Consider the following 57671-nt stretch of genomic DNA (forward strand, 5'->3'; position numbering starts at 1 on the left):
TGGCACTTGATATTGCACTCGGTTCAGGTGGTTATCCAAAGGGGCGTATCATCGAAATCTACGGTCCAGAGTCATCAGGTAAGACAACAGTTGCCCTTCACGCTGTAGCGCAAGCACAAAAAGAAGGCGGAATTGCAGCCTTTATCGATGCGGAACACGCTCTTGACCCAGCCTATGCAGCAGCTCTTGGGGTTAACATTGACGAATTGCTCTTGTCACAACCAGACTCAGGTGAGCAAGGTCTTGAAATTGCAGGGAAATTGATCGACTCAGGTGCGGTTGACCTTGTGGTTATTGACTCAGTTGCAGCTCTTGTACCTCGTGCGGAAATCGATGGAGATATCGGAGATAGCCACGTTGGTCTTCAAGCTCGTATGATGAGCCAAGCTATGCGTAAACTCGGTGCTTCTATCAACAAGACAAAGACAATTGCTATCTTCATCAACCAATTGCGTGAAAAAGTAGGGGTTATGTTTGGAAATCCAGAAACAACTCCTGGTGGACGCGCCCTTAAATTCTATGCTTCAGTCCGTTTGGATGTGCGTGGAAGTACACAAATCAAGGGAACTGGTGACCAAAAAGATACGAATGTTGGTAAAGAAACTAAGATTAAAGTTGTGAAAAACAAGGTGGCTCCACCGTTCAAAGAAGCTCTTGTTGAAATCATGTATGGTGAAGGGATTTCTAGAACTGGTGAACTCTTGAAGATTGCTAGTGATTTGGATATTATCCAAAAAGCAGGTGCTTGGTACTCATACAAGGGTGAAAAAATCGGACAAGGTTCTGAGAATGCTAAAAAATACTTAGCAGATCACCCAGAAATCTTTGATGAAATTGACCACCAAGTTCGTGTTCAATATGGTTTAATTGAAGAGGAAGAAGGCTCTAAAGCAAGTGCAGCAGCTGATGCAGATTCTAACCAAGAAGTAACACTTGATTTGGGCGACGCTCTTGAAATCGAAATTGAAGAATAAAAAGAAAAGTAGCAGTAAAACTGCTACTTTTTGTTTCATGATGACTAGTGGTCACTAAAGCGTCGGTATTCGATACGAAAGTCGAAGTAGTTCTCTTCTTGCAATTTTTGAAAGATGTTCCGATAGGCCTCTTCATCAAAGTGGTCGCCACGATAGAGAATTTCGAAACTCATTCCCTCGTATTCCAAGAAGGCGTTGGCAGTTTTAAAGCCATTTTGTAAGTAAAAGTCCATGCGGGCTTTTCGTTGTTCGAGATTGTCACAGTCTTCATCTAATCGCTCCACTTCAAGAATCATGGTACGCTGGTAAAAATCAATGAGTTTTTCAATGATTTCTCTCCCGTACCCATGACTGCGGAGATGGGGCATAATGGCAAAGAAGCTAATGTAGAAAGCTTTTTGATTAGAAATGGCAAAAGCGAAGCCGACAAATTCTTCTTCGTTATAAAAGGCGAAAAAGTGGGCGTCATCTCTATCCTGGTAACTTAAAAATTCCTCCAAAGAGACGCGTTCTTCTTCAGGGAAGGCCTCCTTGTTTAATTGTTCCACTTTCTCAAGGTCTGGGAATACATTTGTAATTAACTGACTTGTTAAGCTCATACATACCCTCCTTTTCTGTCACGATTATACCAGATTGTTTACATATAGGCAACGCTTTCTTAAGGAAACTCCCTTGTTCCTCAACTTGAAAGCTGATATAATAGCCTTATGAATAAAAAATCAACGGTGGACTTGATTCATGGTCCCATTCTTCCTTCACTGATTAGTTTTGCATTACCGATTCTATTGTCCAACATCTTTCAGCAACTCTACAATACAGCTGATATTTTGATTGTTGGGCGTTTTTTGGGACAAAATTCCTTGGCGGCAGTCGGAGCTACGACAGCTATTTTTGATTTGATTATTGGCTTTGCTCTCGGAGTCGGAAATGGGATGGGAGTTGTTATTGCTCGGCTTTATGGTGCTCGTAATTTCACAAAGATTAAAGAGGCTGTCGCAGCGACTTGGATTTTAGGTGCAATCCTGAGTGCTCTTGTCATGCTGATGGGTTTCTTCGGCCTTTATCCGCTCTTACAATATCTCGAAACACCTGCAGAAATCCTCCCCCAATCCTATGAATACATCTCAATGATTGTTAGCTGCGTGGGAGTTAGCTTTGCTTATAATCTCTTTGCAGGATTACTACGCTCGATTGGTGATAGCCTTGCGGCACTTGCTTTTCTTATCTTTTCAGCCATTGTTAATGTCATTCTAGATTTATATTTTATTACACAACTGCAGTTGGGGGTTCAATCTGCAGGTCTTGCAACTATCATCTCGCAAGGTTTGTCCGCTATTCTCTGTTATTTCTATATCCGCAAGAGTGTTCCAGAGCTTCTTCCAGAACTTAAGCATTTCAAATGGAACAAGGCTCTCTATGTTGATCTCTTGGAGCAGGGGCTAGCCATGGGGCTGATGGGTTCAATCGTCTCTGTCGGAAGTGTCATCTTGCAATCCTCTGTTAATGGCTTTGGAGCAGTTATTATCAGTGCCCAAACGGCAGCACGTAGAATTATGGCTTTTGCTCTATTGCCAATGACGGCAATTTCGGCTTCTATGACGACTTTTATCTCTCAAAACTTTGGGGCAAAACGTCCAGATCGTATCGTCCAAGGTCTTCGTTTAGGGAGCTATTTGAGTATGGCTTGGGCAACCTTTGCTTGTGTGTTCCTATTTTTTGCAAGTCCTAGCCTAGTTTCTTTCTTAGCGAGTTCAACAGATGGTTACTTGATTGAAAATGGGACCTTGTACCTACGTATTAGTTCTGTTTTCTATCCGTTTTTGAGTCTTTTGTTGATTTATAGAAATAGTTTGCAGGGACTCGGTCAAAAACTCTTACCCCTCATATCTAGTTTTATCGAATTTATCGGGAAAATTGTTTTCGTCGCTTGGATTATTCCTTGGGCAGGTTATACAGGTGTGATTCTATGTGAACCGCTACTTTGGCTTGTTATGACTGCACAGCTTTATATCTCACTCTCTCAGCACCCTTGGATAAAAGAAGGCAAGAAAATCTTGGCTGTCGGCGGACAATCCTAGCTTCATTTATAAAAGAAAAATCCATTTCCTCTAGTGAAAATCGACTAGACTTGTGTTATAATAAGAAAGATTAAAATGTGAAAAAAGGAGATTCCTAATGGGACGTAAATGGGCCAATATCGTAGCCAAGAAGACGGCTAAAGATGGAGCTAACTCTAAAGTATATGCAAAATTTGGTGTAGAAATCTATGTAGCAGCTAAAAAAGGTGATCCAGATCCAGAATCAAACTCAGCTTTGAAATTCGTTATCGACCGTGCTAAACAAGCGCAAGTGCCAAAACACGTTATTGATAAGGCTTTGGATAAGGCTAAAGGAAATACAGACGAAACCTTTACAGAAGGACGTTACGAAGGCTTTGGGCCAAATGGTTCAATGCTCATCGTGGATACCTTGACTTCAAACGTTAACCGTACAGCTGCTAATGTCCGTGCTGCCTTTGGTAAAAACGGCGGAAACATGGGAGCTTCAGGTTCAGTATCTTACCTCTTTGACAACAAGGGTGTCATCGTATTTGCTGGTGATGACGCTGATGCTATCTTTGAACTCTTGCTTGAAGCAGATGTCGATGTAGACGATGTAGAAGCAGAAGAAGGAACAATCACTGTTTACACAGCTCCAACTGACCTTCACAAAGCCATTGTGGCTTTGCGTGAATCTGGTATCGAAGAATTCCAAGTAACAGAACTTGAGATGATTCCTCAATCAGAAGTTGAGTTGTCAGGGGATGACCTTGAAACCTTTGAAAAACTTTATGGCGTTCTTGAAGATGACGAAGATGTCCAAAAAATCTATACCAATGTAGATGGATTCTAATAGAAAAGCGAACAGCCTTAATAGCTGTTCGCTTTTTTGTTATGTTAAACTTTCACTCCATCATCAGTTTTCTCTTTTCTATCCAAGCCTAGGGCAAATTTTCGGATGAGAAGAAACTGGCCGTTTTCCTGCTTTGCGAAAGTGAGTACGACTGTCTTGGTGTTTGAACCGAGGGATAGATAGGTGATTTTCTTAATGTCGTAATCACCTGAGGTTGACTCAATTTCAGAATCTGGTAATCCATGCTTGCTGATGATATCTTTGTAGTTGGAGCCGCCTTTTCCTCTGTTTGCAGTGTCTCCCTCTATCAAAGCATCGAACTGCTCCTGGGTCCAAGAGAAGGTACCGGTATCTTCGATATCCTCTTCATCATGATTCTCGTCTGGTTTATAATCTGGTAATTTTCCAAATTCCTCATCCTCTGTTAAAGAGGTCAGACTTCTATATGGGTGTCGAAAGTTTTTAGCCAAGTCAGTAAAGACACCAGAAGGTAATACTTGCGTCATTAAGACAAGAAAAATGGATAGAATACCTAGGCTTGTTCCGATAATAGCCAATATTTTACGATTTTTGAGATTAAGGCCAATACCAAAAATGCCTAGGGCGATAGCAATAATGGCAAAGAAAAAGGCTAGAATGCTAATGATTGGTAGCCAGGAACCAAGAAGGGCCAGGGTTCCAAAGATGATGGCAAAGATTCCTAAAATTTTCTCTTCTTTATGTTTCATTTGTAAGTTTCTCATTTCTAATCAGGGTGTATTCTTATAGGTGTGAGATAGTGTTTATTATAGATAAAATAAGAGCTGATGTCAATTACTGCTTAGATAGTTCTCATTGAAACTTAAATGTTCTTATGAGAACTATTTTTACTTAGAAGGGAGAAAGAATGGATAAACCGATGTTGGTCTTTAAACGTTTTTCAATCTCCAGTCTATTGACTCGGACGACTAATGATATCACGCAGATTCAAATGCTCTTTACCATGGGACTCCAAGTGGTCACTCGTGGTCCTATCATGGCTATTTGGGCCATTGGGAAAATCCTTGGCATGTCAGAATACTGGATTTGGGCAGTAGTGGTGGAGTCATTGTCAACGATCCGCAATGCTGACTTGATTCTGGTCATGAAAGAAGGAAACATCATTGAGCAAGGCAATCATGAAGAGCTTATGGCTCAGGGTGGTTTCTATGCAGACCTCTACAATAGTCAATTTACAGAAGACGAAGCAGAAGAATAAATCAAAAGAAGGCTTGACGGCCTTCTTTTTCTGCACTATACTAGAATAGGAGATGCTTGCAGACTTGTTCTGTCAGGCTTCTTGTGTAAAATCTAGAAACAACGAGAAAACAGATGAAAAACTATCAAGAGTGGTACGATAAGAGGAAATCAAGTCTTCTTCGACACCCACAATTATTGCAATTGATGCGAGTCTTTAATCGCATGATGACAGTTCTGATGCCCTTGGCCTACTTGAGCTTATTGGGAACAGTCCTTATAAGCAAGGGCTTGGGACAAGACCTTTACGCTTATATTTTAGTTCCAGCTTTAGGATTTCTCCTATTGACGCTTGTACGTAAGTGGATCAATCAACCGCGTCCCTATGAAACTTGGGAAATTGTCCCACTACTAGATAAGGACAGCTCTGGGAATTCAATGCCTAGTCGCCACGTCTTTTCGGCAACCATCATTTCCATGGCTTGCTTGCATGCAAATCTGCCTGTGGGGTTGGTTTTGTTGATCTTATCAGTTCTTCTCGGTCTTGTGCGGGTCTTAGGAGGCGTTCATTATCCCAAGGATGTTTTAGTTGGCTACGCCTGTGGTCTCCTCTTGGGAATTCTTTTCTTTATTTTGTAAGAAGCAAAGCAAGTGGGCTTGGCCTCGTAACCACTTACGGGTTAAAAGTGACCACTTGCTTTTTTGCCCTTGTAAAGTCTTCTGGCCTTTGGTATAGTAGATGCAGAAAGGAGATAGGATGAAGTTACGAATCGAGATTGATAGTGAATTAACTGAGACAGAGATTGTCATCAAGGCTGCAGCCCTGACAGATGAGATAGCTGACTTGCAACGACTCTTGCAAGAAACCAAGGCTCCTAGGTTGATCTTTTACAAGGGGACGGGTGAGTACTACTTAGACTTGGCAGAAATCCTCTTCTTTGAGACGGAAGGTAGCAAGATTTACGCCCATACCCAGAAAGAGGCCTACGAGGTTCGGCTCAAGCTTTATGAGTTGGAGTCTATCCTGCCACGTTATTTCAGTCGGGTATCCAAGTCGACCATTGCCAATATCCGGCAAGTTTACTCGGTTGACAAGTCCTTCTCAGGGACAGGCACTATTTCCTTTTATCAAACCCACAAGGAGGTTCACGTGTCACGGCACTACCAATCCCTCCTAAAAGAAAATCTAAGAAACATGAGGTAAGAATATGAAAAAGAAAGCATTTGGTATTGTGTTGCTAGTATTGGCAGCTTTAGTATTATTACAGGGGAATTTTGGAATTCCTTCATTTGGAGGGCAGATTTGGCCCTTGATTGGTATTGGATTTTTTGCCTATCAATCAGTTGAGGCAATCCTTCGTCGTCATTTCACTTCAGCCTCTTTTACAGCCCTAGTGGCCCTCATGATTGCGAATCATTTTTATGACATTTTACCGATTCCCAATCAATCATTGTTCTGGGCGGGAGTGCTAATCGTTCTCGGAGTTGGCATGTTGACTAATTCGAACAAAACATGGAACGAGAAAAAATGGTGGTATGACGCTGAAAAGACCATTCTAACAGAAAAGGAAGTTTCCTTTGGTAGTGGAACTTTTTACAAACAGGACCAAGACTTGGTAGAAGACCAGTTTGAAGTTAGCTGTGGAAATGCCAAGATTTATTATGACAATGCAGAGATGTTAGGCGATAGTGCAACCTTGAAGGTAGAAGTCAGTTTAGGGAATGCAGTTATCTATGTGCCCCAACACTGGAGAGTGGACCTGAAGGTGGAGACTTCTTGTGGAGTAGCTAAGGCAGATGCTCCTGTAGCCCCAACCAGCAAAACCTTGATTATCCGTGGAGAGGTAGCTTTTGGTAAATTAGAAGTTGTCTACGTCAAATAAAAAAAGTCTTCCAATTCCCTTGCCAAAAATAAGAAAGTGTGATAACATAGTACGGTATGTGGTGCTAGCACATCCGCTATATTAGATCTAATAGGAGGAAAACACAATGGCTAAAGTATGTTACTTTACAGGTCGTAAGACTGTATCAGGAAACAACCGTTCACACGCGATGAACCAAACTAAACGTGCCGTAAAACCAAACCTTCAAAAAGTTACTGTTCTTATCGATGGTAAACCTAAAAAAGTTTGGGCTTCAGCTCGTGCTTTGAAATCAGGAAAAGTAGAACGCGTTTAATAAACATGAAAAGACCTACAGGGTCTTTTTTGTTTTGCTCGAAAGCTGAAATCATTTGAAAAATCAAGCAAATATCCGATGATACATCATTCTGCTTTTACAGTTGGGCTGAAATATGATAAAATAGAGTATCAACTATTTGAGGTAAAAAAAATGACTGTAAAAATTAATACAAAAGATGGTCAAGTCGAACTGACAGATGATGTAATCGCTACTGTCGTAGGTGGTGCAGCAACTGAAATTTTTGGTGTAGTCGGTATGGCTAGTAAAAATGCCCTCAAAGATAATTTCCAAGCCCTTCTTGGTAAGGAAAATTATTCAAAAGGTGTAGTCGTTAAAGCAGCTGAAGACGGTAGTATTGCAGTTGATGTATATACTGTATTGAGCTACGGTACAAAAATCAGTGAAGTTTCAAAAAACATCCAAGAACGAGTTCGCTTTAGCCTAGAGAACCAACTTGGGATCACTGCTCAAACTGTGAATGTCTACATTCAAAATATCAAAGTTGTAGGAGAATAATCGTGTCAAATATTACTACAAGCTTATTTCAAGAAATGGTACAGGCTGCTTCAACTCGTTTGAACAAGCAAGCCGAATATGTCAATTCATTGAACGTCTTCCCAGTTCCAGACGGAGATACAGGAACAAACATGGGAATGACGATCGAAAATGGTGCTAAAGAAGTAGCAGACAAACCAGCTTCAACTGTTGGTGAGGCTGCAAGTATCTTGGCTAAAGGTCTTTTGATGGGTGCGCGTGGGAACTCAGGAGTTATCACTTCTCAGCTTTTCCGCGGATTTTCACAAGCCATCAAGACAAAAGAAGAGCTAACAGGAAAAGACCTAGCTCTTGCCTTCCAATCAGGTGTTGAGGTTGCCTACAAGGCTGTTATGAAGCCTGTTGAAGGGACAATCTTGACAGTATCACGTGGTGCTGCCATCGGTGCTAAGAAAAAAGCAGAGCAGACAGATGACGCAGTTGAGGTTATGCGTGCAGCCTTGGAAGGAGCTAAAGCAGCCCTTGCTAAAACTCCAGAAATGCTTCCAGTATTGAAGGAAGTTGGAGTTGTGGACTCAGGTGGTCAAGGTTTGGTCTTCATCTACGAAGGATTCCTTTCAGCTCTTACTGGTGAATACAGTGCGTCTGAAGACTTTGTAGCGACTCCAGCCAATATGGGTGAGATGATCAATGCAGAACACCACAAATCTGTAGCTGGACATGTGGCAACAGAAGACATTACCTTTGGTTACTGTACTGAAATCATGGTTGCTCTTAAACAAGGTCCAACTTATGCTAAAGAGTTTGACTACGAAGAATTCCGTAACTACTTGAACGAACTTGGGGATTCTCTACTTGTTGTTAATGATGACGAAATCGTTAAAGTTCACGTCCATACAGAAGATCCAGGACTTGTTATGCAAGAAGGTCTCAAATATGGTAGCTTGGTCAAGGTTAAAGTCGATAACATGCGTAACCAACACGAAGCTCAAGTGGAAAAAGAAGCTCAAGTCAGCAAGCCAGCTGAAGAAAAAGAATATGCCCTTATCGCAGTAGTAGCTGGACAAGGATTGGCAGACATCTTCCGTGCTCAAGGTGTGGACTATGTCATCGAGGGTGGACAAACCATGAACCCTTCGACAGAAGACTTTGTCAAGGCTGTTGAGAAAGTTAATGCTCGTAACATCATCTTCTTGCCAAACAACAAAAACATCTTCATGGCAGCTCAATCTGCAGCTGAAGTATTGGAACAACCAGCTGTTGTAGTAGAAGCGCGTACAATTCCTCAAGGATTGACTAGCCTTCTAGCATTTGACCCAAGCAAGTCTATCGAAGAAAACCAAGAACGCATGACTGCAGCCCTTGGCGATGTTGTCAGCGGTAGTGTAACAACAGCCGTTCGTGACACGACTATTGATGGTCTAGAAATTCATGAAAATGACAATCTTGGTATGGTGGATGGTAAGATTCTCGTATCAAATCCTGATATGCACCAAACCTTGACTGAAACCTTGAAACACATGTTGGATGAAGACAGTGAAATCGTAACTTTCTATGTTGGCGAAGACGGAAGTGAAGAATTGGCAAATGAAATTGCTCAAGAAATCGCAGAAGAATTCGAAGATGTCGAAGTAGAAATTCACCAAGGTCAACAACCGGTTTATCCATATCTTTTCAGTGTGGAATAAAGATTAAATAATAGAAAAAAGAAAGTTGAGAAATCAACTTTCTTTTTTTGTGACATTTGTCATATCTCCTTATGACAGAAGCTTCTAGTGGCACATGCTTCAAAGAATTATACTAGATATATCAAATGGAGGAAGAACAAAATGAAACATAAAGTAATTGTCGCAATGAGTTTAGTAGCAGCAGGAGTCATGACTTATCTCATGTTTTCAGGATTGGATGAAGGCTTTTATCATTTTCCTTGGGAGTTATTTGCAAGCTTTGGAATCATGTCTTGGTTGATTCGAGAAGGTTTGAAATTGGTCTCAGATGTGAAAAAGGAGTTTGAAAAATGAAAAAAGCGATTCTCTATCTTTTTATTGGACTATCACTAGTGGTATGGTTGGTCGAAATGTTTACAGGTTGGTTTGATCAAGCCTTCCTTCACCAAGCTATTCGTGGTGCCTGGGGATTAGGATTTATGATTTTTATCGCCTTTCCGATGGGAAAGGAGTGGCTGAAAGGAGAATATCATGAACATGATTAAGGTAGAAAGCCTAAATAAAAACATCAAGGGAAAGGCTATTTTGAAGGATATTTCCTTTGAGGTAGCTGAAGGTGAATGCGTCGCTTTGATTGGTCCCAATGGTGCTGGGAAGACCACACTGCTGGACTGTTTGCTTGGAGATAAACTGGTTACAAGCGGTCAAGTATCCATTCAAGGGTTGCCAGTGACGAGTTCCAAGTTAGACTACACTAGATCCTATCTCCCTCAAGAAAATGTCATTGTTCAAAAACTAAAGGTTAAAGAGTTGATTGCTTTCTTTCAAAGCATTTACCCAAATCCCTTGAGCAACCAAGAAATCGATCAACTATTGCAGTTTGACAAGCAACAAAAAGAACAATTGGCAGAAAAATTGTCAGGTGGGCAAAAGCGTCTCTTCTCTTTTGTCTTGACCTTGATTGGGCGACCAAAGCTTGTCTTTTTAGATGAACCAACTGCTGCCATGGATACTTCAACCCGTCAACGTTTTTGGGAAATTGTCCAGGATCTAAAAGCGCAGGGAGTTACCATTCTCTATTCGTCCCATTATATCGAAGAGGTAGAACATACAGCGGACCGAATCTTGGTCTTGAATAAGGGAGAGTTGATTCGCGATACAACACCTCTAGCCATGCGCAGTGAGGAGATTGAAAAGCACTTTATCCTACCTCTGGCTTATAAGGAAGTCGTTGAACAGTCAAACTTGGTTGAAAACTGGTCACAAAAACAAGATGCTCTACAAGTAGTCACACGCGAAGCAGATGCTTTCTGGGAACTGTTAGTGCAAGCAGGATGTAGGATTCAAGAAATTGAAGTCAATAATCGTAGCTTGTTGGATACAATCTTTGAAGAAACACAAAAAGGAGATGACTAAGATGAAACGATGGATCGCACTAAATAAGATAGAATTTCTATTGACCAAACGACAATTAGTCTATTATCTGTTATCCGTAGGGATGCCGACAGCCTTCTATTTATTCTTTTCAGGTATGTACCAGGACACACCTGGTGGACCAGATAATTTTATGCGTGATTACCTCATCTCCATGACAGCCTTTTCCATGATGTCGACAGCTATGTTTTCATTTCCAGCTGTCTTACATACCGACAAGATCAACAACTGGCAGAAAACATTACGCCATACTCCAGTAAATATGGTAGAATATTATCTATCAAAGATAACAAGTATGATGGTTGATTATCTGGTTTCAATCCTGGTTGTTTTCTCAGTTGGGCACTTGGCCAGAGGTGTGGATATGCCTTTAGGAAGCTGGATTGGGGCTGCGCTCTTGCTGATAGTAGGAAGTGTTGCCTTTGTAGCACTTGGCTTGACCCTGACACTCTTGCCTTCTAGTCAGCTGATGTCAGTCGTGGGGAATCTTCTCTATCTAGGCTTGGCTGTTTTAGGCGGACTCTGGATGCCTATCACTTTATTTCCAGACTGGATGCAAGCAATCGGTAAGTGCCTGCCAACCTACCAGTTGATGGAGTTGCTCAAGACCTTCTTAAACGAGGGTGGCATCAATTTATCAGCCACAGTTTATCTACTTGTTTTTTCAACAGTTTTGTTTGGTTTGACCATTTACCTTCAAGGTCATAAGGAGAATGCTTAATGCTTGTAAGACTGAAAAGCATAGATTATATGTATTGGGCCAGTTTGATTTTTATGGTTTTTCCCATCGTTCCTGTAGTGACTGGGGAGCTTCCTAGCTGGCATTTGTTGATTGATATTCTATTTGTCTTGGCTTACTTAGGTGTTTTAACCACCAAGAGTCAGCGTTTATCCTGGCTCTGTTGGGTTATCATGCTAGCCTATGTAGCTGGCTATACTGCCTTTGTTGGTGTAAATTATATCTGGTTCTTCTTTTTCCTTGCCAATCTCTTAATTTATCATTTCGGCGTACGTAGTTTTAATTCTTTACATGTCCGAACTTTTCTCCTTGCTCAAGTCCTTGTTGTGGGGCAACTTTTGATTTTTCAGGAAGTTGAAGTTGAGTTTCTAGTCTATCTACTTGGAATTCTCACTTTTATCGATTTAATGACTTTTGGCTTGGTTCGGATTCGTATTGTGGAGGATTTGAAAGAAGCTCAGGCCAAGCAAAATGCCCAGATAAATCTATTGCTTGCTGAAAATGAACGTAGTCGTATCGGTCAGGATTTGCATGATAGCTTGGGACATACCTTTGCTATGCTAAGTGTCAAGACAGATTTAGCCTTGCAGTTATTTCAGATGCAGGCTTATCCACAGGTGGAGAAGGAATTAAAAGAAATTCACCAGATCAGCAAGGATTCCATGAATGAAGTGCGAACCATTGTGGAAAATCTGAAATCACGGACCCTAGCTTCAGAGCTTGAGACTGTCAAAAAGATGCTAGAGATTGCTGGGATTGAAGTTCAGGTTGACAATCAGTTGGACAAGGCTAGTTTGACCCAAGATGTAGAGTCGACAGCTGCTATGATTTTGTTAGAACTGGCGACCAATATCATCAAGCATGCTAGCGCTGAAAAAGCCTATCTAAAACTGGAACGTACAGATCAGGAATTGCTCCTGACAGTTAGAGATGACGGGAAAGGATTTGCAACTGTAAAAGGGAATGAACTCCATACAGTCCGTGACCGTGCAGCAGCATTCTCAGGTCAAGTAGAGCTGGTCAGTTTGAAAGATCCCACAGAGGTGCGCGTGCATCTGCCTTATAAGGAGAGAAAGTAGATGAAAGTATTAGTCGCAGAAGATCAAAGTATGCTTAGAGATGCCATGTGCCAGCTCTTGAGTTTTCAACCAGATGTGGAGGCTGTCTTGCAGGCGAAAAATGGATCTGAAGCTATTGAGGTTTTAGGGAAAGAAGCAGTAGATATTGCCATCCTTGACGTCGAAATGCCAGTAAAGACGGGACTAGAAGCGCTCGAGTGGATCAAACAAGAAGTGCCTGAAACCAAGGTGGTTATCGTTACGACCTTTAAACGCCCAGGCTATTTTGAACGAGCGGTCAAAGCAGGAGTCGACGCCTATGTCTTGAAAGAGCGGAGCATCGCCGAGCTCATGCAAACCCTGCATACGGTGTTAGAGGGACGCAAGGAATATTCTCCAGAGCTCATGGAAGTCATGATGACCCATCCCAATCCCTTGACCGAGCAAGAAGTCGCTGTTTTGCATGGAGTAGCACAGGGGCTGTCCAACCAAGAAATTGCGGACAAGCTCTACCTCTCAAACGGAACCGTCCGTAATTACATGACCAATATCCTCTCCAAACTAGGCGCAAGCAACCGAACCGAAGCAGCTAAAACTGCCGAAGAAGAAGGTTGGTTGTGAGGGGAGAGAAAGAAAAAATCTCTTAGAAATGAATCTAAGAGATTTTTTTGTTTATTTCACCAACTTCTTCATCTCATCAATACGTGCTACGGTCGCATCGTATTTGGCTTGGTAGTCGGCTTGTTTGTCGCGTTCTTTTTGGACGACTTCTGGTTTGGCATTGGCTACGAAGCGTTCGTTAGAGAGCTTCTTACCGACCATATCCAGTTCTTTTTGCCATTTAGCCAGTTCCTTGTCGAGACGAGCCAACTCTTCTTCGACATTGAGGAGGTCTGCCAGCGGCAAGTAGATTTCTGCTCCTGTGATAACACTTGACATAGCGAGTTCAGGTGCAGGGATGTTTGATGCGATTTCCAAGTGCTCTGGATTTGTGAAACGTTTGATGTAGTTGACATTGCTGTTAAAGAAGGCTTCCAAGTCGCTATCGCTTGTCTTAACAAGGATGGTGATCGGCTTGCTTGGAGCAACGTTTACTTCCGCACGCGCATTACGAACAGCACGGATCAAGTCCTTGAGACTTTCCACACCAGTGTGGGCAGCGAGGTCTTCAAAGGCTGGGTTGACAGTTGGGTATGCTGCTGTGACGATAGAGCCTTCTGAGATTTGCCCAAAGATTTCCTCGGTCACGAATGGCATGATTGGGTGAAGGAGACGAAGGATCTTGTCTAAAGTATAAAGGAGAACAGAACGTGTGATGACTTTCTCTTCTTCGTTATCGCTATAAAGGACTTCCTTAGTCAACTCAACATACCAGTCCGCAAACTCATCCCAGATGAAGTTGTAGAGGATGTGACCAGCTACACCAAATTCAAACTTATCAAAGTTAGCAGTAGCTTTTCCGATGGTTTCATTGAGGTTGTGAAGAATCCAGCGGTCTGTGACATTTCCAGCTTCCTTGTTAACAACTTTTTCGACATTGGCAGTTGCTTGCTCAAGGGTCAAACCTTCATTGTTCATGAGGATGTAGCGAGAGATGTTCCAGATCTTGTTAATGAAGTTCCATGAAGCATCCATTTTCTCGTAAGAGAAGCGCACGTCTTGCCCTGGTGCAGATCCGTTTGAAAGGAACCAACGAAGGGCATCAGCACCGTATTTCTCAATAACATCCATTGGGTCAATCCCGTTACCGAGAGATTTAGACATCTTACGTCCTTGCTCGTCACGAATGAGACCGTGGATAAGGACATTTTGGAATGGCTGACGGCCAGTGAATTCCAATGATTGGAAGATCATACGAGACACCCAGAAGAAGATGATGTCGTAACCTGTAACCAAGGTTGAAGTTGGGAAGTAACGTTTGAAGTCTTCTGAGTCGACATCAGGCCAGCCCATAGTTGAGAATGGCCAAAGGGCAGAACTGAACCACGTATCCAAGACGTCTTCGTCCTGAGTCCATCCGTCGCCTTCTGGAGCTTCTTCACCGACGTACATTTCACCCTCAGCATTGTACCAAGCAGGGATTTGGTGACCCCACCAGAGCTGACGAGAGATAACCCAGTCGTGAACATTTTCCATCCATTGAAGGAAGGTATCGTTGAAACGAGGTGGGTAGAATTCTACCTTGTCGTCTGTGTCTTGATTGGCAATGGCATTCTTAGCCAATTGGTCCATCTTGACGAACCATTGAGTAGACAAGCGTGGCTCAACTACAACACCTGTACGTTCTGAGTGACCAACACTGTGGACACGTTTTTCAATTTTGACGAGGGCACCGATTTCTTCCAACTTAGCAACGACTGCCTTACGAGCTTCAAAGCGGTCCATACCTGCAAATTCAAAGGCCAAGTCATTCATAGTTCCGTCATCGTTCATGACGTTAACTTGTGGCAAGTTATGGCGTTGACCAACCAAGAAGTCGTTTGGATCGTGGGCAGGCGTGATTTTCACGACACCAGTACCAAACTCAGGATCAGCATGCTCATCCCCAACGATTGGAATCAATTTATTAGCGATTGGAAGGATAACATTTTTACCAATCAAGTCCTTGTAGCGTGGGTCTTCTGGATTGACCGCAACCGCAACGTCCCCAAACATAGTCTCAGGACGAGTGGTTGCCACTTCAAGGGCGCATGAGCCGTCTTCCAGCATGTAGTTCATGTGGTAGAAGGCACCTTCAACATCCTTATGGATCACCTCGATATCAGAAAGGGCTGTGCGAGCTGCTGGGTCCCAGTTGATGATAAACTCACCACGATAGATCCAGCCTTTCTTGTAAAGGTCCACAAAGACCTTACGAACAGCTTTTGACAAGCCTTCGTCAAGCGTAAAACGCTCGCGAGAGTAGTCAACAGAGAGCCCCATCTTGCCCCATTGTTCCTTGATAGTAGTGGCATACTCGTCTTTCCATTCCCAGACTTTGTCAAGGAATTTTTCACGACCGAGATCATAACGGCTGATGCCCTCGCCACGCAAGCGCTCCTCAACCTTAGCTTGAGTCGCAATCCCAGCATGGTCCATACCAGGAAGCCAAAGTGTATCAAAACCTTGCATGCGTTTTTGACGGATGATGATATCTTGCAAAGTAGTATCCCAAGCGTGACCGAGGTGGAGTTTCCCAGTTACGTTTGGTGGTGGAATGACGATAGAGTATGGCTTAGCTTTTTTATCGCCAGAAGGCTTGAAAACATCCTCGTCAAGCCATTTTTGGTAACGACCAGCCTCAACCTCGGCTGGATTGTATTTAGGTGAAAGTTCTTTAGACATGTGTGTTCTCCTTTTATTCAGTTAGATAATAATATTTACCGTCTTTTGAGATTATTTTAGTTTCTTTTTCGAGTAAATTCTCAGTTGTATTTTTTATCTCAAGTGAATTATCTAGTTGTTTATAAATTTGTGTGATTACAGAATCAGGTATTTCATTATATTTCCAATCATTGATAATCATTCCAGGGATTTCGAATAATAATCCTTCCCAACCTTGTTTAGCATATCTCTTATTATCCAAATCAAGTGCAAATGTTTTGATGCTCTCATCATGCCATTGATTTAATAAATTTCTAGCATCAGTAGATTGTTCAATATAAATGTTATATAAAGAATAACAATGATCAGAAGATACGGTACCCTTGTTTAATAGATAAATTAATCGTCCAATTTCTTCTAAAATTGAGAGCAAGTATTGTTGAAATCTAATCAGTCTATCAAGATCATCAATACTTTCTTGGTATTTATTGAATTCAGAGTTGTGACCTTTAGATACGATATTTTCTATTGTTAAATTGACTTGTTGTAATAATTCAACTGCATCATCCCTATATCGATTCAAGTCATCTAAAGAACGTTTTCTCAATTCATCATTCTCAATGATTTCGATATTAAATTTGGAAATGTTCCCAACTTTTCCTATTAAAGCTATTATTCTAGCTTTAAATTCAGTTTGTTGAAAATCATATATTTTATCTATTCCTTCTTGCATTTCTGCCATTTTAGTATCAATTTGAGCCATATAATATTGACCTACAACCATGGAGGAAATATTCATTACATCAGCTACTGTATTTGATATAGCTGTTAAATTTTCAACATCCATTGGTATAAGATTGGCTTGACCAGCAAGTTTATTATTTATGGTGTAACCACCACGAAAAGCTCCAAGAACTTCTTTAGAATCGTAAAGTTTTGCTTCAGGTGGGATAACTACTTGATAAATATTACCTTCTTTGACTTTATTTAATAACTCTTCAATAGGTTTATTTTTGACATGATTGGTGAAATTTTGAACGATTTGAGGCACAAGAGCATCTAATTTCGCTACAACATTTCCATCTAAAATCTCATGAACAGGTTTTTCATCAAGATTAATCTCTGTAGGTAAGAACTCAATTTTAGGCATAAGAGCTAAAAATTCTTCGTTTATTGGAGATACTTCATAATCAGTATTTGGAATAATTTCATTAGAGTAGCCAAAATCTACCTTTTTATTATTATTCTTTTTCTTGGTATAAAAGTAAAAAAATACAGGTATAAGTAATAAGATAAGCATCCATTTCATTTTTTCATCTCCCACTCACTCTTCAGCAAGCCATATCTCAAATCATCACAGCGGTTGCCTTGAGCATCTTTGCGGTCTCGGATGCGAGCTTCAAGGGTAAATCCTAATTTTTCCGCAACTCGTTGACTTTGAAGGTTGTAACCAAAGCAAGACAATTCAATCTTGTGTAGGTTCAATTCTTTAAAAGCCAGTTTGACCAATGCACGCGCTGCTTCTGGCACATAACCTCGGCCCCAATAGTCTGGGTGCAAGGTATAGCCAATCTCCAGCACATCGTCTTCGTGGCGATGGTTGAAATCAACAGATCCTATAACTTTATCAGTCCCTTTGACCACAATGCCGTAGCCAGCTGGGAGATTGTCCTTTTGATTGCGTTCAGGAAGGATATGCTCCAGATAGTAAATTTCATCTGCCAAGGTCTTGACGGGCGGAAAGCCCGCTGGATAAGAGACTTCTGGCAGACTAGCGTAGGCATGAATATCCTCAGCATCAGCTACTGTACGAACTCGTAAGACAAGTCGGTCAGTCTCTATTCGTTCTGGTAGTTCAGCTCTTGTCATCCTTCTTCCTCGCTTTCTTGATAAAGCTTCCCATGGGATCGACTCGGTCATCTAGATAACGATAAACGCGCTGATGGCCGTCCCCCATAAAGTAAGTCGGCGCAAAGCGGTCATTTTTAAAATGGCCCTTATCATCTAAGAGCTTTGGATCAGCCAGACGGTCGATAATCTTGGCAAAGATATGGCAGATGCCATCTTCCTCGATAATCCTATCCACCTGGCAATCCAATACGACTGGACAAGCCTCTAAAATCGGCGCCTGAGTCTGTTCAGAAATCTCGTAGTCAAGTCCCAAATGTTTCAATTTCTCCCGATGGCTGATAAAGCCAGCCTGTTCCATTTCGAGCATGAAGTTTTCATCAGGGATGTTTACGGTAAACTGTTGATAATGCTTAATCTGGTCGGCTGCATTTTCCTCAGCACCAACACCGATAACCAGCCAATCGCCCAGACTATAAGAGGAACTGCAGGTTGTGATATTGTACCCAAAGTTCTGATCCTGATACCCTAAGATGAAGATAGGAAAACCATAGTAGAGTTTACTTGTTTTGAAAGATTGTTTCATGACAACCTCCTTTTGCTAGGTCGCAACAAAAAAATCGCCCCTGTCATTAATCTGACAGGGACGAATGTGTTTATCCGCGGTACCACCCAATTTCGGGCAGATGCCCGCAACTTTAATCTTCTTGTTTCACTTTTATGACGTCGTTAGCTCGTCTTGGCGTACTTGAGTACAGCCTGCAACTCGCTGCCTAGTCCTAAAAGGAAACAAAAAGATAATTCTAATATTTCATTTTCATCCATTAGCAACCAGTTTTGACACATTTGTGGACTTCTCAGCTCCGCCACTTTCTGTAAAATGTGGGACTCAAAACACCTCTAATGGCTTTATTTTAACAAGTTTTTGACGGAAATGCAAGGGACAAGAAAGATTACTTGAACTTGATGCCGTTTTCTTTTAATTTCTTAATAGTAGCTGGACCGATTCCTTTTAAGGCAAGGAGTTCTTTTTCTGTCCAGTTTTTGAAGTCAGCAGCAGACTTGATCCCTTCATCGTAGAAAGTTTTAGCACGGTCAAGTGGAAGTCCGCCTAGGTCAGCTGCGAAATCTTCAACAGAAGTTGTAAGCTTGTGGGCTTGCTCTTTAGTTGATTCTACAGCTTTTTCTACTTGCTTAGAGACAGCTTTTCCTGCCTCACTTGCTGCTTTTTCAGCATGCTTCACAACTTTTTTTGTTTCTTCGACAACCTTGTTTACAGCATTTGAAAGTGCACCTGAACGACGAAGGTTGTTTCTTAATTGTTTTTTACGTTGTAGTTTTTTTGACATGATAAGATCCTTTCAATAAAAAACCCCTGTGATTGAACAAGGATAAATCTTTATGTTTTATTGTATCAACTTTCTTTGGGAAATGCAAGGCATGTTAGTTTAGAAAGATAGGAGTCCTATAGGGAATTCCGCCTTAGAATAAGAGAATATGATAGAAGAAAAGCGAAAAATATGGTATAATGAAACGATAGATTTTTGAATAGGAATACAATCATGTTTGGATTTTTAAAAAAAGATAAAGTAACAGAAACACCAGCAGTGGTGCCAGCACATATCGGAGTTATCATGGATGGCAATGGTCGTTGGGCTAAAAAACGGATGCAACCACGTGTCTTTGGGCATAAGGCTGGGATGGATGCTCTGAGAACGGTAGCCATTGCTGCTAGTGATATGGGTGTCAAGGCTATGACTGTGTATGCCTTCTCGACTGAAAATTGGACACGTCCAGACCAGGAAGTCAAGTTTATCATGAACTTGCCTGTTGAATTTTATGATAAGTATGTCCCCGAATTGCACCAAAAGAACATGAAGATCCAAATGATTGGGGAAACTGATCGCTTGCCAAAACAAACTTTTGAATCTTTGAAAAAAGCGGAAGAGTTGACCAAGTTGAACACAGGTTTGATTCTTAACTTTGCCCTTAATTACGGTGGACGAGCTGAGATTACACAAGCGGTCAAATTGATTGCACAGGATGTTTTGGATGCCAAGGTGAATCCAGGCGATATTACAGAAGAGTTGATTGGGGAATACCTCTTTACAGGGCATTTGCCTAAGGTCTTGCGTGATCCGGACTTAATCATTCGAACGAGTGGGGAGCTTCGCTTGAGCAATTTCTTGCCTTGGCAAGCAGCTTATAGTGAACTTTATTTCACAGATGTTTTGTGGCCTGACTTTGATGAGGAAGCTTTGAAAGAGGCTATTGCAGAGTATAATCGCCGCAATCGTCGATTTGGAGGAGTTTAGGAAAAGTTATGAAAAAGGATTTATTAAAGAGAACCATATTTGCCGCTCTGGCATTAGCAATCTTTATCCCGCTCTTGGTGATTGGTGGGCTTTGGTTACAGATTGCTATGGGACTTCTAGCCATGCTAGGGGTTCATGAGTTGCTTCAGATGAAAGGGTTAAATACCATGACCCCTGAAGGTTTGCTGACCTTGTTAGCGACTTTTGCACTGACAATCCCCCTAGAAAACTACTTGACATTTTTACCTGTAGATGGGAATGTTGTCGCATATGGTGTTGTGATTTTTATCATGTTAGGTTGCACTGTTTTTAGCAAGAATTACACCATTGAAGATGCTGTATACCCAATCGCTATGAGTTTCTATGTTGGTTTTGGATTCAACGCTTTAGTGGATGCTCGAATCGCAGGTTTGGATAAAGCCCTCTTGGCCCTCTGTATCGTATGGGCAACTGATAGTGGGGCTTATCTCGTAGGAATGAATTTCGGTAAGAGAAGATTGGCACCGAGAGTCTCTCCGAACAAATCCATCGAGGGAGCCTTTGGTGGAATTTTAGCTGCCATGCTTGTCACTCTTATCTTTATGTTAGTGGATAGTACGGTTGCCCTTCCTTACGGCATTTACAAAATGATGCTCTTTGCTATTTTCTTTAGTATTGCAGGGCAATTGGGTGACTTGATTGAAAGTGCCATGAAACGCCATTTTGGAGTCAAGGATTCAGGCTTCTTTATTCCAGGACATGGTGGAGTACTGGATCGCTTTGACTCTATGTTGGCTGTTTTCCCTATTATGCACCTCTTTGGCTTATTTTAAGGAAAGGTGAACAAATATTAAATGTTAGGATTATTAACCTTTATCCTTGTTTTTGGAATTATCGTGGTGGTTCACGAGTTCGGCCATTTCTACTTTGCTAAGAAGTCTGGAATTCTGGTTCGTGAATTTGCCATTGGTATGGGTCCAAAGATTTTTGCCCATATCGGGAAAGACGGGACTGCTTACACGATTCGTCTCCTACCGCTTGGTGGTTATGTCCGCATGGCAGGTTGGGGTGAGGATACCACAGAGATTAAGACAGGAACTCCTGTTAGTTTGACCTTAGCCGAAGATGGTAAGGTGAAGCGCATCAATCTTTCTGGTAAGAAGGTCGATCAAACGGCTCTTCCTATGCAGGTCACTCAGTTTGACTTTGAGGATAAACTCTTTATCACAGGTCTGGTTTTGGAAGAGGAAAAAACTTTCTCTGTAGACCATGATGCAACTATCGTGGAAGCTGATGGGACGGAAGTTCGTATCGCTCCGCTAGATGTTCAATATCAGAATGCAACTGTCTGGGGCAAGTTGATTACCAACTTTGCAGGTCCTATGAATAACTTTATTCTAGGAGTTATCGTTTTTTGGATTTTGATTTTCATGCAAGGTGGCGTTCGTGATACGCAAACGAATAACTTCAGTATTATTCCCAACAGTGCATTAGCTAAGGTCGGTGTTGAAAATACAGCACAAATCACTAAAGTCGGTTCACACGAAATTAGTAACTGGCAAGATTTGATTCAGGCAGTTGAGACAGAGACCAAAGACAAAACAGCACCTGTATTGGATGTAACAGTCTCTGAAAATGGAACTGAAAAACAAGTCAGTGTGACCCCTGAGGAAAACCAAGGTCGCTATATTCTAGGTGTTCAACCAAGACTCAAATCAGATATCTGGTCTATGTTTGTAGGTGGATTCACCTCTGCAGCTGACTCAGCCTTGCGCATTCTCAACGCCTTGAAGAGCTTGATTTTCCAGCCTGACTTGAATAAATTGGGTGGACCTGTTGCTATCTTTAAGGCAAGTAGTGATGCTGCTAAAAATGGTCTTGAGAATGTTTTGTTCTTCTTGGCTATGATTTCCATCAATATCGGGATTTTCAACTTGATTCCTATCCCGGCACTTGATGGTGGAAAAATCGTGCTCAACATCATTGAAGCTATTCGCCGCAAACCGCTGAAACAAGAAATTGAAACCTATGTTACTCTAGTTGGAGTTGTGATTATGGTTGTCTTGATGATCGCCGTGACTTGGAACGACATCATGCGTACCTTCTTTTAAGAATTAGAGGAAAAATATGAAACAAAGTAAAATGCTTATTCCAACGCTTCGCGAAATGCCAAGCGATGCTCAAGTTATCAGCCACGCCCTTATGTTGCGTGCTGGTTATGTTCGCCAAGTATCAGCAGGAGTCTATTCTTACCTGCCACTTGCTAACCGTGTTATCGAAAAAGCCAAGAACATCATGCGTCAAGAGTTTGACAAGATGGGCGCTGTTGAAATGTTGGCTCCAGCCCTTCTCAGTGCTGACCTTTGGCGTGAATCTGGCCGTTATGAAACCTACGGTGAAGATTTGTACAAATTGAAAAACCGTGAAGGATCTGACTTTATCTTGGGCCCAACTCACGAAGAAACCTTTACAGCGATTGTCCGTGATTCTGTCAAGTCTTACAAGCAATTGCCTTTGAACTTGTACCAAATCCAGCCTAAGTATCGTGATGAAAAACGTCCACGTAATGGACTTCTTCGGACCCGTGAGTTCATCATGAAAGACGGCTATAGCTTCCACGCTAATTACGATAGCTTGGATGTAACCTATGATGAGTATAAGGCAGCTTACGAGCGTATCTTTACTCGTAGTGGCTTGGACTTCAAAGCCATCATCGGTGACGGTGGAGCTATGGGTGGTAAGGATAGCCAAGAATTTATGGCCATCACACCTGCTCGTACAGACCTTGACCGTTGGGTTGTTTTAGATAAGTCTGTCGCATCATTTGATGAGATTCCTGTAGATGTACAGAAAGAAATCAAGGCAGAATTGCTCAAATGGATGGTTTCTGGTGAAGATACCATTGCCTACTCAAGTGAGTCAAGCTATGCAGCTAACTTGGAAATGGCGACAAACGCCTACAAACCAAGCAACCGTGTTGTGACTGAAGATCAAGTGGCTCGTGTGGAAACGCCAGGTGTTAAATCTATCGATGAAGTAGCAGCCTTCCTAAATGTTTCAGAAGAAGCAACAATCAAGACCTTGGTTTATATCGCAGACGAGGAGCCAGTTGTTGCCCTACTCGTTGGCAATGACCAACTTAATGAAGTCAAATTGAAAAACTACCTTGGTGCAGACTTCTTGGAACCTGCAACCGAGGCGGAAGTGAAAGAATTGTTGGGAGCGGACTTTGGTTCACTTGGGCCAGTCAATCTTCCAGAAAATGTCAAGATTATCGCAGACCGCAAGGTGCAAGATAGTCGCAATGCTGTTGCTGGTGCCAACGAAGATGGCTACCACTTGACTGGTGTCAACCCAGGTCGTGATTTCACTGCTGAGTATGTCGATATCCGTGAAGTTCGTGAGGGTGAAATCTCTCCTGACGGACAAGGTGTTCTCAACTTTGCGCGTGGTATCGAAATCGGTCACATCTTTAAACTCGGAACTCGCTACTCAGCAAGTATGGGAGCAGATGTCTTGGACGAAAACGGTCGTGCAGTTCCAATTATCATGGGATGCTATGGTATCGGTGTCAGCCGTCTCCTTTCAGCAGTCATGGAACAACACGCTCGCCTCTTTGTTAACAAAACTCCAAAAGGTGAATACCGTTACGCTTGGGGAATCAACTTCCCTAAAGAATTGGCACCATTTGATGTACATTTGATTCCAGTTAATGTCAAGGATGAAGCAAGTCTTGCATTGACAAATCGTATCGAAGAAGCCTTGGTCAACAAAGGTTACGAAGTCTTGACGGATGACCGTAACGAACGTGTCGGTGTTAAATTTAGCGATAGCGACTTGATTGGTCTTCCAATCCGTATCACTGTCGGTAAGAAAGCAGCAGATGGTATCGTAGAAGTCAAGATCAAGGCGACAGGGGATACAATCGAAGTTCATGCAGATAGCTTGCTTGAAACCCTTGAAATCCTAACAAATAAATAAAATCTATAATCAGAAGAAAAACAAGACAAAAATGTAACTAGTTTTTGCCTTGTTTTTTCTCTATAATGAGATAAAATAAAGATAAAAAGAGTAAATAAAGAGGTAGAGCTATGCTAAAATTTCCAAAGGATTTTGTCTGGGGTTCCTCAACTTCTGGGCCACAGACAGAAGGGCGATTGCCTAGTGACGGAAAGGGAGATAATCTCTGGGATTATTGGTTTCAAGTAGAACCAAATCGCTACTACAATGGGATTGGACCAGATAAGACATCGACCTTCTATGAAAATTGGGAAAAAGATATCGAATTATTGTTAGAAACAGGGCATACAGCCTTTCGGACTTCTATCCAGTGGTCTCGTATTTTCCCACAGGGTCGTGGAGAAGTCAATCCTCAAGGTGTAGCTTTCTACCGTCAGGTCTTTGAAGCTATTAAGGCCAAGGGAATCCGTCTCTTAGTCAATCTCTATCATTTTGATTTGCCTTTTGCCCTTCAAGAGGATGGCGATGGTTGGGAAAACAAGGCGACCATCAAGGCTTATGAAGACTATGCACGTTTCTGTTTTGAGACCTATGGAGACTTGGTGGATCAATGGATTACCTTCAATGAGCCTATCGTTCCTGTAGAGTTTGGCTATTTCTATGATGCTCATTATCCACATAAGGTGGATGCCAAAGCTGCGGTTAAGGTTGCCTATCATACCCAGCTAGCCAGCACTCTTGCGGTTAAGGCCTGTCATGAGGTTTTGCCTGATTCTAAGATTGGAATTGTCCTCAACTTGACACCAGCCTATCCACGTAGTCAGCATCCTGCGGATGTCAAAGCTGCACGCATTGCTGATCTATTCCAAGCTCAATCTTTCCTAGATCCATCTGTCTTGGGAACTTATCCAGAAGAATTGGTGGAGATTTTAGCTGAGCATGACTTGTTACCAGAGTACACGGCCGAAGAATTGGAAGTCATTCGTGAGAACACAGTCGACTTCCTAGGAGTGAACTACTATCAACCTTTGCGTGTCATGGCGCCACGTTTTGCTAAGCATCCTGACAGCCCGCTTTTACCAGAGCATTTCTATGAACCTTATGTTATGCCAGGTCGTAAGATCAATCCGCACCGCGGTTGGGAAATATACGAGCAAGGGATCTATCATATTGCTCAAAATATCAAGAAAAACTATGGCAATATCGAGTGGATGTTGACCGAAAACGGTATGGGCGTTGAAGGTGAAGACAAATTCCGTGAGAATGGTATGATTCAGGATGATTACCGTATTGACTTTGTCAAAGGTCACCTTCGTGAGCTTCATCGTGCCATTGAAGATGGTGCCAACTGTAAAGGCTACTTGATCTGGACCTTTATCGACTGCTGGTCATGGCTCAACAGCTATAAAAACCGCTATGGTTTGGTCGAGCTTGACCTTGAAACGCAAGAACGCCGTCTAAAAAAATCAGGCCACTGGTTCAAAGAACTCAGTGACAATAATGGATTTTAAGCAACTTTTTATAAAGATTCAAAAAACCATTGGAAATGAACTTCTCAATTTGAGAACTTCCAATGGTTTTTCTTGTTCTTAGAATAGTCCGATAAAAAGTAGTAGAGCTGATAAAGCAATAAAAGCTAGGGTTGCTAGACCACGTTGGCCTGGGCTGTAAATCTTTCGTTCTCCTCGAACTGGGAAGACGATAGCCAGTAATGCACCCCCGACAGCACCTCCGACATGCCCAGCAAGGCTGATTCCAGGGATTAAGACACTACCTACTAGGTTGATGACTAAGAGGGAGAGGTAGGATTGACCAAGCTGTTGGAGATAGGGATTGCGTGAAGCATATCGGAGAACAACAATTGAGGCAAACATACCGTAGAGGGCAGTTGAAGCCCCTGCAGTAATAGCATTGGGACTAAAAACTAGGACAAAGAGATTCCCCATCATACCTGATAAGAGGTAGATAAAGAAAAACTGCTTGGAGCCAAAGATTTGCTCCATCTGACGCCCCAAAAAGTAGAGGGATAGCATGTTGACTAAAAAATGCTCCAAGCCAATATGAACAAAGGTTGCTGAGAATAAACGCCATATCTGTTCAGGCATGGCTTTAATAGCAGGAGGATAAATAGCTCCAAACTGATATAAGGTTCCTGCACTTGTGTAGTTGAAACCACTGGTTAGAAACATGAGTACAAAAACCAGGCTTGTCACGAGTAGAAAGAAGCTTGTGACAGGATACCGACGATCAAAAATTTCTTTCATAGATGAGTACCTCCTCAACAGGAATATCGTAGTGCTCAGGTTGAAAATTCTGAATCTGACATGGGAAAATCGTACTAATAGTATGACCTGGGAAATGCTCCAAGTAGCGGTCATAGTAGCCACCACCGTAGCCAACCCGATATCTAGAAGGATTGAAAGCTAAACCAGGAACATGAATCAGGTCAATCTGAGAGGGTTCAAGGATTGTGATGTCTCCTTGAGGTTCAAGAAGTCCAAAAGAATTTCTTTCGAGTTTCTCTGGTTCATATAGAACAAAGTCCATTTTCCCATGTGGATAGGTTTTGGGAATGAGGAGTGTCTTCCCATCTTTTTGAGCTTGTTCAATGAGTCTAGCTGTCTGAAATTCATGAGGAAAAGACAGGTAAGTGGCGATGGTTTTTACTTCCTTGTAGAAGGGATGTAGAAGTAGTTGCTCAGTCAACCAAGCGTCCATGACTTCCTTTTCTTCGGCTGATAGAGATTTGAGTTCTTGCAAGACCTTCTTGCGTAGGGCTTTTTTCATTGTTTACTCCGCAACTTTCTTTGCTAAAAAGCTTGATACAGCCTCGACACCGACAGCCAGAGCTTCTTCCTTAGGACTCATCTGTGGATGGTGAAGAGCATAGGGACTATCAATTCCAAGCCAGAACATAACTCCAGGAACCTTGGAGAGAAGATAACCAAAGTCTTCTCCTGTCATGGCAGGTTCGATGTCGATTAGTTCAATTCCCTCTTTTTCATCAAAGAAGGTCATTAATTCTCGAGCTAATTCAGGGTTGTTTTCGACTGGAAGGTAACCTCCCTGCTTGAGTTCAACTTCTACTTCCATATCAAAAGCAGCTGCTACACTTTCTGCAATGGCTTTGACTCGTTTTTGTACCAGAAGGCTCATCTTATGTGTTAAAGCTCGGATAGTTCCATGCAAGAAAGCTGTATCAGCGATGACATTATTGGTTGTACCAGCTTGAAAAACACCGAAAGTGACGACAGCTCCCTCGATAGGATCGACATTACGGCTGACAACCGACTGAACTTGGGTCACAAAATAGCTAGCTGCAACCAGAGCGTCATTTGCTTGATGTGGAAAGGCTGCATGGCCACCTTTACCCTTAAAGCGAATCTTGACCTCGCATGTTCCAGCAAAGAGTGTATGGGTATTGGTCGCAATCTGTCCAACTTTTAAGTCTGGACGAACATGGAGTCCATAGAATTGGTCAGGCAACCAGTCGCCAAAAGCATCATCTTCATACATGAGCATACCACCTGCTTCGTTTTCTTCCGCAGGTTGGAAGAGAAAGAGGAGATTGTTTTTAGGTTGGTTTTCTAGAGCACGTTCGAGACTTCCAAGGGCAATGGTCATGTGAAAATCATGTCCACAAGCATGCATACGGTCTGGATGCTGAGAAGCAAAGGGAAGGCCTGTTTGTTCAAGGATTGGGAGGCCGTCAATGTCTGTCCGCCAACCAATGGTACCTTCTGGCTGACTTCCTTGCAAGTAAACTAAAATACCTGTCCGCCAGGTTCGAATCTGAACAAAATCCTTACCAGCTGTTAATGTTTCAATGACATTGAGTAAATAAGCGTGAGTCTTGAATTCTTCTAAGCCAATCTCAGGAATTTGGTGAAGATCGCGTCGAGTTTTAATCAAATCTAACATAGTTAATTTCCTTCTATTGATACGAGAAAGAGGCTGGAAATATTTCCGCCTCTGTTCACTTTTACAAGGTACGAAGCGCATCTTCTAGCGCTGTTTTTTGTTGGGTTTGGCTATCTATTTCTTTGATGATACGAGCTGGAACACCTGCCACCACAACATTTTCTGGAACATCTTGAGTGACGATGGCACCTGCTGCGACAACAGATCCGCTACCGATTTGAACACCTTCGATAACCACAGCGTTAGCACCGATGAGTACATTATCACCGACACGGACAGGCTCTGCACTAGCTGGTTCGATAACACCTGCAAGAACAGCTCCCGCACCCACGTGACTATTTTTACCAACAATAGCACGTCCACCTAGAATAGCACCCATGTCAATCATAGTACCAGCACCGATTTCAGCACCAATATTGATTACAGCTCCCATCATGATAACAGCGTTGTCACCAATCTCAACCTGGTCACGGATGATAGCCCCTGGTTCGATACGAGCGTTGATGTCGCGTTTATCAAGAAGAGGTACAGCAGAGTTGCGAGCGTCTTGCTCAACAACATAGTCTTTATTTTCTGTTAGTCCTTCAAGAAGAGGTGCGATATCCTTCCAGTCTCCAAAAAGAACATTTCCAAGTTTGGTAACAGAAGCAGGGATAGCTCCGGCAAGTTGCCCCTCAAAGGTTACTTTTACGCTGGTCTTTTTCTCAGCATTGGCGATAAATTGGATAATTTCTTGTGCATTCATTTTTGTAGCAGTCATAGATGTCTCCTCACTCTTTGTAATGCTTACTATTCTACCAAAAAAGGCTTCAAAATTGAAGCCTTAAGTGTTAAAAGAAGATTCTTTCAGTTTGTCCTTTGATTCTTCGATGGACAAGAAGATCATGGGAATAATAATCAAAATCATAGCTAATAGCAGGTAACCGTCCAAGACCAGACCTAGAAATAGAAGGCTTAGAATAGCAGAGGATAGCGGTTCACTTGCACTAACCACTGACACCACTAATGGGGATACGAGCGAGACAGCCTTCATGGATAGGAAAAAGGCAAAAGCTGTTCCCAGAAAGGCAATGGTCAAACAAATCAAGATGCTCACCCAATCCAGTTGAAAACTAATTCTATAAACAGGATAGAGAAAATTACTAAAGAGTCCAGCCAGCATCATTCCCCAACCAACAGTAGGAACAAAACCATATTTTCGAGCAAATGGCTGGGGCAAAATGACATTAAACATAACTCCTAGGGCACTGAGCAGTCCAGTTAGTAAGGCGATAGGAGTGATGGATAACTTAGAGAGATCGCCTTTGGTAGCCATCAAAAAGACCCCAAGCATAGCAGTTAAAACATAGAAGATTGCTTTTTTAGAAGCTTTTTTCTTGTAGATGATGCGGTTGTAGATAAGAATGAAGACAGGACTGATAAATTGTAGGATGGTTGCAGTTGTCGCATTAGAGTATTCTACGCAGAGATAAAAGAAATACTGAACAGAGAAGATTCCTAAGATGGCATAAGCCAGAAAAGGCAGGTAGTTTTTGCGCTTTCTCCAGACATCGAATAGCTGTGAGCGAAACTTAAAGCTAGACAAGATGAGCACGAAACCACCTGCAAGACTTAGTCGCATAGAAGTGATCCAACCAGAGGAAACTGGATAATGCGTAAAGAAGAATTCTCCTAAAATGCCACAAATACCCCATATTAATCCGGAAAGGAGGGAGTATATGGTTCCCTTGAAAATATTCTTTTGATAGTGATTCATATAAAAGGTTAGCGTTGTAGTCTGTTTGACGAAGAGTCGTTACTTCCATTGGTAATATTATTGTTACTATTACTGTTATTATTGTTGTTGCTGTTATTATTGCTATTGTTATTTCGATTATTGTTGTTGTTGCTATTGTTGTTTGAATTATTATTGTTTGAATTAGATGATTTTGGTAAACTTCCCAAAATAGTATTCCAAGCATTTTGGTAATCAGAGTCACTTCCACCAATAGCAAATCTGTAGGTAGTAGTCGGAGCACCAGTTTGGTTTGCCCAGTAACTTGTTACCATTTCTCCAGTTACTTCAATTTCTCTACCGTTAATAGTAACCTTACCTGGTTTCTGACCAGTCGATCTAAGGACTTGAGAAGAAGTGATACTTGAGTCTAGGCTAAAGCGTTCAGAACCCCAAACAGAAGGAGAAGCTTGCTGAATAGCATTGACCAGATAAGCCATATATTTAGCATTGCGGTAGTGACCAGCTCCCTTTCCAAGAGGTCTATTGTCATCGTGACCAAGCCAACCGCCAAGTGTCAATCTTGGAGTTGAAAGCATGAGCCACATGTCACCATCTTCATTGGTTGTACCAGTTTTACCAATCCAGTCAGCACCTGCTAAACTTGGATTAATCGCAGCAAGGTCGCTCTGGAAGCTTGAAGTGACTCGTGACGAAATAACATCTCTCAACAAGCTCTGCATAATAGTTGCAGTCGCTTTAGAGTAGACCTGTACAGGTTCGTCTTTGTGCTCATAGATAACCTCACCACTAGTTTTTTCGATTTTTGAAATCATAAATTTTTTATGATACACACCGTTGTTGGCTAAGGTTTGGTATCCGTTTGTATGTTGAGCTACAGTAACATCGATTCCTCCACCCATAGGCAAACTTTCAATGTCGTATTCCGGGATTTCATAGCCCATTTTTTCCATGTAAGAGCGAACATCAACACCCTTTTCACGGAGTGTGCGGTAAGTCCAGTAGGCTGGAATGTTCCACGAATAATTGAGGGCTTCTTTCAAGCTCATCATGCCTGTACCAGGGCTATTGACATACATGATTGGGTTTCCGTTTGAGAAGTTAGTTGGATAGTTAGATAGGACACTTGCACTTCCCATCAAACCTTGGTCAATGGCAATACTGTAGGCTAGGATTGGTTTAGTAGTTGAAGCGGGAGAACGTTTGGTATTAAAAGCGTGGTTGTTTTGGTTACTTTGGTAATCGCGACCACCGACAAATCCTAAGATAGCTCCCGTTTGATTATCCATCAAAACATTTCCGACTTCAGGTTGACCGGTATTATCGTCGACTAGATAGCCATAGTTTGCGACTGCATCTTGCATGGCAGTATGGATAGCTTTGTCGATTGTAGTTGTGATACGGTAACCACCATTTTGAATCTCTTTTTCAGCTAATTCACGATAGGATTTTTGGATAGACTCGTTTTTGAGTTCTTGGGCAGAGACATTGTCTTTTTGTACCAAGTAGTCATACATGAGATTAGTTGCTTCATCGAGAGCAGTAAAGTAGAGATAGCCCCTAGAAGTTACGTTTACACTTTCTGCTGGCAAGAAATCTTGTTTGATGTCGTATGCTTTATAGGTTTCGTAGTCTTCTTGACTGAGGACCCCTGTTCTGTACATATTGTAAAGAACATCTTGAGAGCGTTTGATACCAAGTGCCATATCTTCTTCACTCTTCATTTCTCCCGTAGATTCATAAGGTGAGTAAGAGATAGGACTTTGTGGCAAGCCTGCTATGAAGGCTGCTTGAGGTATCGTTAGCTGATAGGCATCAACACCGAAAATACCCTTGGCTGCTTGTTGAGCTCCTGCGATATTTTGCCCTTTATTGTTACGACCAAATGGAGCGACATTGAGATAGGTTGTCAAGATTTCGTCCTTGCTCATTGCTCTCTCTAAGGCCAAGGCATCCACGATTTCAGTAGCTTTACGAGCTAGTGTAGGAGCATCACCAACCACTTGTTGCTTGATGAGCTGCTGTGTTAGTGTAGAGCCTCCACTAGAAGAACCAAGTCCGATAAAGTTTCCTAGGCTGGCACGAATAACCGCTTTAGGAACAACTCCATTATGTTCGGTGAAATGTTCATCTTCAGTCGCAATGATAGCCTGCTTGAGATTGTCTGAAATAGCATCCGATGCTACAGATGTCCGTAGGAGGTCGCTTTCAATAGCACCAATCATGGATCCATCAGCATAGCGAATCTCAGAAATGGATGGGATATCGTTCACTTGTTTGACTAGATCTTCTGTTTGAGGAACGGTCACTTTGTCAAATAGAGATACAGCATAACCGAAAACAACCCCAGTACCTAAAAGTCCACCAAGAAAGGCGATGATGAATAGGGTATTAAAGGTTGCCTTGATTCCCAGTAAGATATTGGCAAAGATAGTCCAAATATTCGTTTTGGTTTGCTTTTTCTTTTTAGAATTTTTAGGACCTTTTTTTCCTAGATGTATATTTTTTAGTTTTGTTTTAAGGGACTCCAGTAAGGCCAGTCCTTTTTCTTTCATAGATAATAATTTATTCTTCATTTCTTTCCTCACTCCTTATTATTATACCATAAAAGCAATGATTGCAAGAAATTAGGCTTGGACTAGCTTTGGAGGTGTTTAGGCAACAAAAAGACCAGGTGTTTTCAACCTGGTTTAAGGGCTTATTTTTCTCCTGAGAGTTCTTTCCCGAGGTTAATCAAATAAGTCTTCAAGTCATCTTTGACTTGAGGATGTCTAAGTGCGTAGTCGATTGAAGTTTTCATAAAGCCAAACTTGTCTCCAACATCATAACGAGCCCCCTTGAATTCACGAGCAAATACACGTTGAGTTTTGTTGAGGGTATCAATAGCGTCTGTTAGCTGGATTTCATTTCCGGCACCAGGCGTTTGATTTTCAAGAATACCAAAAATCTCTGGTGTGAGGAGGTAACGACCGATAATCGCTAAATCACTTGGTGCGTCCTCAGGTGCTGGTTTTTCAACGAAAGTTTCAACGCTATAAAGTCCACCTTTTCCTTCACCTTGAGGTGCGATAACACCATAAGCAGAGACTTCTTCGTGTGGTACAGGCATTACGGCGATAGTAGAAGCGTGAGTTTCTTCGTAATCATTCATGAGTTGCTTGGTCAATGGGACAGCATTGTCATCAGTGATATCCATGAGGTCATCTCCCAGCATGACCACAAAAGGTTCATTCCCAACGAATGCTTTGGCTTGTAAAACGGCATCTCCAAGCCCGCGTGGGTGTGTTTGACGGATGAAGTGAAGGCGCATGCCAGTCGTTTCATCAACTAATTTTAAGAGATCTGTTTTTCCTTTTTCCTTGAGGTTGTATTCTAGTTCAAAGTTTGAGTCAAAGTGGTCTTCGATAGAACGTTTTGACTTCCCTGTTACAACAAGAATGTCCTCAATTCCAGACTTGAGAGCTTCTTCTACGATGAATTGGATGGTTGGTTTATCCACGATTGGCAACATTTCTTTGGCCAAGGCTTTGGTTGCCGGGAGGAAGCGAGTTCCAAGTCCCGCAGCAGGGATAACAGCTTTTCTAACTTTTTGCTTCATGAGCATCCTTTCTAACGGTGATTAAGACCACTCGTTTTCTGCCTTGAACTCGTTACTCATGAGTTCAGAAACAGCATCCTTAATATTAACATTTTCATAAATAACTTGGTAAATAGCCTGGGTAATAGGCATATAGACTCCAAGCTCTTGCGCCAATTCGTAAGCAGCTTTGGTAGTTGAAATTCCTTCGATGACCATTCCCATGTTGGCTTCGATATCTGCCAAGGCTTCACCACGCCCAAGAGCATCGCCTGCTCGCCAGTTACGTGAGTGGACAGAGGTTCCTGTAACGATTAAATCCCCAACACCTGAAAGTCCGCTATAAGTCAGTGGATTTGCTCCAAGCTTGACTCCTAGACGAGTGATTTCCGCAAGCCCGCGCGTGATAATAGCTGCTTTAGCATTATCACCAAAGCCAAGTCCATGGAGGGCCCCTGCACCAACAGCAATGATATTTTTAAGAGCACCAGCTGTTTCCACTCCAATCACATCTGTATTGGTATAAAGACGGAAGTAGTGGTTGCTAAAGAGTGCTTGAACATACTGAGCTGTTTGTAAATCTTTAGAAGCAGCAGTAATCAAGGTGATGTCGCGGACAATTGTTTCTTCTGCGTGACTAGGACCAGATACAACCACAATTTCACTGCGGAACTCTTCAGGGATTTCTTCTTCAAGAATGGTTGAAAGACGTTTGTGACTATTTGGCTCGAGACCTTTTGAAGCATGCATAATAACCACTTTATGATCCAAAACAGCAGCTACCTGTTGAGCTACCAATCTTGTCACCTTAGTTGGAACTACGAACAAGACAGCGTCAACGCCCTTCAAGACTTCTGCCAAATCATGATAGGCAACAATCTTTTCGTCTAATACAGTATCCTTAAAATAGCGTTTGTTGGTATGTTGTGTATTGATTTCGTCAATTTGGTCAGGAATATTTCCCCAGATACGTACTTCATGTCCATTGTCATTTAAAACTTGTGACAGAGCAGTACCCCAAGAACCAGGCCCTAAAACAGCGATGGTTTGTTTGTTCATTTTTCCCTCCTTCTGAGAAAGCACTTTCCTATATTCTACCATAAAAAGCACTAACTTGCATTAATATTATTTATTAAGAATTGTTTGAATAGGAAATTATATAAATTGGAGAAATTTGAGAAACTATCAGTATAAATATCTAGTATTTAAAGGTCAAAACGATAAAAATGACGAAAAGAGAAACAATATTTTCCTTAAAAATGGTATAATAGGAGCATCACGAAAATTGGAGAGACAGCATGAGTTTTTACAATCATAAAGAAATCGAGCCTAAGTGGCAAAAACACTGGGCTGACCATCACACCTTTAAGACAGGAACAGATGCATCAAAACCGAAGTTTTATGCATTGGACATGTTCCCTTATCCATCTGGAGCAGGTCTGCACGTAGGGCACCCAGAAGGCTATACAGCGACCGATATCCTCAGTCGTTTCAAACGTGCCCAAGGCTACAACGTCCTTCACCCAATGGGGTGGGATGCTTTTGGTTTGCCTGCAGAGCAATATGCTATGGATACAGGGAATGACCCAGCAGAATTCACAGCGGAAAACATTGCCAACTTCAAACGCCAAATCAATGCGCTTGGATTCTCTTACGACTGGGATCGTGAAGTCAATACTACAGACCCAAACTACTACAAATGGACGCAATGGATTTTTACTAAGCTTTACGAAAAAGGCTTGGCTTATGAAGCTGAAGTGCCAGTAAACTGGGTTGAAGAATTGGGAACAGCCATCGCCAACGAAGAAGTTCTTCCAGATGGAACATCTGAGCGTGGTGGCTATCCAGTTGTCCGCAAACCAATGCGCCAATGGATGCTTAAAATCACAGCTTATGCAGAACGCTTGCTCAATGACTTGGATGACCTTGATTGGCCAGAGTCTATCAAGGACATGCAACGCAACTGGATTGGGAAATCAACTGGTGCCAATGTCACCTTCAAAGTCAAAGGAACAGACAAGGAATTCACCGTCTTTACCACTCGTCCAGATACCCTTTTTGGTGCGACCTTCACTGTTTTGGCGCCTGAGCATGAACTAGTAGATGCTATCGTAAGTGCGGAACAAGCTGAGGCTGTTGCTGAATACAAACACCAAGCTAGTCTTAAATCAGACTTGGCTCGTACAGACCTTGCCAAGGAAAAAACAGGGGTTTGGACTGGTGCTTATGCCATCAACCCTGTAAATGGCAAAGAAATTCCAATCTGGATTGCCGACTATGTTCTTTCTAGTTACGGAACAGGTGCTGTTATGGCTGTACCTGCCCATGACCAACGTGACTGGGAATTTGCTAAACAGTTTGGCCTTCCAATCGTAGAAGTGTTGGAAGGTGGAAACGTAGCAGAAGCTGCCTACACAGAAGATGGTCTTCACGTCAATTCAGACTTCCTAGATGGACTCAACAAAGAAGATGCGATTGCTAAAATCGTGGCTTGGTTGGAAGAAAAAGGTTGTGGTCAAGAAAAGGTGACTTACCGTCTCCGTGACTGGCTCTTTAGCCGTCAACGTTACTGGGGTGAACCAATCCCAATCATTCATTGGGAAGACGGGACTTCAACAGCCGTTCCAGAAAGTGAATTGCCACTTGTACTGCCAGTAACCAAGGATATCCGTCCTTCAGGTACTGGCGAAAGCCCATTAGCTAACTTGACCGACTGGCTGGAAGTGACTCGTGAAGATGGTGTCAAAGGTCGTCGTGAAACTAACACTATGCCACAATGGGCAGGTTCAAGCTGGTACTACCTCCGCTATATCGATCCACATAACACTGAGAAATTGGCTGATGAGGATCTACTCAAACAATGGTTGCCAGTCGATATCTACGTGGGTGGTGCAGAACACGCCGTTCTCCACTTACTTTACGCTCGTTTCTGGCATAAATTCCTCTATGATATCGGTGTCGTTCCAACCAAAGAACCATTCCAAAAACTCTTTAACCAAGGAATGATTTTGGGAACAAGCTACCGTGACCATCGCGGTGCTCTTGTGGCGACTGACAAGGTTGAAAAACGTGACGGTTCCTTCTTCCATGTGGAAACAGGGGAAGAATTGGAGCAAGCACCAGCTAAGATGTCTAAATCCCTCAAGAACGTGGTGAACCCAGACGATGTGGTGGAACAATATGGTGCTGATACCCTTCGTGTCTATGAAATGTTCATGGGACCACTCGATGCTTCCATCGCTTGGTCAGAAGAAGGTCTAGAAGGAAGTCGTAAGTTCCTCGACCGTGTGTACCGTTTGATTACAAGTAAAGAAATCATTGCGGAAAACAATGGTGCTCTAGACAAGGTTTATAACGAAACCGTTAAAGCTGTCACAGAGCAAATCGAGTCTATGAAGTTCAACACAGCCATTGCCCAACTCATGGTCTTTGTCAACGCAGCTAACAAGGAAGACAAACTCTATGTAGACTACGCCAAAGGCTTTATCCAATTGATTGCCCCATTTGCGCCTCATTTGGCAGAAGAGCTCTGGCAAACAGTCGCAGCAACAGGCGAGTCTATCTCTTATGTAGCTTGGCCAACATGGGACGAAAGCAAATTGGTTGAAGATGAAATTGAAATCGTCGTCCAAATCAAAGGAAAAGTCCGTGCCAAACTCATGGTAGCCAAAGACCTTTCTCGCGAAGAATTGCAAGAAGTTGCTCTCTCTGATGAAAAAGTCAAAGCAGAGATTGACGGCAAAGAAATCGTGAAAGTGATTAGTGTACCTAATAAGCTTGTAAATATCGTAACGAAATAAATTTAAAAGTCCTTCAGAGCTAAGTTCTGGAGGATTTTTTGTAGATTACCTGTGAGATGTGATATACTATTCACATCTTTAGACTTATAAGTGGAAGACAAGGAGAAAGCTATGCCAGTAAATGAATACGGTCAGATGATTGGTGAACCTGTAGATGATACACCTGGAGTTTTGCCTTCACTTGTACGGATAGAAGGGCGATATACGATTATAGAAGCTCTATCGGTGGAAAAGCATGCAGAGGATTTATTAGCTGTCTATGGCCCAGATAGTCCTCGTGACATGTGGACCTATCTCTTTCAACCACCAGTAGAAAATCTCGAAGAATTAATCGTCGCTTTAAAGCAGATGATTGAGCGAAAGGATCGCTTTTACTACGCAATTATCGATAAAGCGACTGGTAAAGCACTGGGGACTTTTTCGCTCATGCGTATTGACCAAGCCAATCGCACCATTGAAGTTGGCGCGGTGACCTTTTCTCCGGCTCTCAAACAGACCAGGTTGGGAACAGAAGCTCACTATTTGCTAGCTCGTTATGTTTTTGAAGAACTCAACTATCGCCGCTATGAGTGGAAGTGCGACGCCCTCAATCTTCCATCTAGAAAAGCAGCAGAACGTTTGGGCTTTGTCTATGAAGGAACTTTCCGCCAGGCAGTTGTTTATAAGGGGCGTACGAGAGATACGGATTGGTTGTCTATGATTGATAAGGACTGGCCTCAAGTCAAAGCTCGTTTAGAAACATGGTTGGCTCCTGAAAATTTTGATAAAAATGGACGACAGTGCAAGAGCTTGAGAGAACTTTAAGAGGTGTTGACATGATCACTATTAAAAAGCAAGAAATTGTTAAGTTAGAGGATGTTTTGCATCTCTATCAGGCAGTTGGATGGACAAATTATACACATCAACCTCAGATGTTAGAGAAAGCCTTGTCTCACTCATTAGCGATTTATCTGGCATTTGATGGTGATGCCGTGGTGGGCTTGGTCCGTTTGGTCGGAGATGGTTTTTCATCGATTTTTGTCCAGGATTTGATCGTTTTGCCTAGCTATCAGCGCCAAGGGATTGGTAGCAACTTGATGAAAGAGGCTTTAGGTGACTTCAAAGATGCCTATCAAGTCCAACTAGTGACCGATCAGACAGAAAAAACCTTGGGATTCTATCGTTCTCTGGGTTTTGAAACCTTATCTACTTATGATTGTATAGGAATGATTTGGGTGGATCGAAAAAAATAAAATAATTTTTTTATCTTAAGTTAACTTTAAGTTTACTCATGTATCATGTAATCATTAAGTAAAGACCTCCTAACTTTATTTAATAGAAATCCTAAACTTTTCTTTTTCATAATAATCTCCCTAAAGAAGCCACCAAATCAGGTGGCTTTTTTTATGTTCAAATGCAGAAGTTTTAAGGTAGAATTGACCACATAATCATCCATTTCGACCACATAGCACCAAACTATATTTTTTCTTTTTCCTTTTTGTTAAACTGAAGGTGTAAAAAGGAGGAAGGAAATATGATTTTACAAGCAAAAGGCCTCACTAAGAACTATGGAGACCATACAGCAGTAAAAGATATAAATTTAGAGTTTAAAAAAGGAAGTTTTAACGCAATCTTAGGACCTAATGGGGCTGGTAAATCGACCACGATTTCAATGTTAATCGGACTTAAACGAGCAACTAATGGTCAAATCATCTATGCGCCCAATACTAGGATTGGAGTTGTTTTTCAAGCAAGTGTATTGGATGAAAAGTTGACGGTCAAAGAAAACCTAGCCATTCGTGCCCAGCAGTATAAGGGGATTAAAGGTGGTCGTGTGGAAGATTTAATCAATCAACTAGGGTTGACTGCTTTTCAGAAACAACTTTATGGAACTTTATCAGGAGGACAGAAACGTCGAGTTGACATTGCTCGGGCTCTCCTATCCAATCCCGATATTTTATTTCTAGATGAGCCTACGACTGGACTAGATATTCAGACTCGCAAATCCATTTGGGATTTATTGTATCGTCTACAAAGAGATGAAGGGATGACTATTATCTTAACGACTCATTATCTGGATGAAGCAGATGAGGCAGATCAACTTTATATTATAGATCATGGAAAGGTTATTGCCCAAGGTTCTGCTGCTGAAATTAAAAGTGAGTACGCTTCCAATCTTTTAAAAATTTGTTTTAAAGACAAGCAGGTGGAGAAATTCTTACCTAAAAATATGCCTGTGGAAAAGGAAAATGAGTTTGAGTATAGTCTTTATCCTAAGAGCCAATTGGAAGCTATTGATTATTTGACCCAAGTTCGTGAGAAGATTGCTAGCTTTGAATTTCGTCCAGGAACTATGGATGATGCCTTCATAACCCTTACAGGAAGAGAGGTGCGCTAATGTTAGCCTTATTAAAACGTGATTTTTTGATGTATTTTCGTAATCGTTCAGGAGTCTTTTTCTCATTACTGGGAGCTTTGATTTCCTTTCTACTCTATATCTTTTTTTTGCAGAAAAATTTGATGGATGCCTGGTCCCAACTTCCTGATAATAAGAGCCTTTTAAATAACTGGCTGATGGGTGGAACCTTGGCTGTGACTGGGATTACAACCAGTTTTACAGCTTTGACCCAGATGGTACAAGACCGTGAAAATCAAGTGGATCAGGATCTCTTTTTGACAGATTTAGGGAGCTGGGGCTTGCAACTGTCTTATCTTATTAGTAGTCTTATTATTTCCTTTGTTATGCAAGCCTTTATGCTTATTGTTATGAGCCTTTATTTTCAAGAAATTCCAGCTATGAGTAAGCTATTTGAAATAAGTTTAATCATGCTGCTAAGTAGTCTCCTTTCAACATTGGTAAATGTACTCTTGATTTATCATTTCCAGTCAGTAGATAGTCTGGGTAAATTGGCTACAATTGTAGGTACAGCTTCAGGATTTTTAGTAGGAACTTATGTACCAATGGGAATTCTTCCTAACTTCGCTCAAGTTCTCATGAAGTGCACACCGGCTACCTATCTTGCTTCTCTCTATAGACAGGTCTTAATGAAGGAGCAATTAGAAACTACATTTATGGGGAATAGTAGCTTATTAGAAGAGTTTCAAGAAAAATTAGGAATCCGGCTTAATTGGCAGAACCTTTTAACAAAGGAAGAAACATACTTAATAGTGGTGAGTATCTGCCTCCTAACTTTTCTGCTTTGGCTGGTAGTAGTTAAAATCTCTAGCAAAAAAATAAAATTTATAGGTTAAGCTAACTTTAAGTCTTCTCTTGTATCATATGGATATTAAATAAAGACCTCCTAACTTTATTTAATAGAAATCCTAAACTTTTCTTTTTCATAATAATCTCCCTAAAGAAGCCACCCAATCAGGTGGCTTTTTTGTTTGTGGGCTGGATTTTTGCTATAATAGGAACATGAGTAGAATTTTAGATAATGAAATCATGGGCGATGAGGAGTTGGTAGAACGTACCCTCCGTCCCCAATATTTACGTGAATATATCGGACAAGACAAGGTCAAGGATCAGCTTCAAATCTTTATTGAAGCAGCTAAAATGCGTGATGAGGCGCTGGACCATGTTCTTTTGTTTGGCCCTCCAGGTCTCGGGAAAACAACCATGGCTTTTGTCATTGCCAATGAATTGGGAGTCAATCTCAAGCAAACGTCTGGTCCCGTTATCGAAAAAGCCGGTGATTTGGTAGCGATTTTGAATGACTTGGAGCCAGGAGATGTGCTCTTTATTGATGAAATTCATCGCTTGCCCATGTCGGTGGAAGAGGTGCTTTATAGTGCAATGGAAGATTTCTACATCGACATCATGATTGGTGCAGGGGAAGCTAGCCGTAGTGTTCATCTAGACTTGCCTCCTTTTACCTTGATTGGTGCGACGACACGAGCAGGGATGCTCTCAAATCCTCTTCGTGCACGTTTTGGGATCACTGGTCACATGGAATACTATACCCATGACGACTTGACAGAGATTGTCGAGCGGACGGCAGATATCTTTGAGATGGAAATCACTCATGAAGCTGCTTCGGAGTTAGCTTTACGTAGTCGTGGAACTCCTCGTATTGCTAATCGTCTTCTCAAGCGCGTGCGTGACTTTGCGCAGATTATGGGCGATGGCTTGATTGATGATGTGATTACGGATAAGGCTTTAACTATGCTGGATGTAGACCATGAAGGTTTGGACTATGTAGACCAGAAAATTCTCCGCACCATGATTGAAATGTACGGTGGCGGTCCTGTCGGTTTAGGAACACTTTCGGTAAATATTGCTGAAGAGCGTGAGACGGTAGAGGATATGTATGAACCTTACCTGATCCAGAAAGGCTTTATCATGCGAACTCGTTCAGGACGGGTCGCGACAGCTAAGGCTTATGAGCATTTGGGATATGAATACATTGAAAAATAAGACTGAAATCTTAGACTCTTTCAGAGAAAATCCTGATATGATGGCTATTCTGACCATCATCCGTGACTTGGGGTTGAAAGATTCCTGGTTGGCAGCTGGTTCGATCCGAAATTTTATCTGGAATTTCTTGTCAGATAAGCCAGCATTTGACCGTGAAACAGATGTGGATGTGATTTTCTTTGACCCAGATGTGAGTTACGAAGAAACGCTAGCTCTAGAGAGCAAGCTGAGAGATGATTTTCCCCAGTACAAATGGGAATTAAAAAATCAAGCCTATATGCATCAGCATAGTCCCCATACGGAACCGTATGTGAATTCCTGTGACGCTATGAGTAAATATCCCGAACGTTGTACGGCGATAGGACTTCGCTTGCATGCTGACGCAACTTTAGAGCTCTTTGCTCCTTATGGTTTAGAGGATATTTTGAATTTTCAGGTTTCTCCAACTCCCCATTTTTTAGAAAATGACGACCGGATGAAGCTTTATCAACAGCGTTTATCTAAGAAAAACTGGCAAGTAAAATGGAAAAATCTCACATTTAAAAATACTTAAGGAAACTTTAAGATAGGAGCTGTATACTTATCTCATAAGTTAAGAAGAACTTAACTTATACTCCTAAAACTTTTTCATAATAATCTCCCTATAAAAAAATTAAGTCGCCCAATCAGGCGGCTTTTTTTGTTGTGAACTTGAGATAAGGATAGTTCTAAACAAGGGCAAACACTGGAGAAATGTTGACAAAGGTCAAAGATTTCTCTAGTATAAGAAGTGAGCTAGAGATTTTCTGAGATTAGAGTAAATTGAAGTCCAGTGGTTTGAGAAAGAGATGTTGAACAATGACTAAAAGAATGAAAAACAATAGGAAACTAGTTAATCTAGGATTGTTTAAAAATAAAATAGTCTATTATGACTTAAAAGAAAAGAAACTTTACTTTTCCATTCTCGAAAGAACATCTAAGAATCACCATTACTATACTCTTGGACTCACTTTGCTATCTCTCCCCATTATTAGATTGCTGAATGGTTTAACCATTTTTGATATACCTACTATCAAATATTCTAGTTTCATTCTATGTTCCTGTCTTTCCTTGCTCATAGGGAAATTTGTAGTTGACTATTATGACAAAGACTTGGACTTATATCCTGCATTGTTTACAGATATTGAGTACACAGAATTTTTAGAAATAGCAAAGAAAAATGGAACTCTTGCTTTCGTATTTAATATTATTAGTAGTGTCAGTTTGATGGGTTCCTTGATAGTTTACCTGGTCTATGCAAAGTTTTTAGGATTGCTGATTTATTCTGTTCTTTTGTTCATTCTTTACATCTGTGTGGTCAATAATGTACATAGACGGAATAAAGTGATTAAAAAACTAATTTGGTTAACGATTAACGAATAAAGACCTTCCGTATTTTCCATATGATTTGGTTGCGGAAGACGCGAAAATATAGGATGGGTTAAAACTAGATATGATTCAGATAGTATAAGTCCTCAAAGGAGATATGATGAAAAGAGATACTATTTTTATTGAAGAAAAAATTAATGAACTCATTAAATTTAATGAAATGATGATTAAGGAATGGTTACAAGAGTTAGACCAACTTAACCAAGGAATTAATCCCTATAAACGTCCAATTGAAGAAGTTATTAGACTAACTAGAGAAGATATTTCTATTTATCAAGAAAAGAAAATGATAGCCACCTACACTGCAGGTTATTCTATTGAGAGATTCAAAGAAGAGTACCTTAAATATGTCGATAGCCTTCTCCCTATTTGGTATAGTAATTCAGGATATGATGCAATGCTCTGGGCTCTTTCCATTGGTATTTTGTTAGAGGTTGATGAAACGACTTTTGATAAATTGGTAGATTTGGTAAGGAAAGATGATCCAGAGGACTATTTGATCGATTACCTTATCCAGTCTCGTCATCCAGAGTGGACGATTCGGATAAACTATAATTTTCCAAGACCCTATGGCTTTACTCGGAAAATTATTGAAGAAGAGAATGCTGAACAGGCCCTCAAACTGCTCAAAGAATATGTAACTAAGAAATGGTATTCAGGACATAGGGATACAGGTTGGTATGACCTGCATAAAGAGAATATTGATAATTATTATGGGTATTGGTCCTTTGAATCTGGCGCTCTCTGCAAGCTTAAGGACTTGGATTACAAGGAATTGGAAGGTGTTCCGTATTTCCCTTATGATTTGGTTGCGGATGGTGAGACGGAAGAATAAGTCTCGTAGAGTGTTATTGATTAAATTTAAAAAAAGATTGGAGTAAATATGAGTAGCAAAGTATCAATTATGCAAGAAATGTTCAAAAAAGAAGGTTCAGATGAACTCGTTCCTGCAGTAACCATTATCTTAGATGGTCAAATTAGAAATATCATCGATGCCTTTTCAGAACAGAATGGCTATGAAGGTTATCCAGAAGCTATATCAGAAATTCTTTTCAAAGGAATAGAAAGTATGATTAAAAAATAAATCCGGGAAAGCAAATACGAGAAAAAGAGAGCGAAAACCGCTCTCTTTTTGTGTTATAATAGCCCTATGAGATTAGATAAATTTTTAGTTGCCTGTGCTGTCGGGAGTCGGACTGAGGTTAAAAACTTTCTCAAGTCAGGGCGCGTGATGGTCAATGGCAAGAAAGAAAAATCTGCAAAGCTACAAATCAATGAAGATACGGACGAAATTTGTTTTGACGGTAAAAAATTAGAGTACGAAGAGTTTGTCTACTATATGATGAACAAGCCCCAGGGTGTTATCTCAGCGACTGAAGATCCTAAACACAAGACTGTCTTGGACTTGTTGGATGACTATGCACGTGCCAAGGAAGTTTTCCCAGTAGGGCGCTTGGATATCGATACGCATGGACTCTTGCTCTTGACCAATGATGGCAAACTGGCTCATGCCCTTCTTTCACCTAAACGCCATGTGGATAAAACCTATCTTGCGCAAGTCGATGGAATCATGACGGATGAAGATATTGAGACATTTGCGCAAGGAATACCGCTCAAGGACTTCACCTGTCAGCCTGCCAAGCTAGATCTTGTGTCTATTGATACGGAAAAGGAAGAAAGTCTGGTCCGAGTGACCATTGCAGAAGGGAAATTCCACCAGGTCAAACGGATGGTGGCCTACTGTGGTATGGAAGTTGTGGACTTGCAACGTTTAACCATGGGAACTTTGACCTTGGATGAGGATTTGAAACGTGGGGAATGGCGTCGCTTAAGCAAGGAAGAACTAGAAGCTTTGCTTGAGAGTGTTCAATAAACTGGATAATCGGAAAAGGTAGGGGAAATATCCCTACCTTTTTCAGTTTTTGGTTGCTTCCTTTGTGAAAAGCGTTATAATAGACAGTAAGAAAAAAGGAGGATTTTATGAACGCGATTCAAGAATCATTTACAGATAAATTATTTGCCAACTATGAAGCAAATGTAAAATACCAAGCTATCGAAAATGCAGCTAGTCACAATGGAATTTTTGCAGCCCTAGAGCGTCGCCAAAGCCATGTAGATAACACACCTGTTTTCTCACTTGACTTGACTAAGGACAAGGTCACTAACCAGAAAGCATCTGGTCGTTGCTGGATGTTTGCGGCACTTAATACTTTCCGCCACAAACTCATCTCTCAATACAAACTTGAAAACTTTGAGTTATCACAAGCCCACACCTTCTTCTGGGACAAGTATGAAAAATCTAACTGGTTCTTGGAGCAAGTCATTGCGACAGCTGACCAAGAATTGACAAGCCGCAAGGTTAGCTTCCTACTCCAAACTCCACAACAAGATGGTGGTCAGTGGGATATGGTAGTTTCTCTCTTTGAGAAATACGGTGTCGTTCCTAAGTCTGTTTATCCAGAGTCTGTTTCATCTAGTAGCAGCCGTGAGCTCAATGCCATCCTTAACAAATTGCTTCGTCAAGATGCTCAAATCTTGCGTGACCTCTTGGCTTCTGGCGCTGACCAAGCGAATGTTCAAGCCAAGAAAGAAGACCTCTTGCAAGAAATCTTTAATTTCCTTGCCATGTCACTAGGTCTCCCACCACGTCAATTTGACTTTGCTTATCGCGATAAGGATGACAACTACCAAAGCGAAAAAGGCATCACGCCACAAGAATTTTACAAGAAATACGTTGACCTTCCACTAGAAGACTATGTTTCTGTGATCAATGCTCCAACTGCTGATAAACCTTACGGTAAATCTTACACAGTTGAGATGTTGGGAAATGTTGTTGGTAGTCGTGCAGTTCGCTACATCAACGTACCGATGGAACGCTTGAAAGAACTGGCCATTGCTCAAATGCAGACAGGAGAAACTGTTTGGTTTGGTTCAGATGTTGGTCAGCTCAGTAACCGTAAAGCAGGGATTCTTGCGACAGATGTTTATGACTTTGAATCAAGCATGGACATTAAACTCACCCAAGACAAGGCTGGACGTTTAGATTACAGCGAAAGCTTGATGACCCACGCTATGGTCTTGACAGGTGTTGATTTGGATGAAAATGGCAAATCAACCAAGTGGAAGGTTGAAAACTCTTGGGGAGACAAGGTCGGTACAGATGGTTACTTTGTTGCCTCAGACGCTTGGATGGACGAATACACTTATCAAATCGTTGTTCGCAAAGAATTGCTGACAGCAGAAGAACAAGCTGCCTATGAAGCAGAACCAATCGTACTTGCTCCATGGGATCCAATGGGTGCCTTGGCAGAATAATTGAAAATAAAAAAGAATCAGATGATAAACCTGATTCTTTTTTTGTTTGTACATTCTCGCCGAGATTACATGATACCGAAGAAACGAGCTGCGATACCAACTGCAAAGAGGGCAAGGATGATTGTGATTGGAGATACTTTTTTCTTAAGCAACCACATGCAAAGGAAAGTAAGGAGAAGTCCCATCAATCCTGGAATCAATGAGTTCAACTGACCTTGAAGCGTTTGTGGTTGAACGCTATCCAAGCTCATACCACTAAGTGCTTGGCCAAGAATACCCTTCAATTCTCCACCTGTAACAGCACCTTCTGGGAAGTTGATGTAGGCACCTTCTGATAATTGTTTACCTGGAAGGTTGATAGTGAAGTTGATGGATACCCAACGTTGTACAAGAACGGCAAGGATAAACATACCAAGGATAGAAGCTCCTTTAGTGATGTCTTTCAAGATACCACCTGACATGTCTTTAGTGATTTCAGATCCAGCCTTGTAACCAAACTCTTGTGTGTACCATAGGAAAGACATACGGATTGCATTCCATCCAAAGAAGAAGAGAAGTGGTCCAACGATATTACCAGTTGCAGCAAGTGATGCACCAAGGGCACCAAGGATCGGACGAACTGTAAACCAGAAGACTGGGTCACCGATACCAGCAAGAGGTCCCATCATACCGATTTTAACACCTTGGATAGCAGCGTCATCGATTTCAGTACCGTTAGCGCGTTCTTCTTCAAGTGCAAGAGTAACCCCCATGATTGGAGCAGCTACGTATGGGTGAGTGTTGAAGAACTCAAGGTGGCGCTCAAGAGCAGCAGCTTGGTCTTCTTTTTTAGTGTAAAGTTTCTTGATAGCTGGGATCAAAGAGTAAGCCCAACCCAAGTTTTGCATACGTTCGTAGTTCCATGAACCTTGAAGGAATTGTGAACGCCACCAAACTTTTTGGCGATCTGATTTTGATAATTGAATTTTTTCAGCCATGATTGTTCCCCTTTCTAGTAGTCTTCTAGGATATCACCGATTGGATCGTTAGAAGTTGCAGCTCCTCCGCCACCGTTTCCACCTTGTTTAGAAAGGTTGAGGTAGATGAAGGCAAGGGCAACACCGATGACACCAAGGGCAATCAAAGTCAATTGAGAAATTGCTGCAAGAGCAAAACCGATAGCAAAGAATGGCCATACTTCACGAGTAGCCATCATGTTGATAACCAAAGCGTAACCAACGGCAACGACCATGGCACCACCGACAGCCATACCACCGTTCAACCAGTCTGGCATTAATTTAAGAGCATCTTGAACAGCAGAAGCAGGGATAGCAATAAGGAAGGCTGCAGGAATCGCGATACGAAGACCTTGAAGAACAAGGGCAAAGTAGTGAGCGCGTTCAACAGCTGCAATGTTTCCTTCTTTAGCAGCAGCGTCAGCAGTGTGAACCAAACCAACTGAGATTGTACGAACAATCATAGTCAAGAAAAGTCCAGCTACGGCAAGAGGGATTGCAGTTGCAGTTGCGACTGCGATACCTTCAGTAGTAAAGTTACCACCTTTAATCATGATGATTGCAGCAGCAACAGAAGCAAGAGCCGCGTCAGGAGCTACGGCAGCTCCGATGTTTGCCCAACCAAGAGCGATCATTTGAAGTGATCCACCAAGCATAACCCCAGCTTCGAGGTTACCAGTTACAAGCCCGATAAGGGTACATGCTACGATTGGTTGATGGAATTGGAATTGGTCGAGGATACCTTCAAGACCTGCGAAGAAGGCAACAACTACAACCAAGATAGCAGAAATGATTGAAATATCTGACATGGTTTTATTCCTTTTCTATTTAATGTAAATTATTGAACGTTAGCTTTGCTAATCAAGTCAAACAAATCTTTTTTCGTGTCGTTTGGTACTTTACGTACGTCAAATTCAACACCAAGGTCACGCATTTTTTCAAATGTAGCAACGTCGTCTTTGTCCATTGACAATACGTTGTTGACCATTGTTTTACCAGTTGAGTGAGCCATAGATCCTACGTTAAGAGTCTTGATTGGTACACCGCCTTCGATAGCACGGAGGGCATCTTGTGGTGTTTCAAACAAGATAAGGGCGTGTGTGTTACCAAAACGAGGGTCTTTTGCAACCTCAATCAATTTTTGGATTGGAACAACGTTAGCCTTCACTCCGTTTGGAGCTGCTTGTTTGATCAATTCTTTACGAAGGTCATCTTTAGCAACGTTATCTGAAGCAACGATGATACGGTCTGCTTTTGAATCTGGTGTCCAAGCAGTTGCGACTTGCCCGTGAAGGAGACGTGTGTCAAGACGTGCAAGGTTGATTTTCAATTTTCCGTCTCCGATAACAGTTCCTTCTGGAATAGCAGCTTGGGCTACTGGAGCAGCTGCAGCAGTTGCAACTTCCTCAGCTGGGTTTAGCTCTTCTGGAAGAGCCTTGATGCCATCCTTAGCTTCTTTAATGATGTTCGCAGCAACTTTAGCCACTCCGGCATTAGCGTCCATCAGGCGTTCGGTGTAGGCTTGGATTAACATCGGCAAGTTAAGTCCTGTGATGATGGCAAATTTACGCTCAGGATTTTCTCCCATTACGCGGCTAGCTTGGTTAAATGGAGAACCACTCCAAAGGTCAGCCAAGACTAGAACCTCATCTTCTGCGTCAAATGCAGCCACAGCATTGTTGAATTTTGCGTATAAATCATCTGGACCTTCGTTTGGCATAAAGGTTACAACTTGAACCTTTTCTTGTTCACCAAAGATCATAGATCCTGACTGATGAATACCCGCGGCAAATTCACCGTGACTCGCAATAATGATTCCGATACTCATTATTGTCATTCCTCCTTATAAAATGTTTGACTTGTAGTTTAAGAAAACTTTAAGACTAACTAAGTATAAACCGTTTTCATAAAAAATCAACAAATTAAATTAAATTATACAAAAATTATAGGAGTAATGATTTTTAAAGATATTGTTATATCAACATTTTTAGAAGAGGTTTTAAAAGCAAACATGTAAAATTTAATATAAATTCCAAATCTGCTCTTATTTTGTAAAAAGTTTGTTTTCGACAAGATTATCTCTGATTTTTGGTATAATAGAGAGTAATTCATTTTCTAGTATGAGAATTTAGAGTGAGAGGTATGTATGTCCCCTTCAATTCAGTTATTAAAAGACCGCTATTTAAAAAATATCAAAGAAAATCCAGATCTCTACATCGGTATTGAGTTGGAGTTTCCGATCGTTCATACGAAAGGCCAACCTACAGATATTGAAGTCAGCAAGGATTTGTTGCGCTTTTTGGTGGATGCTCTCAGTCTGAAAGTTGAAAAGGTAGACCAGGAGGGCAATCCGATTCAACTTGTAGAACCGATGAGTCAAGATCGGATTTTGTTTGAAGTTTCTTATACAACCTTGGAGTTTGCCTTTGGTAGGGCTCAGAATATCCAAGAGGTTGAAGGACGTTTTCAGGCCTATATGAAGGTAATCCAAGAAAAGCTAGGCGAAAAGAATCATGCTATCCAGGGTTGGGGGATTCACCCAAATTGGAATCAAAATGACAACCGACCTGTGGCTTATCCACGCTATCAGATGCTGATGGATTATCTGAGTATGGGGAGTCACCAAGAAAGTGCGCATTTACATGACTTTCCGCAATACGGAGCCTTCATCTGCGGGAGTCAAGTCCAGTTGGATGTTTCGACCGATAACTACCTACGTGTCATCAATGCTTTCACACAGATAGAGGCAGCCAAAGCTTACCTGTTTGCCAATTCTGAGTTTTCTGGAGCGGACTGGGACACCCAGATTTCACGAGATATTTTTTGGGAAGACTCTATGCATGGGATTTATCCAGAGAATGTTGGTGTCAATTCAAAACTATTTCAAAATGAGGATGATTTCTTTGATTATTTAGACCATTCTGCGATTTTCACAGCAGAACGAGATGGAGAAACCTATTATTTTTCTCCGATTCGAGCCAGAGATTACCTAGCTACTGATGAGATTCCTGCTTATACTCTAAATGGGAAAGAGACTCTACTTGCCCCTCAAGAGAAGGATTTCCAAACGCACCGTAGCTATCAATTCCAAGATTTAACAACTCGAGGAACGGTCGAATTTCGGAGTGTTTGTACACAGCCGCTAGACCGCACCTTTGCTTCAGCAGCCTTTCATCTAGGTTTGTTGGTGAATCTTGATAAGCTTGAAACTTACCTAGAAACAGCTCCTTTCTTTGAAAGTTTTGGTCGTGACTACAAGTCTTTGAGAAGACAATTTTCTAAAAAACACCTCACAGATGAAGAAACAGCTGGGATAGTCCAGTTCTCCAAAGACTTGCTAGCGATAGCAGAGCAAGGACTTGAGATGAGAGGTCAGAGTGAAACGACTTATTTAGAACCTTTGAAAGAAGAATTGGACGTATAATTTTCTTATAACGGAAGAATTTTCTGAAAAATCATGTTATAATGAATGAGACTATAGATAAAGGATAGAGATTTATGACATTAGTTTATCAATCAACGCGTGATGCGAAAAATACAGTAACAGCCAGCCAAGCGATTTTGCAGGGCTTGGCAACAGATGGAGGCTTGTTTACTCCAGTTAGCTATCCAAAGGTTGATTTGGATTTTGAAACATTGAAAGACGCTTCTTACCAAGAAGTAGCCAAGCTTGTCTTGTCAGCCTTCTTGGATGACTTTACAGCAGAAGAGTTGGACTACTGTATCACCAACGCCTATGACAGCAAGTTTGATACACCAGCAATTGCCCCTCTTGTCAAACTCGATGGCCAATACAACTTGGAACTTTTCCACGGTTCAACCATTGCCTTTAAAGATATGGCCTTGTCCATCTTGCCATACTTTATGACAACGGCAGCTAAGAAACATGGCTTGGAAAACAAGATTGTCATCTTGACAGCAACATCTGGAGATACTGGGAAAGCTGCTATGGCAGGATTCGCGGATGTCCCAGGTACTGAAATTATCGTCTTTTATCCAAAAGACGGTGTCAGCAAGGTACAAGAATTGCAAATGACCACTCAAACGGGCGAAAATACCCATGTTATCGCTATTGATGGAAACTTTGACGATGCTCAGACAAACGTAAAACATATGTTCAATGATATGGCTCTTCGTGAGAAACTAGCAGCCAACAAGCTCCAGTTCTCATCAGCTAACTCTATGAATATCGGTCGTTTGGTACCACAGATTGTCTACTATGTTTATGCCTACGCTCAGCTTGTTAAAACTGGCGAGATTAAGGCTGGTGAAAAAGTAAACTTCACCGTACCGACAGGAAACTTTGGGAATATCTTGGCTGCCTTTTACGCAAAACAAATTGGTCTACCAGTCGGCAAGCTAATCTGTGCTTCAAATGACAACAATGTCTTGACAGACTTCTTTAAAACTCGTGTCTATGACAAGAAGCGTGAGTTTAAGGTAACCACTAGCCCATCGATGGATATCCTAGTATCTTCAAACTTGGAGCGCTTGATTTTCCATCTTTTGGGAAATGATGCGGTTAAGACAGCTGAACTTATGAATGCTTTGAATAACCAAGGTCAGTATGAGTTGACTGATTTTGATGCAGAGATTCTGGATCTCTTTGCAGCAGAGTATGCGACTGAAGCGGAAACAGCAGCAGAAATCAAGCGTGTTTATGAGGCAGATGCTTATATTGAGGACCCTCATACAGCAGTTGCTTCGGCCGTATATAAAAAATACCAAGCGACGACAGGCGATGTGGCTAAGACCGTGATTGCTTCAACAGCTAGTCCATATAAATTCCCAGTAGTTGCAGTAGAAGCTGTAACAGGGAAATCAGGTTTGAGCGACTTTGAGGCCTTGGCTCAATTACATGAAATCTCAGGAGTAGCAGTGCCACCAGCAGTTGATGGCCTTGAAACAGCTCCAGTTCGTCACAAGACAACTGTTGCAGCGGCAGATATGCAGGCAGCAGTAGAATCTTATCTAGGACTTTAAAAGAGAGGAAGTAAACTCGGTTGGGAAACTAACTGAGTTTCTTTTCATCAGGAGGAAGGATTGTTTAAGAAAAATAAAGAGATTCTCAACATAGCCCTGCCAGCCATGGGTGAAAATTTCTTGCAGATGCTTATGGGGATGGTGGATAGCTATCTGGTGGCACATCTGGGCTTAATCGCCATTTCGGGTGTGTCTGTAGCGGGCAATATTATAACCATTTACCAAGCGATTTTTATTGCTTTGGGAGCGGCTATTTCCAGTGTCATTTCCAAAAGTTTGGGACAGAAAGATCAATCTAGACTAGCCTACCATGTGACAGAAGCACTTAAGATTACCCTACTACTGAGTTTAGTTTTAGGGGGTTTGTCCATCTTTGCAGGTCAAGAGATGATTGGTCTTTTGGGTACTGAACAGGCTGTGGCTGAAAGTGGTGGCTTATACCTATCTTTAGTTGGTGGGACAATCGTTCTCCTGGGCTTGATGACTAGTCTAGGAGCCTTGATTCGCGCTACCCACAATCCTCGACTGCCGCTTTATGTTAGTTTTTTATCCAATGCTTTAAATATCCTTTTTTCAAGTGTCGCCATTTTTATCCTTGATATGGGGATAGCTGGTGTAGCTTGGGGGACTATTTTGTCTCGTTTGATCGGGGTTGTAATTTTGTGGTCACAATTAAAACTTCCATATATGAGACCGACGTTTGGACTGGATAAAGACCTGCTGACCTTGGCTTTACCTGCAGCGGGAGAACGTCTCATGATGAGGGCTGGTGATGTAGTCATAATTGCCTTGGTTGTTTCCTTTGGGACGGAGGCAGTCGCGGGAAATGCTATCGGTGAAGTTTTGACTCAGTTCAACTATATGCCTGCCTTCGGTGTCGCTACGGCTACAGTCATGCAGGTAGCTCGAGCAGTTGGGGAGAATGATTGGGCAAGGGTGGACAGACTAAGTAAGCAAACTTTTTGCTTGTCTTTCTTTCTCATGTTGCCTTTAACACTTAGTATCTATGCTCTCGGGACACCACTAAGCTATCTCTACACCAGCGATCCTGCGGCTATTGAGGCCAGTGTTTTAGTGACTCTTTTTTCACTTTTAGGAACTCCTATGACAACGGGAACGGTCATTTATACAGCTGTCTGGCAAGGTTTGGGAAATGCCCGACTTCCCTTTTATGCGACAAGTATTGGAATGTGGTGCATCCGTATTGGAGCTGGTTACCTGATGGGAATTGTTCTTGGATGGGGTTTGCCTGGTATCTGGGCAGGAACGCTTTTGGATAATGGTTTCCGTTGGATTTTCCTACGCTATCGTTACAAATCTTATATGACATTGAAAGGATAAGAAATGCAAGAAACTGCTTTTATTTGGGATTTAGACGGGACTTTATTGGACTCCTATGAAGCTATTTTGTCAGGAATTGAGGAGACCTATGCACAGTTTTCCATTCCTTTTGACAAGGAAAAAGTTCAAGCTTTTATCTTGAAATACTCTGTCCAGGATTTACTAGTGCAAGTGGCAGAAGAAAGAGGCTTGGATGTTGATAGGCTCAATCAAGTCCGTGCTCAGAGCTTGGCCGAAAAGAATGCCCAGGTCATCTTGATGCCGGGGGCCCGTGAGGTTTTAGCCTGGGCAAATAAGCAAGGAATTCAGCAATTTGTTTACACCCACAAAGGCGATAATGCCTTGACTATTTTACGAGATTTGGGATTGGATGTTTATTTCACAGAAATTTTGACAAGCCAGAGCGGTTTTGCTCGTAAACCAAGTCCAGAAGCAGCGACCTACCTTATCAGCAAATACCATTTAAAACCAGACCGCACCTTTTATATAGGGGATCGTACTTTGGATATCGAGTTTGCTCAGAGTAGTAGCATTCAGAGTATCAATTTCCTTGGAACTCCGGTGGATTGCAATCATCAGATTTCTTGTTTAGCGGATATTCCTTCTCTCTCTTTATGAAAGAGAATATGTCAGCTTTGTGACAAAATTCATACAAACTATTTCAATTAATGTGGTTTGTTACAGAGCTTAGACAGTTTTATTAAATAGCCCCCAAAGGGCTTTTTTTCTTTTTTCTTTATGTTATGATAGAAAGGTACTACATTTGAAAAGGAGTTTGAATAGTATGAAGAAACGAATTATTTTAGCATCAACAGTAGCTTTATCACTTGCCCCTACCTTGGCGACTCAAGCAGAAGAAATTGTATGGTCACCACGTTCAGTTGAGCAAATTCAAAACGATGTTGCTAAAAGCGAAAATAAAACAAGTTACACAATTAAGTACGGAGATACCCTAAGCACGATTGCAGAGGCTTTGGGAGTAGACTTAAATGTCCTTGCAAACTTGAACAAAATCACAAATATTGACTTGATTTTCCCAGAAACTGTACTGACTACAACTGTTAACGAAAATGAAGAAGTAACAGAGGTTGAGGTTTATACACCTCAAGAAGTTGGTTCTGATGTAGCAAGTGCAACAGCAGATTTAACAACGAATCAAGTAACAGTAGATGAACAAACTGTTCAAGTCGAAGATTTGACACAACCAGTTGAAGAAACAACGACTACTGTTGAGGAGACAACTACAACAGAAGCAACAACTGAAGCTGTAGCAGAAACTGTAGCAGAAACTACAGTATCGTCAGAAGCAACAACTGAAGCTGTGGCACCTGTCGTTGAAGAAACAACTACGGTCGCTGAACCAACAACTACAGTTGAGGAAACAACTACGGCTGCTGAACCAACTACAACAGTTGAGGAAACAACTACGGTCGCTGAAACAACTACAACAGTTGAAGAAACAACTACGGTCGCTGAACCAACTACAACAGTTGAAGAAACAACTACAACAGAAGCAACAACTGAGGCTGTAACAGAAGCTCAATCAGCTCCAGCAACTTACCAAGCTGAACCAAGCCAAGGTGCATCGGCAACTTATACAGCGCCAGCGGCTCCTGATTATGCAACTATTGCAGCAACAAAATCTGAAAATGCAGGTCTCCAACCACAAACAGCTGCATTTAAAGAAGAAGTAGCTAACTTGTTTGGTATCACATCATTTAGTGGTTACCGTCCAGGAGATCCAGGTGACCACGGAAAAGGTCTTGCTATTGACTTCATGGTTCCAGTAAGTTCAGCTCTCGGTGATCAAATTGCAGATTATGCTATCCAAAATATGGCTAGCCGTGGAATCAACTACATCATCTGGAAACAACGTTTCTACGCACCATACGATAGCAAATACGGACCAGCCTACACTTGGAATCCAATGCCAGATCGTGGTAGCGTAACAGAAAACCACTATGACCACGTTCACGTATCAATGAATTAATAATGAATGAGAAGTTGGGAACTGATTCAGTTTCCGCTTCTTTTTTCTATTTCGAATTCTTAGGTAGTGAAAAAATTCAGGCATAAATATAGATAAAAAGCCTTATAGAAACATGACGAGGAGACTGTTTTATATTTTTGGAGAGTAGTTCTGGTTAAAATAAAAAAAGCAGCACTTTCTATGAAGGTGCTGGTTTTTAATAACTGATCTTAAACTTTTCTCCGCTTGATTTCCAGTAGCCTTTGATAGAAGAAGATTTGGCTACTATAGATATAAGGGAAGATAGAGATACTTGCAATTCCAAAGCTAGTCCAGATAAGGATATACCAAGGAAGTAGTTGTAAATCAAGTACAAAGCGTTGGAACTTATAGCCTTTCATGAGAAAGCGGCTGGTATGCAGCACGCGGCTCGGTTTGGCAATTCCGATTGCAAGGGTGTCACATAAAAGTAGTTCAACTTGGGAATAGGCATAATATTGTGGCAGATAGATAATGGTTCCTAAAATCATTACTAGGACGCTACCAAAGAAATAGAGAGCGAAAGTAAGTAGGAAGTGTTCGATATCTGGATTGGTCACGTCGACAGATGGAAACTCGGGATGAAGTTCAACGAATTTACGAGCCATTGCACTGCTATAAAAAAGCAAGTAAACTCCAAAAAGATTAGGAATGCTCCATAAAAAGAGGTAGAAACGCTTGAGTAAGAGCGTTAGAAATGTCTGGGTAAAGAAGCGGTTGTCAAGCAAGGACAGGCTATCTTTAAAGGACAGCTCTATCTCAGAAATTCTGTAAAGATTAATCGTGGTAAAGAGAGCACCAGCTAGGATGATGGAACTTGTAAATCCAACGGCTATCGGAAAGAGAGCAGACTGGATTGTAATCCCTAGAAAACTCAAGAAGGACTGTTCAAGAATGCCTTCATCAAGTAGGGATAAAGGTCTGATAAAGCTCGATAGAATCAAGAGAATACTTGGTAATAAAAAGACAAGCAGCAAGCGAGGATGCTCGGCTTGAAATTGTCTAGCCTGCTGGCGAACTTCTTTTAAATTAATTTTTGGGTACTTCATTCTTTCATTATACCATAGTTCGTGACAGTTCCTGTTTTTTTTGATAGAATCATACAGTATGCCCTTGGGTATAAAGTAAGAACTGGGACTGTCTTTCCCAGCTTCGGAGGTAAAAAATGTCAGATTCGCCAATCAAATATCGATTGATAAAAAAAGAAAAACACACAGGAGCTCGTTTGGGTGAGATTATCACCCCCCATGGGACCTTCCCAACGCCTATGTTTATGCCAGTAGGGACTCAGGCAACGGTCAAGACTCAGTCGCCAGAAGAATTGAAAGAGATGGGGTCAGGAATTATCCTATCCAACACCTATCACTTGTGGCTTCGCCCTGGGGACGAACTCATTGCCCGTGCTGGAGGTCTTCACAAGTTCATGAATTGGGATCAACCGATTTTAACAGATAGCGGTGGCTTCCAAGTGTATTCTCTAGCGGATAGCCGTAATATTACAGAAGAAGGAGTAACCTTCAAGAATCACCTCAACGGTTCTAAGATGTTTCTTTCACCTGAAAAGGCTATTTCTATCCAGAACAATCTAGGCTCAGACATCATGATGTCCTTTGACGAATGTCCCCAATTTTATCAACCTTATGATTATGTAAAAAAATCGATTGAACGTACTAGCCGTTGGGCAGAGCGTGGTTTAAAGGCTCATCGTCGTCCGCATGATCAAGGTCTATTTGGGATTGTACAGGGGGCAGGATTTGAAGATCTTCGTCGTCAATCGGCGCATGATCTTGTTAGCATGGACTTCCCAGGCTACTCTATTGGAGGACTAGCAGTTGGAGAAACACACGAAGAGATGAATGCAGTTTTGGACTTTACGACCCAACTGCTTCCTGAGAACAAACCTCGTTACTTGATGGGAGTAGGAGCGCCAGATAGCTTGATTGATGGTGTTATCCGTGGCGTCGATATGTTTGACTGTGTCTTGCCGACTCGTATCGCTCGTAACGGGACTTGTATGACCAGTCAAGGTCGCTTGGTAGTCAAGAATGCTCAGTTTGCGGAGGACTTTACACCACTTGATCCAGAGTGTGATTGCTACACATGTAAGAATTATACCCGTGCTTATCTACGCCA

57 protein-coding genes and 1 pseudogene (2 of these 58 cut by a window edge) are annotated in these 57671 nt (G+C 41.7%); 39 read left to right on the forward strand and 19 right to left on the reverse strand.

Annotated features, from left to right (window positions below; genetic code table 11):
* On the forward strand, positions 1 to 974 hold the 3' portion of the coding sequence (gene recA, locus O3643_RS04875; RefSeq protein ID WP_006149228.1) for a recombinase RecA. It extends 175 nt beyond the left edge of the window; the window shows 974 of its 1149 coding nt (coding positions 176-1149); its start codon lies off the left edge, out of view; it ends in the stop codon at positions 972 to 974.
* Between the two features lie 44 nt (positions 975 to 1018).
* Here the strand turns inward: recA and O3643_RS04880 are convergent, their stop codons facing one another.
* The gene (locus O3643_RS04880) at positions 1019 to 1573 is read right to left on the reverse strand and encodes a GNAT family N-acetyltransferase (RefSeq protein WP_371500237.1); all 555 of its coding nucleotides are present in this window, start codon (positions 1571 to 1573) and stop codon (positions 1019 to 1021) included.
* Between the two features lie 108 nt (positions 1574 to 1681).
* Between O3643_RS04880 and O3643_RS04885 the strand changes: the two genes are divergently transcribed.
* Both O3643_RS04885 and O3643_RS04890 read left to right on the forward strand, forming a co-directional pair.
* Positions 1682 to 3052, forward strand: coding sequence for an MATE family efflux transporter (locus O3643_RS04885; RefSeq protein WP_247913152.1), 1371 nt, complete (start codon positions 1682 to 1684; stop codon positions 3050 to 3052).
* Between the two features lie 97 nt (positions 3053 to 3149).
* Positions 3150 to 3866 (forward strand): YebC/PmpR family DNA-binding transcriptional regulator, encoded by a 717-nt coding sequence (locus tag O3643_RS04890; protein ID WP_074324471.1) that lies wholly within the window; start codon positions 3150 to 3152, stop codon positions 3864 to 3866.
* A gap of 44 nt (positions 3867 to 3910) precedes the next feature.
* Here O3643_RS04890 and O3643_RS04895 read toward each other — a convergent pair whose 3' ends face one another.
* On the reverse strand, positions 3911 to 4594 hold the full coding sequence (locus tag O3643_RS04895; protein ID WP_371500240.1) for a hypothetical protein: 684 nt from the start codon (positions 4592 to 4594) through the stop codon (positions 3911 to 3913).
* Between the two features lie 356 nt (positions 4595 to 4950).
* Between O3643_RS04895 and O3643_RS04900 the strand changes: the two are divergent.
* From O3643_RS04900 to O3643_RS04960, 13 genes and pseudogenes are all read left to right on the forward strand, one after another.
* Positions 4951 to 5103 (forward strand): annotated as a pseudogene (locus tag O3643_RS04900) (ABC transporter ATP-binding protein); the annotation flags it as partial.
* 113 nt (positions 5104 to 5216) lie between these two features.
* Positions 5217 to 5720 (forward strand): phosphatase PAP2 family protein, encoded by a 504-nt coding sequence (locus O3643_RS04905; RefSeq protein WP_371500242.1) that lies wholly within the window; start codon positions 5217 to 5219, stop codon positions 5718 to 5720.
* Positions 5721 to 5838: 118 nt separating this feature from the next.
* On the forward strand, positions 5839 to 6285 hold the full coding sequence (locus O3643_RS04910) for a LytTR family DNA-binding domain-containing protein (RefSeq protein ID WP_004250544.1): 447 nt from the start codon (positions 5839 to 5841) through the stop codon (positions 6283 to 6285).
* Between the two features lie 4 nt (positions 6286 to 6289).
* Positions 6290 to 6964: a hypothetical protein gene (locus O3643_RS04915; protein ID WP_036758119.1), complete on the forward strand. Its 675-nt coding sequence runs from the start codon at positions 6290 to 6292 to the stop codon at positions 6962 to 6964.
* A 106-nt stretch (positions 6965 to 7070) separates the two neighbouring features.
* Positions 7071 to 7259: a 50S ribosomal protein L28 gene (gene rpmB / locus O3643_RS04920; RefSeq protein WP_001140948.1), complete on the forward strand. Its 189-nt coding sequence runs from the start codon at positions 7071 to 7073 to the stop codon at positions 7257 to 7259.
* 153 nt (positions 7260 to 7412) lie between these two features.
* Complete coding sequence (locus O3643_RS04925) at positions 7413 to 7778, forward strand: Asp23/Gls24 family envelope stress response protein (protein ID WP_000216443.1); 366 nt, start codon at positions 7413 to 7415, stop codon at positions 7776 to 7778.
* A 2-nt stretch (positions 7779 to 7780) separates the two neighbouring features.
* Entirely contained in the window at positions 7781 to 9445 is a 1665-nt protein-coding gene (locus tag O3643_RS04930; RefSeq protein WP_225749942.1) for a DAK2 domain-containing protein, read from the forward strand.
* Between the two features lie 141 nt (positions 9446 to 9586).
* Positions 9587 to 9778: a hypothetical protein gene (locus tag O3643_RS04935; protein ID WP_006152799.1), complete on the forward strand. Its 192-nt coding sequence runs from the start codon at positions 9587 to 9589 to the stop codon at positions 9776 to 9778.
* Entirely contained in the window at positions 9775 to 9969 is a 195-nt protein-coding gene (locus O3643_RS04940; protein ID WP_006154913.1) for a hypothetical protein, read from the forward strand. The genes O3643_RS04935 and O3643_RS04940 overlap by 4 nt, the downstream gene beginning before the upstream one ends.
* A complete protein-coding gene (locus tag O3643_RS04945) occupies positions 9956 to 10840 on the forward strand; it encodes an ABC transporter ATP-binding protein (RefSeq protein ID WP_371500246.1) in 885 nt (294 codons plus the stop codon). The genes O3643_RS04940 and O3643_RS04945 overlap by 14 nt, the downstream gene beginning before the upstream one ends.
* Before the next feature lies 1 nt (position 10841).
* A complete protein-coding gene (locus O3643_RS04950; protein ID WP_371500248.1) occupies positions 10842 to 11579 on the forward strand; it encodes an ABC transporter permease in 738 nt (245 codons plus the stop codon).
* Complete coding sequence (locus O3643_RS04955; RefSeq protein WP_371500250.1) at positions 11579 to 12676, forward strand: sensor histidine kinase; 1098 nt, start codon at positions 11579 to 11581, stop codon at positions 12674 to 12676. Before O3643_RS04950 ends, O3643_RS04955 begins: the two co-directional genes overlap by 1 nt.
* Complete coding sequence (locus O3643_RS04960) at positions 12677 to 13276, forward strand: response regulator transcription factor (protein ID WP_247913141.1); 600 nt, start codon at positions 12677 to 12679, stop codon at positions 13274 to 13276. It begins immediately after the preceding gene.
* A 51-nt stretch (positions 13277 to 13327) separates the two neighbouring features.
* On the opposite strand, the gene O3643_RS04965 is transcribed toward O3643_RS04960, so the two are convergent.
* From O3643_RS04965 to O3643_RS04985, 5 genes are all read right to left on the reverse strand, one after another.
* Positions 13328 to 15979: a valine--tRNA ligase gene (locus tag O3643_RS04965; RefSeq protein WP_371500253.1), complete on the reverse strand. Its 2652-nt coding sequence runs from the start codon at positions 15977 to 15979 to the stop codon at positions 13328 to 13330.
* Positions 15980 to 15992: 13 nt separating this feature from the next.
* Positions 15993 to 17267 carry a hypothetical protein gene (locus tag O3643_RS04970; RefSeq protein WP_371500255.1) on the reverse strand — a complete coding sequence of 425 codons (1275 nt, stop codon included), beginning with the start codon at positions 17265 to 17267 and terminating at the stop codon, positions 15993 to 15995.
* Positions 17264 to 17827, reverse strand: a complete 564-nt coding sequence (locus O3643_RS04975) for a GNAT family N-acetyltransferase (RefSeq protein WP_371500257.1) — start codon at positions 17825 to 17827, stop codon at positions 17264 to 17266. Before O3643_RS04975 ends, O3643_RS04970 begins: the two co-directional genes overlap by 4 nt.
* Positions 17814 to 18392 carry a flavin reductase family protein gene (locus O3643_RS04980; protein WP_371500259.1) on the reverse strand — a complete coding sequence of 193 codons (579 nt, stop codon included), beginning with the start codon at positions 18390 to 18392 and terminating at the stop codon, positions 17814 to 17816. The genes O3643_RS04975 and O3643_RS04980 overlap by 14 nt, the downstream gene beginning before the upstream one ends.
* 367 nt (positions 18393 to 18759) lie before the next feature.
* Positions 18760 to 19155, reverse strand: a complete 396-nt coding sequence (locus O3643_RS04985) for a helix-hairpin-helix domain-containing protein (protein ID WP_371500261.1) — start codon at positions 19153 to 19155, stop codon at positions 18760 to 18762.
* A gap of 213 nt (positions 19156 to 19368) precedes the next feature.
* Here O3643_RS04985 and O3643_RS04990 point away from each other — a divergent pair, with 213 nt between their 5' ends.
* The 5 genes from O3643_RS04990 to O3643_RS05010 all read left to right on the forward strand — a co-directional run bounded on the left by O3643_RS04990 (position 19369) and on the right by O3643_RS05010 (position 25571).
* Positions 19369 to 20121 carry an isoprenyl transferase gene (locus O3643_RS04990; protein WP_247913133.1) on the forward strand — a complete coding sequence of 251 codons (753 nt, stop codon included), beginning with the start codon at positions 19369 to 19371 and terminating at the stop codon, positions 20119 to 20121.
* 8 nt (positions 20122 to 20129) lie between these two features.
* Entirely contained in the window at positions 20130 to 20933 is an 804-nt protein-coding gene (locus tag O3643_RS04995) for a phosphatidate cytidylyltransferase (protein WP_195183398.1), read from the forward strand.
* A gap of 21 nt (positions 20934 to 20954) precedes the next feature.
* Positions 20955 to 22211 (forward strand): RIP metalloprotease RseP, encoded by a 1257-nt coding sequence (gene rseP, locus O3643_RS05000; RefSeq protein ID WP_371500264.1) that lies wholly within the window; start codon positions 20955 to 20957, stop codon positions 22209 to 22211.
* A 16-nt stretch (positions 22212 to 22227) separates the two neighbouring features.
* Complete coding sequence (locus O3643_RS05005; RefSeq protein ID WP_371500266.1) at positions 22228 to 24081, forward strand: proline--tRNA ligase; 1854 nt, start codon at positions 22228 to 22230, stop codon at positions 24079 to 24081.
* A 110-nt stretch (positions 24082 to 24191) separates the two neighbouring features.
* On the forward strand, positions 24192 to 25571 hold the full coding sequence (locus tag O3643_RS05010; protein WP_371500268.1) for a glycoside hydrolase family 1 protein: 1380 nt from the start codon (positions 24192 to 24194) through the stop codon (positions 25569 to 25571).
* A 78-nt stretch (positions 25572 to 25649) separates the two neighbouring features.
* On the opposite strand, the gene O3643_RS05015 is transcribed toward O3643_RS05010, so the two are convergent.
* From O3643_RS05015 to O3643_RS05050, 8 genes are all read right to left on the reverse strand, one after another.
* A complete protein-coding gene (locus O3643_RS05015; RefSeq protein ID WP_371500270.1) occupies positions 25650 to 26324 on the reverse strand; it encodes a rhomboid family intramembrane serine protease in 675 nt (224 codons plus the stop codon).
* Positions 26308 to 26847: a 5-formyltetrahydrofolate cyclo-ligase gene (locus O3643_RS05020; protein WP_371500272.1), complete on the reverse strand. Its 540-nt coding sequence runs from the start codon at positions 26845 to 26847 to the stop codon at positions 26308 to 26310. Before O3643_RS05020 ends, O3643_RS05015 begins: the two co-directional genes overlap by 17 nt.
* 3 nt (positions 26848 to 26850) lie before the next feature.
* Complete coding sequence (locus O3643_RS05025) at positions 26851 to 27981, reverse strand: N-acetyldiaminopimelate deacetylase (RefSeq protein WP_371500274.1); 1131 nt, start codon at positions 27979 to 27981, stop codon at positions 26851 to 26853.
* A 61-nt stretch (positions 27982 to 28042) separates the two neighbouring features.
* Entirely contained in the window at positions 28043 to 28741 is a 699-nt protein-coding gene (dapD, locus tag O3643_RS05030; protein ID WP_223334045.1) for a 2,3,4,5-tetrahydropyridine-2,6-dicarboxylate N-acetyltransferase, read from the reverse strand.
* 63 nt (positions 28742 to 28804) lie between these two features.
* A complete protein-coding gene (locus O3643_RS05035) occupies positions 28805 to 29737 on the reverse strand; it encodes a DMT family transporter (RefSeq protein ID WP_371500276.1) in 933 nt (310 codons plus the stop codon).
* 8 nt (positions 29738 to 29745) lie between these two features.
* A complete protein-coding gene (gene pbp1b, locus O3643_RS05040) occupies positions 29746 to 32292 on the reverse strand; it encodes a penicillin-binding protein PBP1B (protein ID WP_371500278.1) in 2547 nt (848 codons plus the stop codon).
* 122 nt (positions 32293 to 32414) lie between these two features.
* Complete coding sequence (gene galU / locus O3643_RS05045) at positions 32415 to 33314, reverse strand: UTP--glucose-1-phosphate uridylyltransferase GalU (RefSeq protein ID WP_371500280.1); 900 nt, start codon at positions 33312 to 33314, stop codon at positions 32415 to 32417.
* A 21-nt stretch (positions 33315 to 33335) separates the two neighbouring features.
* Positions 33336 to 34352: an NAD(P)H-dependent glycerol-3-phosphate dehydrogenase gene (locus O3643_RS05050; RefSeq protein ID WP_371500282.1), complete on the reverse strand. Its 1017-nt coding sequence runs from the start codon at positions 34350 to 34352 to the stop codon at positions 33336 to 33338.
* A gap of 239 nt (positions 34353 to 34591) precedes the next feature.
* Here O3643_RS05050 and leuS point away from each other — a divergent pair, with 239 nt between their 5' ends.
* The 12 genes from leuS to pepC all read left to right on the forward strand — a co-directional run bounded on the left by leuS (position 34592) and on the right by pepC (position 46211).
* On the forward strand, positions 34592 to 37093 hold the full coding sequence (gene leuS / locus O3643_RS05055) for a leucine--tRNA ligase (RefSeq protein ID WP_371500284.1): 2502 nt from the start codon (positions 34592 to 34594) through the stop codon (positions 37091 to 37093).
* Between the two features lie 111 nt (positions 37094 to 37204).
* Entirely contained in the window at positions 37205 to 37897 is a 693-nt protein-coding gene (locus O3643_RS05060) for a GNAT family N-acetyltransferase (RefSeq protein WP_371500286.1), read from the forward strand.
* Between the two features lie 11 nt (positions 37898 to 37908).
* On the forward strand, positions 37909 to 38325 hold the full coding sequence (locus O3643_RS05065; RefSeq protein WP_371500288.1) for a GNAT family N-acetyltransferase: 417 nt from the start codon (positions 37909 to 37911) through the stop codon (positions 38323 to 38325).
* A 281-nt stretch (positions 38326 to 38606) separates the two neighbouring features.
* A complete protein-coding gene (locus tag O3643_RS05070; RefSeq protein WP_371500290.1) occupies positions 38607 to 39470 on the forward strand; it encodes an ABC transporter ATP-binding protein in 864 nt (287 codons plus the stop codon).
* Positions 39470 to 40324: an ABC transporter permease gene (locus O3643_RS05075; RefSeq protein WP_371500292.1), complete on the forward strand. Its 855-nt coding sequence runs from the start codon at positions 39470 to 39472 to the stop codon at positions 40322 to 40324. Before O3643_RS05070 ends, O3643_RS05075 begins: the two co-directional genes overlap by 1 nt.
* 166 nt (positions 40325 to 40490) lie before the next feature.
* The gene (ruvB, locus tag O3643_RS05080) at positions 40491 to 41489 is read left to right on the forward strand and encodes a Holliday junction branch migration DNA helicase RuvB (protein ID WP_006151318.1); all 999 of its coding nucleotides are present in this window, start codon (positions 40491 to 40493) and stop codon (positions 41487 to 41489) included.
* Positions 41470 to 42042: a nucleotidyltransferase family protein gene (locus O3643_RS05085; protein WP_371500295.1), complete on the forward strand. Its 573-nt coding sequence runs from the start codon at positions 41470 to 41472 to the stop codon at positions 42040 to 42042. Before ruvB ends, O3643_RS05085 begins: the two co-directional genes overlap by 20 nt.
* 284 nt (positions 42043 to 42326) lie before the next feature.
* Positions 42327 to 42890, forward strand: a complete 564-nt coding sequence (locus O3643_RS05090) for a hypothetical protein (protein WP_371500297.1) — start codon at positions 42327 to 42329, stop codon at positions 42888 to 42890.
* A gap of 103 nt (positions 42891 to 42993) precedes the next feature.
* The gene (locus tag O3643_RS05095) at positions 42994 to 43731 is read left to right on the forward strand and encodes a PoNe immunity protein domain-containing protein (RefSeq protein WP_371500299.1); all 738 of its coding nucleotides are present in this window, start codon (positions 42994 to 42996) and stop codon (positions 43729 to 43731) included.
* Between the two features lie 48 nt (positions 43732 to 43779).
* On the forward strand, positions 43780 to 43980 hold the full coding sequence (locus O3643_RS05100) for a hypothetical protein (RefSeq protein ID WP_371500301.1): 201 nt from the start codon (positions 43780 to 43782) through the stop codon (positions 43978 to 43980).
* Positions 43981 to 44046: 66 nt separating this feature from the next.
* Complete coding sequence (locus tag O3643_RS05105; RefSeq protein ID WP_371500303.1) at positions 44047 to 44769, forward strand: pseudouridine synthase; 723 nt, start codon at positions 44047 to 44049, stop codon at positions 44767 to 44769.
* 107 nt (positions 44770 to 44876) lie between these two features.
* Positions 44877 to 46211, forward strand: coding sequence for an aminopeptidase C (gene pepC / locus O3643_RS05110; protein ID WP_371500305.1), 1335 nt, complete (start codon positions 44877 to 44879; stop codon positions 46209 to 46211).
* Positions 46212 to 46276: 65 nt separating this feature from the next.
* Here the strand turns inward: pepC and O3643_RS05115 are convergent, their stop codons facing one another.
* Genes O3643_RS05115 through O3643_RS05125 form a run of 3 tightly spaced genes read right to left on the reverse strand, consistent with a single transcriptional unit; the run spans position 46277 to position 49034 of the window.
* Positions 46277 to 47188 (reverse strand): PTS system mannose/fructose/sorbose family transporter subunit IID, encoded by a 912-nt coding sequence (locus O3643_RS05115; protein WP_006149277.1) that lies wholly within the window; start codon positions 47186 to 47188, stop codon positions 46277 to 46279.
* Between the two features lie 14 nt (positions 47189 to 47202).
* Positions 47203 to 48015, reverse strand: a complete 813-nt coding sequence (locus O3643_RS05120; protein ID WP_004250648.1) for a PTS mannose/fructose/sorbose transporter subunit IIC — start codon at positions 48013 to 48015, stop codon at positions 47203 to 47205.
* Between the two features lie 29 nt (positions 48016 to 48044).
* The gene (locus O3643_RS05125; protein WP_070678630.1) at positions 48045 to 49034 is read right to left on the reverse strand and encodes a PTS sugar transporter subunit IIB; all 990 of its coding nucleotides are present in this window, start codon (positions 49032 to 49034) and stop codon (positions 48045 to 48047) included.
* Positions 49035 to 49352: 318 nt separating this feature from the next.
* On the opposite strand from O3643_RS05125, the gene O3643_RS05130 reads away from it, so the two are divergent.
* The 5 genes from O3643_RS05130 (at position 49353) to O3643_RS05150 (ending at position 55520) form a co-directional block, all read left to right on the forward strand.
* Positions 49353 to 50630 carry a gamma-glutamylcysteine synthetase gene (locus O3643_RS05130; RefSeq protein ID WP_371500308.1) on the forward strand — a complete coding sequence of 426 codons (1278 nt, stop codon included), beginning with the start codon at positions 49353 to 49355 and terminating at the stop codon, positions 50628 to 50630.
* Positions 50631 to 50704: 74 nt separating this feature from the next.
* Positions 50705 to 52189, forward strand: a complete 1485-nt coding sequence (thrC, locus tag O3643_RS05135) for a threonine synthase (RefSeq protein WP_371500310.1) — start codon at positions 50705 to 50707, stop codon at positions 52187 to 52189.
* Positions 52190 to 52249: 60 nt separating this feature from the next.
* Positions 52250 to 53530 carry an MATE family efflux transporter gene (locus O3643_RS05140; protein WP_371500312.1) on the forward strand — a complete coding sequence of 427 codons (1281 nt, stop codon included), beginning with the start codon at positions 52250 to 52252 and terminating at the stop codon, positions 53528 to 53530.
* Between the two features lie 3 nt (positions 53531 to 53533).
* Entirely contained in the window at positions 53534 to 54148 is a 615-nt protein-coding gene (locus O3643_RS05145; RefSeq protein WP_371500314.1) for an HAD family hydrolase, read from the forward strand.
* A gap of 166 nt (positions 54149 to 54314) precedes the next feature.
* A complete protein-coding gene (locus tag O3643_RS05150; protein ID WP_371500316.1) occupies positions 54315 to 55520 on the forward strand; it encodes a LysM peptidoglycan-binding domain-containing protein in 1206 nt (401 codons plus the stop codon).
* Positions 55521 to 55729: 209 nt separating this feature from the next.
* Here the strand turns inward: O3643_RS05150 and O3643_RS05155 are convergent, their stop codons facing one another.
* Positions 55730 to 56587 carry a DUF975 family protein gene (locus O3643_RS05155; RefSeq protein WP_371500318.1) on the reverse strand — a complete coding sequence of 286 codons (858 nt, stop codon included), beginning with the start codon at positions 56585 to 56587 and terminating at the stop codon, positions 55730 to 55732.
* A gap of 116 nt (positions 56588 to 56703) precedes the next feature.
* Between O3643_RS05155 and tgt the strand changes: the two genes are divergently transcribed.
* A protein-coding gene (tgt, locus tag O3643_RS05160) for a tRNA guanosine(34) transglycosylase Tgt (protein ID WP_004250663.1) crosses the window boundary here: on the forward strand, positions 56704 to 57671 show its 5' portion. Its footprint extends 175 nt past the window's final position; only the first 968 of its 1143 coding nucleotides appear in the window; it begins with the start codon at positions 56704 to 56706; its stop codon lies beyond the right edge, outside the window.

It is taken from the genome of Streptococcus sp. 20925_1_44 (genome assembly GCF_041432435.1).
Taxonomy (GTDB): Bacteria; Bacillota; Bacilli; order Lactobacillales; family Streptococcaceae; genus Streptococcus; species Streptococcus infantis.

Bases quoted from the DNA above. Each gene is read 5' to 3' on its own strand.
- O3643_RS04880 (WP_371500237.1), bottom strand. From the start codon at position 1,573: ATGAGCTTAACAAGTCAGTTAATTACAAATGTATTCCCAGACCTTGAG.
- O3643_RS04885 (WP_247913152.1), top strand. From the start codon at position 1,682: ATGAATAAAAAATCAACGGTGGACTTGATTCATGGTCCCATTCTTCCT.
- O3643_RS04890 (WP_074324471.1), top strand. From the start codon at position 3,150: ATGGGACGTAAATGGGCCAATATCGTAGCCAAGAAGACGGCTAAAGAT.
- O3643_RS04895 (WP_371500240.1), bottom strand. From the start codon at position 4,594: ATGAAACATAAAGAAGAGAAAATTTTAGGAATCTTTGCCATCATCTTT.
- O3643_RS04905 (WP_371500242.1), top strand. From the start codon at position 5,217: ATGAAAAACTATCAAGAGTGGTACGATAAGAGGAAATCAAGTCTTCTT.
- O3643_RS04910 (WP_004250544.1), top strand. From the start codon at position 5,839: ATGAAGTTACGAATCGAGATTGATAGTGAATTAACTGAGACAGAGATT.
- O3643_RS04915 (WP_036758119.1), top strand. From the start codon at position 6,290: ATGAAAAAGAAAGCATTTGGTATTGTGTTGCTAGTATTGGCAGCTTTA.
- rpmB (WP_001140948.1), top strand. From the start codon at position 7,071: ATGGCTAAAGTATGTTACTTTACAGGTCGTAAGACTGTATCAGGAAAC.
- O3643_RS04925 (WP_000216443.1), top strand. From the start codon at position 7,413: ATGACTGTAAAAATTAATACAAAAGATGGTCAAGTCGAACTGACAGAT.
- O3643_RS04935 (WP_006152799.1), top strand. From the start codon at position 9,587: ATGAAACATAAAGTAATTGTCGCAATGAGTTTAGTAGCAGCAGGAGTC.
- O3643_RS04940 (WP_006154913.1), top strand. From the start codon at position 9,775: ATGAAAAAAGCGATTCTCTATCTTTTTATTGGACTATCACTAGTGGTA.
- O3643_RS04945 (WP_371500246.1), top strand. From the start codon at position 9,956: ATGAACATGATTAAGGTAGAAAGCCTAAATAAAAACATCAAGGGAAAG.
- O3643_RS04950 (WP_371500248.1), top strand. From the start codon at position 10,842: ATGAAACGATGGATCGCACTAAATAAGATAGAATTTCTATTGACCAAA.
- O3643_RS04955 (WP_371500250.1), top strand. From the start codon at position 11,579: ATGCTTGTAAGACTGAAAAGCATAGATTATATGTATTGGGCCAGTTTG.
- O3643_RS04960 (WP_247913141.1), top strand. From the start codon at position 12,677: ATGAAAGTATTAGTCGCAGAAGATCAAAGTATGCTTAGAGATGCCATG.
- O3643_RS04965 (WP_371500253.1), bottom strand. From the start codon at position 15,979: ATGTCTAAAGAACTTTCACCTAAATACAATCCAGCCGAGGTTGAGGCT.
- O3643_RS04970 (WP_371500255.1), bottom strand. From the start codon at position 17,267: ATGAAATGGATGCTTATCTTATTACTTATACCTGTATTTTTTTACTTT.
- O3643_RS04975 (WP_371500257.1), bottom strand. From the start codon at position 17,827: ATGACAAGAGCTGAACTACCAGAACGAATAGAGACTGACCGACTTGTC.
- O3643_RS04980 (WP_371500259.1), bottom strand. From the start codon at position 18,392: ATGAAACAATCTTTCAAAACAAGTAAACTCTACTATGGTTTTCCTATC.
- O3643_RS04985 (WP_371500261.1), bottom strand. From the start codon at position 19,155: ATGTCAAAAAAACTACAACGTAAAAAACAATTAAGAAACAACCTTCGT.
- O3643_RS04990 (WP_247913133.1), top strand. From the start codon at position 19,369: ATGTTTGGATTTTTAAAAAAAGATAAAGTAACAGAAACACCAGCAGTG.
- O3643_RS04995 (WP_195183398.1), top strand. From the start codon at position 20,130: ATGAAAAAGGATTTATTAAAGAGAACCATATTTGCCGCTCTGGCATTA.
- rseP (WP_371500264.1), top strand. From the start codon at position 20,955: ATGTTAGGATTATTAACCTTTATCCTTGTTTTTGGAATTATCGTGGTG.
- O3643_RS05005 (WP_371500266.1), top strand. From the start codon at position 22,228: ATGAAACAAAGTAAAATGCTTATTCCAACGCTTCGCGAAATGCCAAGC.
- O3643_RS05010 (WP_371500268.1), top strand. From the start codon at position 24,192: ATGCTAAAATTTCCAAAGGATTTTGTCTGGGGTTCCTCAACTTCTGGG.
- O3643_RS05015 (WP_371500270.1), bottom strand. From the start codon at position 26,324: ATGAAAGAAATTTTTGATCGTCGGTATCCTGTCACAAGCTTCTTTCTA.
- O3643_RS05020 (WP_371500272.1), bottom strand. From the start codon at position 26,847: ATGAAAAAAGCCCTACGCAAGAAGGTCTTGCAAGAACTCAAATCTCTA.
- O3643_RS05025 (WP_371500274.1), bottom strand. From the start codon at position 27,981: ATGTTAGATTTGATTAAAACTCGACGCGATCTTCACCAAATTCCTGAG.
- dapD (WP_223334045.1), bottom strand. From the start codon at position 28,741: ATGACTGCTACAAAAATGAATGCACAAGAAATTATCCAATTTATCGCC.
- O3643_RS05035 (WP_371500276.1), bottom strand. From the start codon at position 29,737: ATGAATCACTATCAAAAGAATATTTTCAAGGGAACCATATACTCCCTC.
- pbp1b (WP_371500278.1), bottom strand. From the start codon at position 32,292: ATGAAGAATAAATTATTATCTATGAAAGAAAAAGGACTGGCCTTACTG.
- galU (WP_371500280.1), bottom strand. From the start codon at position 33,314: ATGAAGCAAAAAGTTAGAAAAGCTGTTATCCCTGCTGCGGGACTTGGA.
- O3643_RS05050 (WP_371500282.1), bottom strand. From the start codon at position 34,352: ATGAACAAACAAACCATCGCTGTTTTAGGGCCTGGTTCTTGGGGTACT.
- leuS (WP_371500284.1), top strand. From the start codon at position 34,592: ATGAGTTTTTACAATCATAAAGAAATCGAGCCTAAGTGGCAAAAACAC.
- O3643_RS05060 (WP_371500286.1), top strand. From the start codon at position 37,205: ATGCCAGTAAATGAATACGGTCAGATGATTGGTGAACCTGTAGATGAT.
- O3643_RS05065 (WP_371500288.1), top strand. From the start codon at position 37,909: ATGATCACTATTAAAAAGCAAGAAATTGTTAAGTTAGAGGATGTTTTG.
- O3643_RS05070 (WP_371500290.1), top strand. From the start codon at position 38,607: ATGATTTTACAAGCAAAAGGCCTCACTAAGAACTATGGAGACCATACA.
- O3643_RS05075 (WP_371500292.1), top strand. From the start codon at position 39,470: ATGTTAGCCTTATTAAAACGTGATTTTTTGATGTATTTTCGTAATCGT.
- ruvB (WP_006151318.1), top strand. From the start codon at position 40,491: ATGAGTAGAATTTTAGATAATGAAATCATGGGCGATGAGGAGTTGGTA.
- O3643_RS05085 (WP_371500295.1), top strand. From the start codon at position 41,470: ATGAATACATTGAAAAATAAGACTGAAATCTTAGACTCTTTCAGAGAA.
- O3643_RS05090 (WP_371500297.1), top strand. From the start codon at position 42,327: ATGACTAAAAGAATGAAAAACAATAGGAAACTAGTTAATCTAGGATTG.
- O3643_RS05095 (WP_371500299.1), top strand. From the start codon at position 42,994: ATGATGAAAAGAGATACTATTTTTATTGAAGAAAAAATTAATGAACTC.
- O3643_RS05100 (WP_371500301.1), top strand. From the start codon at position 43,780: ATGAGTAGCAAAGTATCAATTATGCAAGAAATGTTCAAAAAAGAAGGT.
- O3643_RS05105 (WP_371500303.1), top strand. From the start codon at position 44,047: ATGAGATTAGATAAATTTTTAGTTGCCTGTGCTGTCGGGAGTCGGACT.
- pepC (WP_371500305.1), top strand. From the start codon at position 44,877: ATGAACGCGATTCAAGAATCATTTACAGATAAATTATTTGCCAACTAT.
- O3643_RS05115 (WP_006149277.1), bottom strand. From the start codon at position 47,188: ATGGCTGAAAAAATTCAATTATCAAAATCAGATCGCCAAAAAGTTTGG.
- O3643_RS05120 (WP_004250648.1), bottom strand. From the start codon at position 48,015: ATGTCAGATATTTCAATCATTTCTGCTATCTTGGTTGTAGTTGTTGCC.
- O3643_RS05125 (WP_070678630.1), bottom strand. From the start codon at position 49,034: ATGAGTATCGGAATCATTATTGCGAGTCACGGTGAATTTGCCGCGGGT.
- O3643_RS05130 (WP_371500308.1), top strand. From the start codon at position 49,353: ATGTCCCCTTCAATTCAGTTATTAAAAGACCGCTATTTAAAAAATATC.
- thrC (WP_371500310.1), top strand. From the start codon at position 50,705: ATGACATTAGTTTATCAATCAACGCGTGATGCGAAAAATACAGTAACA.
- O3643_RS05145 (WP_371500314.1), top strand. From the start codon at position 53,534: ATGCAAGAAACTGCTTTTATTTGGGATTTAGACGGGACTTTATTGGAC.
- O3643_RS05150 (WP_371500316.1), top strand. From the start codon at position 54,315: ATGAAGAAACGAATTATTTTAGCATCAACAGTAGCTTTATCACTTGCC.
- O3643_RS05155 (WP_371500318.1), bottom strand. From the start codon at position 56,587: ATGAAGTACCCAAAAATTAATTTAAAAGAAGTTCGCCAGCAGGCTAGA.